The 57246-nt window shown below is 60.6% G+C and carries 52 protein-coding genes, 2 tRNA genes and 1 pseudogene (1 of these 55 only partly in view); 39 read left to right on the forward strand and 16 right to left on the reverse strand.

Annotated features, from left to right (window positions below):
* Nucleotides 1–148: 148 nt before the first annotated feature.
* Nucleotides 149–562 (forward strand): annotated as a pseudogene (locus tag Q7V46_RS14690) (transposase); the annotation flags it as partial.
* Nucleotides 563–857: 295 nt separating this feature from the next.
* Here Q7V46_RS14690 and Q7V46_RS14695 read toward each other — a convergent pair.
* Both Q7V46_RS14695 and Q7V46_RS14700 read right to left on the reverse strand, forming a co-directional pair.
* Nucleotides 858–1106, reverse strand: a complete 249-nt coding sequence (locus Q7V46_RS14695; protein ID WP_370690353.1) for a helix-turn-helix transcriptional regulator — start codon at nt 1104–1106, stop codon at nt 858–860.
* Nucleotides 1107–1336: 230 nt separating this feature from the next.
* Nucleotides 1337–2515, reverse strand: a complete 1179-nt coding sequence (locus tag Q7V46_RS14700) for a tyrosine-type recombinase/integrase (protein ID WP_304914306.1) — start codon at nt 2513–2515, stop codon at nt 1337–1339.
* A 335-nt stretch (nt 2516–2850) separates the two neighbouring features.
* Here Q7V46_RS14700 and Q7V46_RS14705 point away from each other — a divergent pair, with 335 nt between their 5' ends.
* Entirely contained in the window at nt 2851–4062 is a 1212-nt protein-coding gene (locus Q7V46_RS14705; RefSeq protein WP_304914307.1) for an HD-GYP domain-containing protein, read from the forward strand.
* 36 nt (nt 4063–4098) lie between these two features.
* On the opposite strand, the gene Q7V46_RS14710 is transcribed toward Q7V46_RS14705, so the two are convergent.
* The gene (locus Q7V46_RS14710; protein WP_304914308.1) at nt 4099–4662 is read right to left on the reverse strand and encodes a DUF2889 domain-containing protein; all 564 of its coding nucleotides are present in this window, start codon (nt 4660–4662) and stop codon (nt 4099–4101) included.
* An 88-nt stretch (nt 4663–4750) separates the two neighbouring features.
* Nucleotides 4751–6013, reverse strand: coding sequence for a DEAD/DEAH box helicase (locus Q7V46_RS14715; RefSeq protein WP_304914309.1), 1263 nt, complete (start codon nt 6011–6013; stop codon nt 4751–4753).
* 144 nt (nt 6014–6157) lie between these two features.
* Between Q7V46_RS14715 and Q7V46_RS14720 the strand changes: the two genes are divergently transcribed.
* The gene (locus Q7V46_RS14720) at nt 6158–6520 is read left to right on the forward strand and encodes a translation initiation factor Sui1 (RefSeq protein ID WP_304914310.1); all 363 of its coding nucleotides are present in this window, start codon (nt 6158–6160) and stop codon (nt 6518–6520) included.
* Between the two features lie 13 nt (nt 6521–6533).
* Here Q7V46_RS14720 and serB read toward each other — a convergent pair whose 3' ends face one another.
* Nucleotides 6534–7262, reverse strand: a complete 729-nt coding sequence (gene serB / locus Q7V46_RS14725; protein ID WP_304914311.1) for a phosphoserine phosphatase SerB — start codon at nt 7260–7262, stop codon at nt 6534–6536.
* Nucleotides 7259–10753 (reverse strand): transcription-repair coupling factor, encoded by a 3495-nt coding sequence (gene mfd / locus Q7V46_RS14730; protein ID WP_304914312.1) that lies wholly within the window; start codon nt 10751–10753, stop codon nt 7259–7261. Before mfd ends, serB begins: the two co-directional genes overlap by 4 nt.
* Before the next feature lie 109 nt (nt 10754–10862).
* On the opposite strand from mfd, the gene ispD reads away from it, so the two are divergent.
* Entirely contained in the window at nt 10863–11600 is a 738-nt protein-coding gene (gene ispD, locus Q7V46_RS14735; protein WP_304914313.1) for a 2-C-methyl-D-erythritol 4-phosphate cytidylyltransferase, read from the forward strand.
* Nucleotides 11597–12088 (forward strand): 2-C-methyl-D-erythritol 2,4-cyclodiphosphate synthase, encoded by a 492-nt coding sequence (ispF, locus tag Q7V46_RS14740; protein WP_304914314.1) that lies wholly within the window; start codon nt 11597–11599, stop codon nt 12086–12088. The genes ispD and ispF overlap by 4 nt, the downstream gene beginning before the upstream one ends.
* Before the next feature lie 33 nt (nt 12089–12121).
* Here the strand turns inward: ispF and Q7V46_RS14745 are convergent, their stop codons facing one another.
* On the reverse strand, nt 12122–13525 hold the full coding sequence (locus Q7V46_RS14745) for a sensor histidine kinase (protein WP_304914315.1): 1404 nt from the start codon (nt 13523–13525) through the stop codon (nt 12122–12124).
* Complete coding sequence (gene ompR / locus Q7V46_RS14750) at nt 13525–14256, reverse strand: two-component system response regulator OmpR (protein ID WP_304914316.1); 732 nt, start codon at nt 14254–14256, stop codon at nt 13525–13527. Before ompR ends, Q7V46_RS14745 begins: the two co-directional genes overlap by 1 nt.
* Nucleotides 14257–14426: 170 nt before the next feature.
* On the opposite strand from ompR, the gene Q7V46_RS14755 reads away from it, so the two are divergent.
* Together Q7V46_RS14755 and Q7V46_RS14760 are read left to right on the forward strand one after the other, a co-directional pair.
* Complete coding sequence (locus Q7V46_RS14755; protein ID WP_304914317.1) at nt 14427–14717, forward strand: hypothetical protein; 291 nt, start codon at nt 14427–14429, stop codon at nt 14715–14717.
* Between the two features lie 3 nt (nt 14718–14720).
* The gene (locus Q7V46_RS14760) at nt 14721–15470 is read left to right on the forward strand and encodes an SIMPL domain-containing protein (RefSeq protein WP_304914318.1); all 750 of its coding nucleotides are present in this window, start codon (nt 14721–14723) and stop codon (nt 15468–15470) included.
* Nucleotides 15471–15543: 73 nt separating this feature from the next.
* Here the strand turns inward: Q7V46_RS14760 and Q7V46_RS14765 are convergent, their stop codons facing one another.
* Entirely contained in the window at nt 15544–16314 is a 771-nt protein-coding gene (locus Q7V46_RS14765; RefSeq protein WP_304914319.1) for a 3-hydroxybutyrate dehydrogenase, read from the reverse strand.
* Between the two features lie 79 nt (nt 16315–16393).
* Between Q7V46_RS14765 and Q7V46_RS14770 the strand changes: the two genes are divergently transcribed.
* From Q7V46_RS14770 to rimO, 5 genes are all read left to right on the forward strand, one after another.
* Nucleotides 16394–17332 (forward strand): alpha/beta fold hydrolase, encoded by a 939-nt coding sequence (locus Q7V46_RS14770; RefSeq protein ID WP_304914320.1) that lies wholly within the window; start codon nt 16394–16396, stop codon nt 17330–17332.
* Nucleotide 17333: 1 nt separating this feature from the next.
* Entirely contained in the window at nt 17334–19658 is a 2325-nt protein-coding gene (locus Q7V46_RS14775; protein ID WP_304914321.1) for a bifunctional (p)ppGpp synthetase/guanosine-3',5'-bis(diphosphate) 3'-pyrophosphohydrolase, read from the forward strand.
* A 56-nt stretch (nt 19659–19714) separates the two neighbouring features.
* Nucleotides 19715–19791: transfer RNA gene (locus tag Q7V46_RS14780), tRNA-Val, on the forward strand.
* Nucleotides 19792–20097: 306 nt separating this feature from the next.
* A complete protein-coding gene (gene phaR / locus Q7V46_RS14785; RefSeq protein ID WP_304914322.1) occupies nt 20098–20640 on the forward strand; it encodes a polyhydroxyalkanoate synthesis repressor PhaR in 543 nt (180 codons plus the stop codon).
* A 56-nt stretch (nt 20641–20696) separates the two neighbouring features.
* Nucleotides 20697–22082, forward strand: a complete 1386-nt coding sequence (gene rimO / locus Q7V46_RS14790; protein WP_304914323.1) for a 30S ribosomal protein S12 methylthiotransferase RimO — start codon at nt 20697–20699, stop codon at nt 22080–22082.
* A gap of 163 nt (nt 22083–22245) precedes the next feature.
* Here rimO and Q7V46_RS14795 read toward each other — a convergent pair.
* Nucleotides 22246–22330, reverse strand: a tRNA-Leu gene (locus tag Q7V46_RS14795).
* 34 nt (nt 22331–22364) lie between these two features.
* Here Q7V46_RS14795 and rnr point away from each other — a divergent pair.
* Together rnr and Q7V46_RS14805 are read left to right on the forward strand one after the other, a co-directional pair.
* Nucleotides 22365–24656: a ribonuclease R gene (gene rnr, locus Q7V46_RS14800; protein ID WP_370690354.1), complete on the forward strand. Its 2292-nt coding sequence runs from the start codon at nt 22365–22367 to the stop codon at nt 24654–24656.
* 449 nt (nt 24657–25105) lie between these two features.
* Nucleotides 25106–25657 (forward strand): YggT family protein, encoded by a 552-nt coding sequence (locus Q7V46_RS14805; protein ID WP_304914324.1) that lies wholly within the window; start codon nt 25106–25108, stop codon nt 25655–25657.
* 24 nt (nt 25658–25681) lie between these two features.
* On the opposite strand, the gene Q7V46_RS14810 is transcribed toward Q7V46_RS14805, so the two are convergent.
* Complete coding sequence (locus Q7V46_RS14810; protein ID WP_370690355.1) at nt 25682–27280, reverse strand: NAD(P)H-hydrate dehydratase; 1599 nt, start codon at nt 27278–27280, stop codon at nt 25682–25684.
* A 373-nt stretch (nt 27281–27653) separates the two neighbouring features.
* Here Q7V46_RS14810 and rpsB point away from each other — a divergent pair, with 373 nt between their 5' ends.
* The 21 genes from rpsB to Q7V46_RS14915 all read left to right on the forward strand — a co-directional run bounded on the left by rpsB (nt 27654) and on the right by Q7V46_RS14915 (nt 49219).
* Nucleotides 27654–28409, forward strand: a complete 756-nt coding sequence (gene rpsB, locus Q7V46_RS14815; RefSeq protein WP_304914325.1) for a 30S ribosomal protein S2 — start codon at nt 27654–27656, stop codon at nt 28407–28409.
* Nucleotides 28410–28526: 117 nt separating this feature from the next.
* On the forward strand, nt 28527–29444 hold the full coding sequence (gene tsf / locus Q7V46_RS14820) for a translation elongation factor Ts (protein ID WP_304914326.1): 918 nt from the start codon (nt 28527–28529) through the stop codon (nt 29442–29444).
* Nucleotides 29445–29648: 204 nt separating this feature from the next.
* Nucleotides 29649–30359: a UMP kinase gene (gene pyrH / locus Q7V46_RS14825; RefSeq protein ID WP_304914327.1), complete on the forward strand. Its 711-nt coding sequence runs from the start codon at nt 29649–29651 to the stop codon at nt 30357–30359.
* A 39-nt stretch (nt 30360–30398) separates the two neighbouring features.
* The gene (frr, locus tag Q7V46_RS14830; protein ID WP_304914328.1) at nt 30399–30959 is read left to right on the forward strand and encodes a ribosome recycling factor; all 561 of its coding nucleotides are present in this window, start codon (nt 30399–30401) and stop codon (nt 30957–30959) included.
* A gap of 31 nt (nt 30960–30990) precedes the next feature.
* The gene (gene uppS, locus Q7V46_RS14835) at nt 30991–31761 is read left to right on the forward strand and encodes a polyprenyl diphosphate synthase (protein WP_304914329.1); all 771 of its coding nucleotides are present in this window, start codon (nt 30991–30993) and stop codon (nt 31759–31761) included.
* Nucleotides 31754–32587 (forward strand): phosphatidate cytidylyltransferase, encoded by an 834-nt coding sequence (locus Q7V46_RS14840; protein WP_304914568.1) that lies wholly within the window; start codon nt 31754–31756, stop codon nt 32585–32587. The genes uppS and Q7V46_RS14840 overlap by 8 nt, the downstream gene beginning before the upstream one ends.
* A 7-nt stretch (nt 32588–32594) precedes the next feature.
* Entirely contained in the window at nt 32595–33779 is a 1185-nt protein-coding gene (ispC, locus tag Q7V46_RS14845; protein ID WP_304914330.1) for a 1-deoxy-D-xylulose-5-phosphate reductoisomerase, read from the forward strand.
* 61 nt (nt 33780–33840) lie between these two features.
* Nucleotides 33841–35205: an RIP metalloprotease RseP gene (rseP, locus tag Q7V46_RS14850; RefSeq protein WP_304914331.1), complete on the forward strand. Its 1365-nt coding sequence runs from the start codon at nt 33841–33843 to the stop codon at nt 35203–35205.
* 13 nt (nt 35206–35218) lie between these two features.
* Nucleotides 35219–37516: an outer membrane protein assembly factor BamA gene (bamA, locus tag Q7V46_RS14855; protein ID WP_304914332.1), complete on the forward strand. Its 2298-nt coding sequence runs from the start codon at nt 35219–35221 to the stop codon at nt 37514–37516.
* A gap of 41 nt (nt 37517–37557) precedes the next feature.
* Complete coding sequence (locus Q7V46_RS14860; RefSeq protein WP_370690364.1) at nt 37558–38034, forward strand: OmpH family outer membrane protein; 477 nt, start codon at nt 37558–37560, stop codon at nt 38032–38034.
* A 16-nt stretch (nt 38035–38050) separates the two neighbouring features.
* Nucleotides 38051–39103 (forward strand): UDP-3-O-(3-hydroxymyristoyl)glucosamine N-acyltransferase, encoded by a 1053-nt coding sequence (gene lpxD / locus Q7V46_RS14865; RefSeq protein WP_304914334.1) that lies wholly within the window; start codon nt 38051–38053, stop codon nt 39101–39103.
* Complete coding sequence (fabZ, locus tag Q7V46_RS14870) at nt 39100–39540, forward strand: 3-hydroxyacyl-ACP dehydratase FabZ (RefSeq protein WP_304914335.1); 441 nt, start codon at nt 39100–39102, stop codon at nt 39538–39540. Before lpxD ends, fabZ begins: the two co-directional genes overlap by 4 nt.
* A gap of 22 nt (nt 39541–39562) precedes the next feature.
* Nucleotides 39563–40351, forward strand: coding sequence for an acyl-ACP--UDP-N-acetylglucosamine O-acyltransferase (gene lpxA / locus Q7V46_RS14875; RefSeq protein ID WP_304914336.1), 789 nt, complete (start codon nt 39563–39565; stop codon nt 40349–40351).
* A 19-nt stretch (nt 40352–40370) separates the two neighbouring features.
* Nucleotides 40371–41513: a lipid-A-disaccharide synthase gene (gene lpxB / locus Q7V46_RS14880; RefSeq protein ID WP_304914337.1), complete on the forward strand. Its 1143-nt coding sequence runs from the start codon at nt 40371–40373 to the stop codon at nt 41511–41513.
* A complete protein-coding gene (gene rnhB / locus Q7V46_RS14885) occupies nt 41485–42120 on the forward strand; it encodes a ribonuclease HII (protein ID WP_304914338.1) in 636 nt (211 codons plus the stop codon). Before lpxB ends, rnhB begins: the two co-directional genes overlap by 29 nt.
* A complete protein-coding gene (locus tag Q7V46_RS14890; protein WP_304914339.1) occupies nt 42117–42899 on the forward strand; it encodes an RNA methyltransferase in 783 nt (260 codons plus the stop codon). Before rnhB ends, Q7V46_RS14890 begins: the two co-directional genes overlap by 4 nt.
* A 267-nt stretch (nt 42900–43166) precedes the next feature.
* Nucleotides 43167–44327: a glutamine-hydrolyzing carbamoyl-phosphate synthase small subunit gene (gene carA, locus Q7V46_RS14895; RefSeq protein ID WP_304914340.1), complete on the forward strand. Its 1161-nt coding sequence runs from the start codon at nt 43167–43169 to the stop codon at nt 44325–44327.
* Between the two features lie 19 nt (nt 44328–44346).
* On the forward strand, nt 44347–44709 hold the full coding sequence (locus Q7V46_RS14900) for a hypothetical protein (protein ID WP_304914341.1): 363 nt from the start codon (nt 44347–44349) through the stop codon (nt 44707–44709).
* Nucleotides 44710–44782: 73 nt separating this feature from the next.
* Nucleotides 44783–48040 (forward strand): carbamoyl-phosphate synthase large subunit, encoded by a 3258-nt coding sequence (carB, locus tag Q7V46_RS14905; protein WP_304914342.1) that lies wholly within the window; start codon nt 44783–44785, stop codon nt 48038–48040.
* Between the two features lie 218 nt (nt 48041–48258).
* Nucleotides 48259–48735, forward strand: coding sequence for a transcription elongation factor GreA (gene greA, locus Q7V46_RS14910; RefSeq protein ID WP_304914343.1), 477 nt, complete (start codon nt 48259–48261; stop codon nt 48733–48735).
* A 16-nt stretch (nt 48736–48751) separates the two neighbouring features.
* Nucleotides 48752–49219 (forward strand): DUF4149 domain-containing protein, encoded by a 468-nt coding sequence (locus Q7V46_RS14915; protein ID WP_304914344.1) that lies wholly within the window; start codon nt 48752–48754, stop codon nt 49217–49219.
* A 12-nt stretch (nt 49220–49231) separates the two neighbouring features.
* Here the strand turns inward: Q7V46_RS14915 and Q7V46_RS14920 are convergent, their stop codons facing one another.
* The 4 genes from Q7V46_RS14920 to Q7V46_RS14935 all read right to left on the reverse strand — a co-directional run bounded on the left by Q7V46_RS14920 (nt 49232) and on the right by Q7V46_RS14935 (nt 52984).
* The gene (locus Q7V46_RS14920; protein ID WP_304914345.1) at nt 49232–49837 is read right to left on the reverse strand and encodes an ATP-binding cassette domain-containing protein; all 606 of its coding nucleotides are present in this window, start codon (nt 49835–49837) and stop codon (nt 49232–49234) included.
* A gap of 31 nt (nt 49838–49868) precedes the next feature.
* Nucleotides 49869–50615, reverse strand: coding sequence for a general secretion pathway protein GspB (locus Q7V46_RS14925; protein WP_304914346.1), 747 nt, complete (start codon nt 50613–50615; stop codon nt 49869–49871).
* A gap of 9 nt (nt 50616–50624) precedes the next feature.
* Nucleotides 50625–52358, reverse strand: coding sequence for an AAA family ATPase (locus tag Q7V46_RS14930; RefSeq protein ID WP_304914347.1), 1734 nt, complete (start codon nt 52356–52358; stop codon nt 50625–50627).
* A gap of 77 nt (nt 52359–52435) precedes the next feature.
* Complete coding sequence (locus Q7V46_RS14935) at nt 52436–52984, reverse strand: polymer-forming cytoskeletal protein (RefSeq protein WP_304914348.1); 549 nt, start codon at nt 52982–52984, stop codon at nt 52436–52438.
* Between the two features lie 164 nt (nt 52985–53148).
* Between Q7V46_RS14935 and Q7V46_RS14940 the strand changes: the two genes are divergently transcribed.
* The 3 genes from Q7V46_RS14940 to Q7V46_RS14950 all read left to right on the forward strand — a co-directional run bounded on the left by Q7V46_RS14940 (nt 53149) and on the right by Q7V46_RS14950 (nt 55988).
* The gene (locus tag Q7V46_RS14940; protein ID WP_304914349.1) at nt 53149–53988 is read left to right on the forward strand and encodes a helix-turn-helix transcriptional regulator; all 840 of its coding nucleotides are present in this window, start codon (nt 53149–53151) and stop codon (nt 53986–53988) included.
* Between the two features lie 105 nt (nt 53989–54093).
* Nucleotides 54094–55794 (forward strand): FAD-dependent monooxygenase, encoded by a 1701-nt coding sequence (locus Q7V46_RS14945; RefSeq protein ID WP_304914350.1) that lies wholly within the window; start codon nt 54094–54096, stop codon nt 55792–55794.
* Nucleotides 55795–55796: 2 nt separating this feature from the next.
* Nucleotides 55797–55988, forward strand: a complete 192-nt coding sequence (locus tag Q7V46_RS14950; protein ID WP_304914351.1) for a DUF2783 domain-containing protein — start codon at nt 55797–55799, stop codon at nt 55986–55988.
* Between the two features lie 3 nt (nt 55989–55991).
* Here Q7V46_RS14950 and Q7V46_RS14955 read toward each other — a convergent pair whose 3' ends face one another.
* Nucleotides 55992–56600 (reverse strand): GyrI-like domain-containing protein, encoded by a 609-nt coding sequence (locus Q7V46_RS14955; protein ID WP_304914352.1) that lies wholly within the window; start codon nt 56598–56600, stop codon nt 55992–55994.
* A 214-nt stretch (nt 56601–56814) separates the two neighbouring features.
* Here Q7V46_RS14955 and Q7V46_RS14960 point away from each other — a divergent pair, with 214 nt between their 5' ends.
* Nucleotides 56815–57246, forward strand: partial view of a YgiQ family radical SAM protein gene (locus Q7V46_RS14960; RefSeq protein ID WP_304914353.1) — the 5' portion only. It continues 2067 nt past the right edge of the window; only the first 432 of its 2499 coding nucleotides appear in the window; its start codon is at nt 56815–56817; the stop codon falls past the right edge of the window.

Raw genomic sequence — 57246 nt, forward strand, 5'->3', positions numbered from 1 at the left:
ATCACAGGCTGCTCGGCTCCATCGGATACATACCGCCCGCAGAAGCAGAGGCAAACTACTACCGGCAACTCGCCAGTCAGGTCACCACGGTGGAGGCCTGACTTAAACCAACCGGCCTCCACGATTCCCGGGGCGGTTCACTGGTGCCGACGAATACCAATGCCCTGCGGGCCAGCGGGCGATCCGCCGCTTCAGCCGCGAAGAGGGTGGGCTACAGATCAGCATCTATTGGCCCAGTGCCTGCCCTGGCTGTCCGATGAAGGCGCAATGCACAACAGGCGAGTACCGACGCATCAGGCGATGGGAGCATGAGGAAGTCATGGACAAGGTCCAGCAACGGCTGGACCAGATGCCCAACGCCATGACGGTGCGCAAGAGCACCGTCGAACATGTCTTCGGCACCATCAAGCACTGGATGGGCTGGACGCACTTCTTGACCCGAGGCATCCAGAACGTGGCAACCGAGATGAGCCTGAACGTGCTGGCGTACAACTTCAAACGCGTCCTCAGCATCCTGGGCTTCGAGAGGACCAAGAAAGCGATGCAGTTGTTGGGCGCATAGGCGCCCTTTGCGGCCACCGCAGGACCAAATTGCGGCCCAGAGCGGGCTCCAGGATCAAACTGACGGGTCGCAGATGCGGCCAATCCGAAAAAACCGCAAGGCTGCGTGTTGCGCCCATGTCGAGCAAGCTCCTTGCGAGTTATCACACAGCCTCGCTGCACTCCAGTCCATGAGGTTCGGAAGGCAGCATGCAGCCCTGCGGGAGCATCGGCCGCCGTCGGAGAACTGCCATCGCCATGAATACTTGCCCAGGCCTTGGCTGGCTACGACAGCAGGCCAAGCCGGGTGTATCTGCTCAGTGCGAAGCCGCCGAGCGAGTCTGGCTCCATTCATTCAGCTCACTACGGCGCCAGGCCACGGCACGCACCCCGAGCCGTACTGGGCTGGGGAATTGTTGTTGGGCAATGAGCCTGTAGATCGTGGATCGGCCTAGGCCCGTCATCTGAACTACGGATGGCATGCGCAGGAACACCATCGATGCTTGGTCCTGTGCATCAAAAGATGGAGTGGATGGCTGTTTCACGGCAATCTCCCGGTATGGCATGTGAGTGACTGTAGAGTGCTGGTGGTACCTTGGTCGCGCTGGATTCGCTAAAAAATCTTGGGTGCAGGGATGTTTCGCTGAGATGTCGGTCCGACACAAAGGCGCGATGGCTGGGCTTGTTTTCCCTTCGCCTGCCTTTGGACTTTTGTGTGAGCCTCACCTAAAGACTGCCAGGTGTGTGGCGACTTCGCGTGTCGACCCTCCTCGAAACGGGTTCGCAAGCGCGGGAGTCAGATGGTGAGTTTGGCCAGGGCTGCAGCTGCGTGGTCGGCCCTCAGGTGCCCATAGTGACGCTCGATCATTGCGACGCTGGTTCCACTGAGCTGCGCCACCGTAAGAAGATCAAGACCTCCGGTCACCAGGTCGGTAATGACGCTGTGGCGCAGCGTGTATGCCGTGACACTTTGGAGTTCGGCCGCGGCAACAGCAGCCTTGATGGGCTTCTTCCAAGCATCCTTGTTCCACGCTTGGCCGTCTTCGCGACGAAAAATGGGGGCATCTGAAGGTTTGCTCTCACATTGCTTCGCAAACATGGTCGCAGTCGCGGGAGGTAACTTGATCTTGCGATCTTTCCCTGCTTTGTCTTTGCCAATGGTCAGCACCGAGAGCCGGGGTTCGAAGTGGAACACCCTCAATGCGGCCAGTGCCCCTGGACGAAGAGGCAACGACGACATTCCACAGAGGTAGATAGCAAGATCATCTGGCGCCTTTTCAATCAGCTTGCGGCGTTGCTCGATATCGATGTAGACATCGCGGCGCCTATCGGCGTTCTTGGCCGGGCGCAGCGCGACCCGCCAAGCCATGTCGGAAGTTACATTTCCGGCATCGTGGGCATAGTTCAGTGCTGCGCGCAAAGCAGCTATGTCCCGGTTCACACTGGATGCGGCCCTTGGCCGAGTTACGGGTTCTTCGCGGTTGTCTCGATTCACCTTGACAGGGGTGAGGGCCATCGAATTGCGCCAGTTCTCCACGCGTGTTTTTGACAGCTTGCCCAGGTCCATGTTTGCCAGCACGGGATCTTCGTATACCCATCGTTTGAATCGCATCTCAAGATCGTCAGCGGGAGTGTCCCCTCGGTTTGCTCGAACATGCTTGACGTACCGCTTGCAGGCTCCGCTCACAGTCATGGTCTCGGATGAGCCACCTTTGCCCAAATGTGAAAACCACGCCTCGGCCGTCCTTTTTGCCTCGTCGTACCGTTGGGATGGGACTTTGTCTTCGAACTCACCCAAGCTGCGTTTGTCGCGTTTACCAGTGTCCGCACATCGGTAGCGAGCAATCCAATTGCCGGTGGAGCTTGAGGTCATTTTGCGGAAACCAAGCATGCAACCTGACGAGAGCTTGACCCAGTAGGGTTCTGTCCGAGGCTTCAGCTTGTTGCGTGCGTCGACCGTGTCAATCTTTGCCATGATCCGCCCTTCAAAGTGGTGGGCCAAAAGTGGGCCAAACACTATTGAACACTGTGGGATTTCAAGAGACAAGCTTCATAGACAAACGACGTCCCAGACGGTCCCACAAGATCCCGATTTCCGTCATTCACACGGCAGGGGTCGCAGGTTCGAACCCTGCACCGCCCACCAGACCATCAAGCCCGCAAGTTGAGAAACTTGCGGGCTTTTTGTTTTTTTGTTTAGCTTGACCAGCGCCAATGCGCGGTCCGCTCGGAGTTCAAAAGTAGAAGAAAGTGACCGTTTTCGGGGTTATTTACATTTTTTGCAGCCCAGAACAGCGGTTTAATCTCGGCATGTACAAGCCGCTGCCCTTGGATGCCATTGCTCTGAACCAGCCGGTGCCCGTGAACGTCTGGGACCCAAAGGGCATATTGTTGCTTCGCAAAGGCGAGTCCATCACATCGGAACAGCATCGGGGTCATCTCATGCTGCACACGCCGATGGTGGAGGATGCCGACTGGCAAGCATGGACCTACAGTTACAAGGCCGAGCTGGACCGCATGGTGCGCAGCAACGAATCGTTGAGTCGCATTGCGGGACTCAGCCACCATGTGGAGGTGCGAGAGACACGTGATCGCCAGCCAACTGAAGATGTTGGCCCCGCGACTGCCTGGCCTGATTTGCATGCGTCGCTGTCCACCCTGCTCCATCAGGGCGCCGAGGCCAGTCAGTTTCCAGAGCGTCTGGAGCGTTTGCTGTGGCGTGCGCGCGAACTCTGGCGGACTGGTCCGGATGACAGCCTTCTGGTACTGGTGCAGCTCCTGTTTGACCAGCGCATGGCCTACAGCGCCACCCATGCACTGCTTTCGGCGGGCCTGTGCGATATGGTGGCGCCTTCTGCCGGCCTGTCCGTGAGCGAACAGTCCACCCTTTTTCGCGCTGCATTGACCATGAACATAGGTATGACGCGGGTGCATGACGGGCTGGCCCGTCAGGCTGGCGAATTGACCGATGCACAGCGGAACACGGTCCGGCAGCATCCGATTCAAGGGGCCAGAATCTTGCGCCAACTGGGGATCGATGATCCGTTCTGGCTGTCTCTGGTGGAAGAACACCACGAGCAGCCGGATGGCAGCGGGTACCCGAACGGCGTGCCCGTCAACAGACTGGCTCAGCGTTTGTTGCAGATGGCCGATGTGTATGTGGCCTGCATCAGTCCTCGGCAGAGCCGGGGCGGGTTGCTGTCGCAAAATGTGGCGCGCGAGCTCTACCTGGGTGCTGACCAGAAGCCGGATCCATTGGGGGCCCTGTTCGTCAAAAGCATTGGCTTCTATCCGCCTGGCAGCTATGTTCGTCTGGCCAACGACGAAGTGGCCGTGGTTGTCAAGCGCAGTGAACGGGCCAATGCCCCGCTGGTCTGCTCCATCGTCGGTCGGCAGGGCTTGCCACTGGGAGAACCTGCGTTGCGAGACACTGCCAACCCGGCATTCGAGGTCAAGGCCAGCCTGGCGCCCGGCGAAGTGCGGGTGGTGGTGAATGTGACCAAGTTGCTGAGTCGAACCTGACCAAGACGCAGACGTCGCCTGTACGAAGGCAGTCTCTCAACTTCGGGACACTGTTTTTTCAGGTGGTTGCCAGCGGAAGAACATGGGGTAGACCTTTTCGACCACCGGTCCGTTGAAGTCCCAGGCCAGACACTTTCCCAGGTGCATGGGGGGGCTGCCGTTTGCCGGCGGTGCAAAAGACGCGGAGCGGCTCTGGAAGGCCGCAGTGGCCATGTTGAACAGCAGTTCCCGAAGGTGGGTGCAACCTTGTATGCCCCCGAGATGGCGTTCGATGGTTTGCCGCCAACCCTTTCCCATGACACTGCCAATCATGCGGCGCATGGGTTCCTGTGCCTGTGGGCATGGGCTGTGGGGCACGCTGTCCATGGCCACGGCGATGTCCCTGATCACCATGGTTGCATCCAGCGTCACGCGAATGTGCATGTGATGCACCGGTTCTTCAGGTGCCCAGGTCCTTTCACCTTCGATCTCGAAGGCATGGGGCTTGGTATCCAGGAGTTCGCCTTCGATATCCCAAAGGCCGTCGTCACGTTCGAAGCCGCGAAACGACATGCGGCGGGTGTGCATCAGCTTGCGCGGAGCGGGATCGGGGAGCGGCAAAGCAGGTCCTTCTGGCGATTGGTAACCCCGTATTTTCGCCGGAACAGGGCTGCGTTGCCCGGGGTGGGGCACAGCAAGCTTTCCCAGATCAGTCTGACTTTGATTCGGTTGCAGCAGCAGCGGCTCTCAGCTTGTCCTTTTTGCTGAGTCGCTTGCCCTTGATCCCGCCGCCGCCCGGCGTGGGAGGCGGCGCAAGCTGTTTGGGCTCGAACCCGGGAACCTGCTCGCGCGGCAGGCTCATGCCCTGCCGCTTCTCGATCAACCGCCAATGAGCCTCCGTTTCGGCGGTGACGAAGCTGACCGCCAGGCCACCCGCACCGGCGCGCCCGGTGCGGCCGATCCGGTGCACGTGGTTCACCGCAGAGCGCGGCAGGTCGAAGTTCACGACCACGGGTAACTCGGCAATGTCGATACCGCGCGCTGCCAGGTCGGTGGTGACCACCACATCCCAGCGTTTCTCCTTGAATTCCTTGAGTGCCTGCTTGCGCGCGCCCTGGCTCAGCCCGCCATGAAAGGACGTGGCGTAAATGTCGCCCTGGTGGAGTTTGGCGGCGACACGCTCGGCCGCGTACTGGGTGGCCACAAACACCAGTACCCGCTCCCAGCGATGTTCCTGGATGAGATGGCGCAGCAATTGCACGCGGCGGTCGGCATCCACCGAGATCAGGCGCTGAACCACCAGGGGCGGTGAGTCGGCACCCGATGTGTCTGCAGGGACGCTCACTTCGATGCGCACTGCGTCGTGCAGCAAGTCGTTGGCCAAGGCCTGCACGTCAGGGGGGAAGGTGGCAGAAAAGAACAGGTTTTGCCGTTGGGTGGGCAGCAGAGCGAGCAAGCGCTGAAGTTCGTCGGCAAAGCCCAGGTCGAGCAGGCGATCGGCTTCGTCGAGCACCAGCAGTTGCACCGCATCCAGCTTGAGCGCGTTTTGTGAGATCAGGTCGAGCAGCCGCCCCGGTGTTCCCACCATGATGTCGGCCCCGCCGCGCAGCGCCATCATCTGCGGGTTGATCGAGACGCCTCCGAAAGCCACAGCCACCTTGGGCCGCGGTTCCAGATGCTGGGCCAACTGGCGCACCATTTCTCCGACCTGGGCCGCCAGTTCCCGCGTGGGCACCAGCACCAGCGCGCCGACACGGCGTTTTGAATGCGCGTTTTGCTGCTGCAGGCGCTGCAGCATGGGCAGTGCGTAGGCGGCGGTCTTGCCGGACCCTGTCTGGGCTGTGCCCAGCACATCGTTGCCTTCAAGGATGACGGGAATGGCATCGATCTGGATCGGCGTGGGCGCGGTGAAACCGAGATCGGTGGCGGCCCGTGTGAGTGCGGGAACGAGTCCCAGAGCTTGGAATGGCATTTGGCAAAGTTTGGTTGCAGTGTAACGTTGGCTCTTTCACGCGCCAGGGCCTGTTAACACTATTTTCCATCTTGAAAAAATAGTGTTACCAGGCCCTGGCAGCCGGCGATTTCCAAGTCCGACAGGCTGCTAGGATCGCGACCCATGAAAAGCAAGCCTTCCAGCGGTGGACTGGTGTATTCGACAGAAGCGGGACGCATGTGCCCGGCCTGTCGGCAACCCATTGCGAATTGTGAGTGTGCCAAGCAAGGGTCGTCGCCTGCGGGCGATGGCGTGGTGCGCGTGTCCCGGGAGACCAAGGGCCGCGGTGGCAAGGCGGTCACGGTGGTCAAAGGCGCCGCCATGGCGGCAGATGCCTTGCAGACACTGGGTAAACAGCTCAGGACCGCTTGCGGCTCGGGGGGTACGGTGAAAGACGGCGTGATCGAAATTCAGGGAGATCACGTCGATCGGGTGATGACCGCCTTGCAGGCCCATGGCCTCAAGGTCAAACGGGCTGGTGGTTGAATCGCATCGACCTTCAGGGCTGAACGACTTCGAGCAAACGGTCGAGGCCGCCGCTGTTGATGGCCACCTTGGCCTGCGCACGCACGGCAGGTTTGGCGTGGTACGCCACCGACAGGCCGACCGCACCCATCATGGGCAGGTCATTGGCACCGTCGCCCATGGCGATGCACTCTGAGGGCTCGATACCCAGCAGCGACGCCACTTCCAGCACGGTGCGGCGCTTCTCCGCACCGTCGCAAATGTCGCCCCAGGGCTGGTCGACCATGCGGCCGGTGAGCTGACCACAGTTCGGGCCACTTTCCACTTCCAGCACATTGGCGCGGGTGAAGTCGATGCCCAGCGTCTGGCGCACCCGCTCACTGAAGTAGGTGAAGCCACCCGACACCAACAACACCTTCAGGCCGGCGACCTTGCAGGCCTGGATGAGTTCGGCCGCACCCGGGTTGATGCGCAGGCGCTCGACGTAGACACGCTCCATGTCGGCGATGGTGACGCCGCGCAGCAGCGCCACGCGCTGGCGCAGGCTCTCCTTGTAGTCGGCGATTTCGCCTCGCATCGCTGCCTCGGTGATTGCTGCGACCTCAGGCTTTTTGCCCACGACGTCGGCGATTTCATCCACGCACTCGATGCTGATGAGCGTGGAGTCCATGTCGAAGGCGATCAGCTTGAAGTCGCTGAGTTTCAATGGCGGTGTGATGCCCCGGACGGTGAGGCCGGGTGCGATTTCAGTGGCGGTGTTCATGCGGGTTCAGGTTGCTTCATGGGTTGACCAAGGGCGCGCAGCACATCGCGCACCATCTGCACCCGGTCTTTGACCTCGGGCAGGGCGCGCTCGATGCGCAACTTCTCGTTGCCAGCCAGTTTGATGTGGCGGTTCTTCTGAATGAGTTCGATGATGCGCATCGGCTCGATCGGTGGGTTGGCCTTGAACGTGATGTTCGTCACCCCCGGCGCGGCATCGACCTTGACCACACCGTAGGGTGCGCTGAGGCAGCGCAGTCGGTGAACGTCGATCAAGGTCTGGGCCTGGGGTGGCAGTTTGCCGAAGCGATCGACGATCTCCTCCAGCAGGGCGTCGATCTGGTCGGTGGTCCTGGCGGTGGCGAGCTTCTTGTAGAAACTCAAGCGCAGGTGCACATCGCCACAATAATCGTTGGGCAGAAGGGCGGGGGCGTGAAGGTTGATGTCGGTGGTCACCGACAGCGGCGAGAGCAGATCAGGTTCGCGGCCTGCCTTGAGCGAGCGCACCGCCTCGCTGAGCATCTCGTTGTAAAGCTGAAAGCCCACTTCGAGCATGTTGCCGCTCTGGTTCTCGCCCAGTACCTCGCCCGCGCCGCGGATCTCCAGATCGTGCATCGCCAGGTAGAAGCCGCTGCCCAGCTCCTCCATCTGCTGGATCGCATCCAGGCGTTGTGCGGCCTGCTTGGTGAGGCCCTCGATGTCGGGCACCATGAGGTAGGCATAGGCTTGGTGATGGCTGCGTCCCACGCGGCCGCGCAACTGGTGCAGTTGCGCCAGGCCGAACTTGTCGGCGCGGCTCATGACGATGGTATTGGCTGTGGGCACGTCGATGCCGGTTTCAATGATGGTTGAACACAGCAGCAGGTTGTAGCGCTGCGCCACGAAGTCGCGCATCACGCGCTCCAGCTCGCGCTCGGGCATCTGGCCGTGGGCGATGGCGATGCGCGCTTCGGGCAATATCTCTTCCAGCTTCTGCTTGCGGTTCTCGATGGTCTCAACCTCGTTGTGCAGGAAGTAGACCTGCCCGCCGCGCTTCAATTCGCGCAGCACGGCTTCCCGGATCACGCCATTGCCTTCGTTGCGTACGAATGTTTTGATGGCAAGGCGCCGTTGGGGTGCGGTGGCGATCACGCTCAGATCACGCAGGCCTTCGAGTGCCATGCCCAGCGTGCGCGGAATGGGCGTGGCGGTGAGGGTGAGCACATCGACCTCGGCGCGCATGGCCTTCATGGCTTCCTTGTGGCGTACACCAAATCGGTGCTCCTCGTCGATGATGAGCAGGCCCAGGTCCTTGAACTTCACCGATTCGCTGAGCAGTTTGTGCGTGCCCACCACAATGTCGACACTGCCATCGGCGAGCCCTCTGGCCGCCGCGGTGATTTCCTTCTGCGTGCGAAAGCGGCTCATCTCGGCGATCTTGACAGGCCACTTGCCGAAGCGATCCACCAGCGTCTGGTAGTGCTGTTCGGCCAGAAGGGTGGTGGGTGCCAGGAACGCCACCTGCCGTCCACCGGTGACGGCCACGAACGCAGCGCGCAGAGCCACCTCGGTCTTGCCAAAGCCCACATCGCCGCACACCAGCCGGTCCATGGGGCGCGGGCTGATCATGTCTTGAATGACCGCATGAATGGCCGCACGCTGGTCGGCGGTTTCTTCAAAACCGAAATCGGTGGCGAACACCTCGTAGTCTTGGGCCGAATAGCGGAACGCATGCCCCACGCGCGCCGCACGGCGGGCATAGATGTTGAGCAGCTCGGCAGCGGCGTCACGGACCTGCTCGGCTGCCTTGCGCTTGGCCTTTTCCCATTGCCCACTGCCCAGGCGGTGCAGCGGCGCTTCGTCGGCGCTCACGCCCGTGTACCGGCCGATCAGTTGCAGTTGACTGACAGGCACATACAGCACGGCTTTGTCGGCGTATTCCAGGTGCAGGAACTCCATCAGGGCCGGTGAGCCGTCGGGGTTTTTCTCCCCCATGTCCATGTTCACCAGGCCGCGGTAGCGGCCGATGCCGTGGGCGTTGTGCACCACCGGATCGCCCACGTTGAGTTCGCTCAGATCCTTGATCAGTGCGTCGACATCGCTGACCTGCTCCTGCTTCTTGCGACGCCGGGTGGTGGGGCCGGCGGCGAACAGCTCGGTCTCCGTGACAAAGTCGATGCCATCTTCCAGCCACGAAAACCCCGCCGTGAGAGCCGCAGTGGCAATGCCGATTGTTTCCTCACTGCCCTGAAATTCGGCCAGCGAGTCAAAGGCAGGCGGGCTGACCCCGCTGGCGCGCAGGAAGTCGAGCAGGCTCTCGCGGCGGCCGTCGCTCTCTGCCAGCAGCAAAACGCGGTGCGTGGTACTGCGGATATGGGCTTGCAGGCGCGCAAGCGGATCGTCTGCGCCACGCACCACGGAGAGGTCACCCAGCTTCTGGAAATGGGCGTTGTCCACCACGTCTGCCACTTCGGCTCTGATGGCGAGTTGCGCGTGCGCGTTGGCGTGGGTATAGAACTGTTCGGCAGTGAGAAACAGCGACTCCGGGGGAAGCGCGGGGCGCTCCGGGTCGGTGCGCACGATGCGGTACCTGTCTTGCGTGTCTTTCCAGAAGCGCTGGAATGCAGGCTCCAGGTCGCCATGCAACACCACCGCAGCCGCCTCCCCGAGGTAGTCAAAGACAGTGGCCGTGTCCTCGAAAAAAAGTGGCAGGTAGTACTCGATGCCGGCGGTGGCCACACCGTTTCCCATGTCCTTGTAGATGCGGCTCTTGGTCGGATCGCCTTCGAGCAATTCGCGCCACCGGCTGCGAAAGCGCGCGCGGGCGGCATCGTCCATGGGGAATTCCCGACCTGGCAGCAGCCGCACCTCCGGTACCGGGTACAGGCTGCGCTGACTGTCGGGGTCGAAGGTTCGGATACTGTCGATTTCGTCATCGAACAAATCGACCCGGTAGGGCACCAGGCTGCCCATGGGGAACAGGTCGATCAGGCCCCCGCGAACCGCGTATTCACCGGGGCTTACCACCTGGGTCACGTGCTGGTAGCCTGCCAGCGTCAGCTGGCCCTTGAGTTTGGCCTCGTCGAGTTTCTGCTTGACCTTGAACTCGAACGTGTAGCCCGCAAGAAACGCGGGTGGTGCCAGTCTGTACAGTGCAGTCGTCGCGGGCACCACCACCACGTCGGCGCCCGCGTCCTTGGCATTGCCGTTGGAGCGGTTGTGGATGCGCCAGAGCGTGGCCAGCCGTTCTGAAATCAGGTCCTGATGGGGTGAGAACGTGTCGTAGGGCAGGGTCTCCCAGTCTGGGAACAGGGCAATGCGGAGCTCAGGTGCAAAAAACGCCATTTCCTCGATGAGGCGCTGCGCATCGGTTGCATCGGCCGTGACGATGGCGGTGGGTCGCCCGGCGGCCAGCTCGCGTCGCGCCAGTTGAGCCAGCAGCATGGCATCGGCCGATCCACTGGGGCGGGGCAGGGTAAAGCGTTTGCCGGGAGAGAGTTTGGGCAGTTGCATGAGAGCGGTTTCGGATCGGATTCGGGGCCACACTTGACCAGCCATGACAAACACCCCCGGCCCGACAGGGAAGGGGGTGCACAGACTGATTCTAGAATGCGGCAGCCTTATGTCAGAACGCCCTGAACAAATCACCCCATTCGACGCCATCCGGTCTGACCTGCGATGCCACCTGCTTTTGCCTTGCGCGGGCTTGGGGTCGCGGGCCGGCATTGCGCAGCCCAAGCAATACCAGCCGCTGGCTGGCCAGCCCATGGTATTGCACACGCTCGCTGCTTTCGAAAAGATCGATCGTCTGCATATCCGTTTGCTGGTCGTGGCACCGGGAGACACCACATTTGGGGCAATGCCCCCTGCAGGTGTGACGGTGGCCAGTTGTGGCGGCTCCAGCCGAGCACACAGCGTGTTCAACGGGCTGGAGGTGTTGCATCAGATGGGTGCCGCGCCCATGGATTGGGTGCTTGTGCACGATGCGGCACGCTGCCTGGTGGAGCCGGCTCAGGTGAATGCACTGATGGATGCGTGCTGGGAGGATGCTGTTGGCGGCCTGTTGGCCTTGCCGCTGGCCGACACCCTGAAAGCTGGCACCGATGGTCGCGTGGCTGCCACGGTCGACCGCTCTGGGAAATGGCTGGCTCAAACGCCGCAGATGTTCCGCCTGGGCGCATTGCGTTTGGCCATGGAACTTCATCTGGACCGGAATTTTTCAGGCGTCACGGATGAATCCAGCGCCATGGAAATGGCCGGGCACAGGCCGCTGCTGGTTCGGGGAAGCGCGCAGAATTTCAAGGTGACCTACCCGGAAGACTTTTCGCTTGCTGAGGCCGTACTGAGGAGCCGCACATGACATCGTCCATTCCTGCAATGCGTGTCGGCGAGGGCTGGGATGTCCATGCCCTGGTGCCCGGTCGCCCGCTCATCATCGGTGGCGTGCACATCCCGCACCCCATGGGTTTGCTGGGGCATTCCGATGCCGACGTGTTGTTGCATGCAATCGCCGATGCGCTCCTCGGTGCCGCCGCGCTGGGCGACATCGGCCGGCATTTTCCCGACACCGATGAGCGTTTCAGGGGCGCCGACTCCAGCACCTTGCTGCTCGAGGTCGCCCGGCGAGTGCGTGCTGAAGGCTTCGAAATTGGAAACATCGACAGCACGGTGATTGCGCAGGCGCCGAAGCTGGCGACCCATATTCCCGCAATGCAGCATGGCATCGCGGCCACGCTGGGGCTGCTCCCATCGCAGGTCAATGTCAAGGCCAAGACGGCTGAAAAGCTGGGACCTGTGGGACAGGGGCTGTCCATGGAAGCCCGCGCCGTGGCCTTGTTGTTTCGCTAGCTTCGGCCCTCGCAGTGTGAGGCGAGGCTGGCTTCAGTTCACGGCTCTGGGCAGTTTGATGTGCGCCGCCAGACCGCCGGTGCTGCTGTTGGCCAGTGCGAAACGTCCACCCATCCGGGCAATGGCCCGCTCCACAATTGCAAGACCCAGTCCAGTTCCGGTGGCCGACGATCGAGACACGTCTCCCCGGAAGAAGGGTTGGGTGAGTTGCTCCAGCATTTCAGGGCTCACTCCGCTGCCATGGTCGCGCAGCTTGATGAGAATCGCGTCGTCCTTTGCCTTGGCTGCAATTTCCACCGTGGCGATATCCGTCTTGACGTTCTTTCCGTAGCGCTGGGCGTTTTCCAACAGATTGGCAAACACCCTCTGCAACTCGACGGCATCACCCATCACCAGCGTGTCGGGCGGAATGTTCGTGAGGACCCGAATCGATGGGTCGTTGCCGAGCGCGTAAACGGCCGAGTCGACAACCTGATTCAGATTGATGCGCTCCGGCGTGAGGTGGTCTGGTCGTGCGTAGTCCAGGAATTTGTCAATGATGGCGTTGACTTGTTCGATGTCGGCGGCCATGTGCTCTCTGGCTTGCAGATCGGCCACACTCATCTCGGTTTCCAGTCGCAGCCTGGACAGCGGCGTACGCAGATCGTGGGAGATGCCAGCCAGCATCAGAGCACGGTCCTGTTCGATTTTGCTGAGCCTCTGGGCCATGCGGTTGAAACCGATGTTGACCTCCCGTATTTCACTGGTCGCCACCGCCTCGCTGAGGTGGCTGGCTTGAAAGTCCCCTTCTTTCAACCGGCTGGCGGCGAAAGAAAGCTTCTTGAGCGGTCGGTTGATCAGACCTGCGATGAGCGCTGCTCCCGCAAGCGACAAAATGGCTGCGGTCGCCAACCAGATCAGCCAGGTTGTTCCTGCCACCAGGCCAATCCGCGACGGATCGGTCAACAGCCAATAGGGATCCTCTTCGATCGTGAAGCCGATCCAGAGACCGGGTGTCGAATTGACTTCGCGCGCCACCAGTGTGTCGGGCCCGAGCCGGGCGCTCAGCCGTTCGCTCACGCGGCGGCTGAGCGAATCTGTGTTGTAGAGCCGGTAGGTATCGGTGGGTTCGCGCGGGGCAATCCGCACACCCTCTTCATCGGCCAGTGTCTTGACGAGGGAAACCCGGGCGATGGAGTCAGAGTGCACCAGTGCCGCTCGGGTGAGGTTGACCAGCGAAGCCAGCTGTTGTGCGCTTTGCAGTGCCCGGGGTTCAAACTCCAGCGCACGGAAAGTTTGCAGCCACGCGATGATGCAGCCCAGCAGCAAGGCGGCCAGCAGGATGAAGGTACGCCAGAACAGGCTGAACTCCCTGGGTGGGCGACCCTCCAGTGGCGCTGGTGCTGTCTCCAGGGAGGCTGGCTGCGTCTCGAACAGGACGCGCGACTCCTCGGACATCAGGAGGTGCCATCCGGTACGAACACGTAGCCCACCCCCCAGACAGTCTGCAGATAGCGTGGTGAAGCGGCATCCTCTTCAATCAGCTTGCGCAGGCGCGACACCTGAACGTCGAGGCTGCGATCGAATGGTTCAAACTCGCGGCCACGAGCCAGTTGTGCAAGCTTTTCCCTGGACAGGGGCTGGCGAGGGTGGCGTACCAGTGCCTTGAGCATGGCGAACTCGCCCGTGGTCAAGGGCAGGTCGGCGCCGTCCTTGCGCAGCGTGCGCAGGCTCAGATCGAATTCAAAAGGACCAAAATTGACGACCTCCATATCCTGCGATGGGGCACCAGGCACTTCAGCGGGCGGACGGCGGCGCAACACGGCATGGACCCTGGCGAGCAGCTCGCGCGGGTTGAAAGGCTTGCCCAGGTAGTCGTCGGCACCCACTTCGAGCCCGACGATGCGATCCACGTCTTCGCTCTTGGCGGTCAGCATGATGATGGGCGTGCGGTCACCATTGGCGCGCAGGCGCCGGCAGATGGAAAGACCGTCTTCGCCGGGCATCATGAGGTCAAGAACGATGATGTCGACCGAGTCACGCTGGAGAACGCGATTCAGGGCCTTTCCGTCTTCTGCCAACATGACCTCAAAACCCTCCTGCATCAGATAGCGGCGCAGCAGGTCGCGAATGCGAACGTCATCGTCAACGATCAGAACCTTGTTGGGGCGGGTGCTGGTTTGTGGCATATGAACAACTTCCTTTAAATGTAACAAACGCGATTGTGGCAGCGCCAAGTGCTTGTCAGCACACGTTTTTTGTTTTCCTGACACGCTGTTACAGATGTTGCCTGAGCGGGTATGGAGCACCTGTGGGTGCGCGTCAGACAATGGCGCCCATGACCACTCTTGGAATCACCATGAAGCCGTTTGACAGGCGAGGCATTTGTTTGTTGCTGCTTGGTCCTGCCTGTGCCCTTGCATCTGATCTTCGTCCCGTTGCCGTACCCGCGGAGAGTGCCATGCGGGTGGTACCCATTTCGATGATGGAACCCGAAACGCGGACAACCGTGCGTCTGCGTGAAAGTTTGCGCCAGCCAAACGAAGACGAGATGGAGGCCAACAAGCCCTACCGCCTTTCGGCAGAAGAACGACTTCGTTTGAGAGAACAATTGCGCGGCGATCACAGTCCCGCCAAAACTTCAAAGTGACAGATGACTGAAAAGTACCGGGTTTCCCGCCTCTCGCACGCATTCGGACGGGTTCTGCCCGTCGTGGCTCTTTCTGTTGGCATGCTGTCGGGCCAAGCCTTTGCTCAAACCTCCCAGACCACGCCTCAGCCGTCGAATGTGGTCAGCCTTTCAGCAATGGGAGAAGCCGATGTGCCGCAGGACCTGCTCACGCTGAGCCTTCGCACCACGAAAGAAGGGTCCACCGCGGCATCGGTTCAAGGCGAGCTCAAGGCGGACATGGACAGAGCCTTGTCTCTGGCCAGGGCTCACGAGAAAAAAGGCCTCATGGATGTGCGAACGGGCCAGTTCAGCCTGTATCCCCGTTATGGCAAAGAAGGCAAGATTGCCGGGTGGCAGGGTACGGCCGAATTGGTGTTGGAAGGCACAGATTTCGCTCTTGTCAGTGGCACCGCAGGAAAGCTCGATTCCTTGACAATGTCAAGCGCCGCCTTCAGCTTGTCGAGGCCGGCACGGCAGCGCCTGGAGAAGGAGGTGGAAGCCATTGCCATCGATCGATTCCGGTCTCGCGCCAGCGATGTCGCCAAGGGCTTCGGTTTTGCAAGCTACGAGCTCAGAGAGGTGTCGGTCAGTCCCGTCGACGAAGGTGGCATGCCGGTGAATCCCCGCATGATGGCCATGGAAGCAAAAAGCATGTCGGACGCCTCAATCCCGGTTGCTGCGGGAAGCAGTACCGTCAGGGTGACCGTGGTGGGCTCGATCCAGCTGCGCTGAGGCAGCCCCCTGGCGGGGCCGCCCTGAATCGGCTCTGTCGCCACATCCTGGATAGTTCAGTTGGCGCAGGGGCTTATTGCGCCACCCATCCCCCGTCCATGTTCCATGCCACGCCTCGGATGTTGTTGCCTGCAGGCGAGCAGAAAAACACCGCCAGAGCGCCCAGTTCTTCCGGGGTGGTGAATTGCTTGGACGGCTCTTTTTCGCCGAGCAGTAGCCTGGTCGCATCTTCGTTGCTGATGCCAAGTGACGTCGCTTTGGCATCCACCTGCTTTTGGACCAGGGGTGTGAGCACCCATCCAGGGCATATTGCATTGCAGGTCACACCCGTCGGTGCCGTTTCGAGTGCCGTGACCTTGGTCAGTCCCACAACCCCGTGCTTGGCTGCCACGTAGGCCGATTTTTCAGCCGACCCCACCAGGCCGTGCACGGAGGCCACGTTGATCACGCGGCCCCAGTTGGCTGCGCGCATGGCGGGGAGCGCCAGACGTGTGGCATGGAAGGCACTGGAGAGGTTGATCGCAAGAATGGCGTCCCACTTCTCAACTGGAAAGTCCTCCACCTTGGCCACATGCTGGATGCCGGCGTTGTTCACGAGGATGTCCACCTGGCCGAACCGCTCGGCAGCAAAAGCCATCATGGCCTCAATCTCTCCGGGCTTGCTCATGTCTGCGCCGTGGTACTCGACCTTGACGCCCAGGGCAGCAATCTCGGCTTTTGGGCCTTCAACGTCCCCGAATCCGTTCAGGACGATGTTGGCACCTTGTTGTGCCAACGCTTTGGCGATGCCCAGGCCGATGCCGCTGGTAGACCCGGTAATGAGAGCGGTTCTGTTCGAAAGCATGTGCGAACTCCAGTTCAATTACGATAGGTTGAAAGACACTCGATTCATTATCGTGGACGCTCGATACGACGACTTCACCATGCAGAAACCTTCTCTCAAATTTCTGACCGTTGGCGGGCCCGAAGCCGTTGGTGGCTTTCCACGCCGCATGGCCTATTGGGATTGGCCAAGCCTGGACGCTCAGTCGTCTCACACGGTGATCTGTGTGCATGGTCTTTCGCGGCAGGGACGCGACTTCGATGCCCTTGCCGAGACCCTTCAGCCAACCTCTCGCGTCATTGCTGTCGATGTGGCCGGGCGGGGTCACAGCGACTGGCTGGTTGACCCCATGGCCTACCAGGTGGGAACCTATGTGGCCGATCTTGCGGCACTCATTCTTGCGTTGCGTACGGAAGCTCCCGAGTCCACCATGGACTGGGTCGGCACCAGCATGGGTGGACTGATCGGTCTGGCCATTGCTGCGCAGCCCTCATTGGCGCCGCGAAGGCTGGTGCTCAACGATGTGGGGCCAGTTATTCAGTGGAGCGCATTGCAGCGCATCGGAACCTATCTGGGGAAGAACCCGCAGTTTGATACCGAGCAGGCAGCATGGGACTATCTGGCCGCGATTTCGACCGGTTTTGGTCCTCACACCGCTGAGCAGTGGCGTGCGCTTTGTGGGCCTATGCTGCGCGGGCAGGATGGAAAGTGGCACCTGCACTACGACCCGGCCATCGCGCAACCCTTGATGTCGCTCCTGAGCATTGGCGACGAGGAAGTGGCACTTCGCACGGTGAAGGAAGGAGAGGGCGCACTTTGGCGGTTGTACGACGCCATCACTTCCGAAACTTTGCTCCTTCGGGGTGCCGAGTCCGATCTGCTTTCGCCTGAGACCGCACGGCTCATGTCCAGTCGTGGACCCAAGGCCAGATGCATCGAGTTCGCAGGCGTCGGGCATGCACCCACATTGATCGCGGACGACCAGATCCTGGCAGTGCGGCAGTTCCTGTTGCGGCCCTCAACGGTGCAAGCGTCCTGACATGAAGCCGTCCGACCTTTCATCATTGATAGAGCCGGAAAGGGTCGCCGGTGCCGCAGCCGAGGCTGCGCAGGGCGGTCAGGTGGTTCCCTCTGCCATCGTTGCGGCCACATCGGACAGCCTGCCGCAGCAGGCCCACGCACTGGCGCGTGCCAGGGCATTCGCAGAACCCCTCCTGGCCTGCGAGCAACTCGACACTGGCGAGAACACCTTTGCGCACGCCGATGCGGTGGCTGCAATTCTCCGCGACATAGGTGGTTCTGAAGCGATGCAGGCGGCCGCCTATCTGGTCTACGCCTGTCAGCACCTGAACCGTCCGCATGAAGTGATCGCCAAGGCATTTGGCGAACAGTTCGCGGCATTGGCGGTTGAGACCACCAAACTGGTTCAATTGCAGCGGCAAGCCCGCGTCAAGGCCGCAGAGGTTCAGGCCAAAAAGCACGAGGAACGTGCCTTCGCGCAGGAAACCGCGCTGCCTCTGGTGTCACCCAACAAGGCGCCGGTCACGGAGCTGGCAGCGAACCAGACGGAGAACGTGCGCAAGATGCTGCTGGCGTTCTCGCGTGATCTGCGTGTGGTCATGTTGCGACTGACCTCGCGCCTGCAGACCCTGCGCTTCTATGCATTGAGCCGTGGCGATCCGGGCGAAGCGCTGGCCAGCGAATCCTTGCATGTGTTCGCTCCACTGGCCAATCGGCTGGGCATCTGGCAGGTCAAGTGGGAAATGGAAGACCTTGCGTTCCGCTTTCTGGAGCCTCAGACCTACAAGCAGGTCGCACAACTGCTGGATCAGAAACGCGCCGAGCGGGAAGATCACGTGGAGCAGGTTCGACTGCAGCTGGAGAACGAGTTGCAGCGCATGGGGGTGAAAGCCTCGGTGCAGGGGCGCCCCAAGCACATTTACAGCATCGTCAAAAAGATGCGCGGGAAGTCGCTGGACTTTGATCAGGTCTTCGATATTCGAGCGCTGCGTGTGGTGGTCCCAGAGGCGGATCAATGCTATGCCGTGCTGGCACACGTACACGCCCATTTCTCGCCGGTGACGGAAGAGTTTGATGACTACATCGCCAAGCCCAAGCCCAATGGCTATCAGTCGCTGCACACGGTGGTACGCGACGCACAGGGGCGGGCATTCGAGATCCAGATACGCACCGAGGCGATGCATGACCATGCGGAGCATGGGGTGGCGGCCCATTGGGCTTACAAGGAGGCGGGCGCCAAAGGGTATGCGGGCGTATCGGCGAGTTCCGATTACGACGCCAAGATCGCCGTACTCAGACAGCTGCTCGCGTGGGAGCGCGATCTCAGCGGTTCGGCCCAAGGGCTTTTCGAGGACAGAATCTATGTGCTCACGCCCGATGCAGCGATCGTTGAATTGCCGCAGGGAGCGACCGCCCTCGATTTTGCCTACAGTGTTCACACCAGCCTGGGCCACCGCTGCCGTGGCGCTCGGGTCGATGGTGCCATGGTCACGCTCAATACACCGTTGCAAAACGGGCAGACCGTGGAGATCACAGCAGCCAAGGAAGGCGGGCCATCACGAGACTGGCTGAATGGTGAGCTGGGCTATCTGGTCAGTCATCGAGCCAAAAGCAAGGTGCGCGCCTGGTTCAATGCGCAGGCGCAGCAGGAAACCATTGCCCGCGGGCGCGAGGCGGTTGAGAAGCTGCTGCAGCGCGAAGGCAGGACCGCACTCAAGCTGGACGACCTGGCGGTGTCCATGGGATTGTCCACTGCGGCAGAGCTGTTCGAGCAGGTCGGGAAAGACGAACTCTCCCTTCGCTCGATCGAAACCCACCTGAGGCCATCCGAGCCGGAGCCTGTTGCCGAGGTTCCCATCTGGCTGAAGAAGCCGAGAAAGCCGGCTTCGGGTTCGTCAGGTGGGGTTCTGGTGGTGGGGGTGGAATCGCTGATGACCCAACTGTCCAAGTGTTGCAAACCCGCGCCGCCAGATGAGATTGGCGGCTTTGTGACGCGTGGAAAAGGTGTGAGCATCCATCGTGCTGACTGCAGCGACTTTGCACACCTCAAGGTCAAGAGTCCCGATCGGGTGATCGAAGTGCAATGGGGCGGATCGAAGAGCGGGGACGCTGGCGTCTATCCCGTGGATGTTGCCGTTGAAGCGGCAGACCGGCAGGGCTTGCTGCGCGATATCTCCGATGTGTTTGCCCGTGAAAAAATGAATGTCATTGGTGTTCAAACGCAGTCGGTCAAGGGGGTTGCCTGGATGACCTTCACCATCGAAGTGAGTGATGCAAGGCAAGTCGCCCGCGCAATGGCCGTGGTGGGTGATGTGAACGGTGTGAGGGTGGTGAGGCGCAAGTAGCGCTCGCATAAATGCCTCCCGATCATGAGATATACTCTCGGCTTCGAATCGATCTCAGGCGCGTAGCTCAGCTGGTTAGAGCACCACCTTGACATGGTGGGGGTCGTTGGTTCGAGTCCAATCGCGCCTACCAAAATGGAACCCCCTGATCTCACATGAGAACAGGGGTTTTTTTCATTTGAGGTCCCTGCTGACCTGGCGTCTGTCTGGAGTTCACCCGTGTCCGGTGGCTTGCTTCAGGGTGGTGGACTGAGGTGGCATGCGCTCAGGCACACGCCTCTGGCTGCAGGGTCAGACAATCCTTTGTGGTCAGATGCAGGGGCACACTGGCTACGCACAGGGAAAACCCATGGCGCAAGGCAGTCCCAGGGTTCCTAAAATGTGCCGTATCCTCCCATCAGATCAGGGGCGTTTGCCTCTTCCTTCCTGAAAGTCCGTAGTGCAAAAATCCAAGGCAGCGTCCGGTAGCGAGCGGGTGGGTGGCGTCCGCATCATCAAGAAGTACCCGAACAGGCGTCTCTACGATACAGATACCTCGTCCTACATCACCCTGGCTGAAGTGAAGGCGCTTGTGATGGACAACGAACCCTTTGTGGTTCGAGACGCCAAGTCCAATGATGACCTGACCAGAAGCATCCTGTTGCAGATCATTCTGGAAGAGGAGACGGCAGGTGTCCCCATCTTCACCGAGCAGGTGCTGGCCAACATCATCCGTTTCTACGGGCATGCCATGCAGGACTTCATGGGTGCGTACCTGGAAAAGAACGTGCAGATCTTCATGGATCTTCAGCACAAGATGACCGAGCAGTCCAGCGGATTGAATCCGGAGGCCTGGAAGCAGTTCATGAATGTGCAATCCCCGATGATGCAAGGCATGATGGGGACTTATCTTGAGCAGTCGCGCACCGCATTTACCCAGATGCAGGAGCAGATGCAGAAGAACAGCGAGCAGATGCTGGCTGCACTCGGGCTGAAGCGCTGAAAAGTCTGTTTGTGTGCATTCGGGCAGGCAATCCGGCTGTCTGAGACAATCGGAACATGTCCGAACCCGTTGTCCAGTCAGTGGCCTCAGCGCCCAAAGTCGGTTTTGTCAGCCTGGGTTGCCCCAAGGCGCTCACAGACTCCGAACTCATCCTCACGCAACTCAGCGCTGAGGGCTATCAGACCTCCAAGACCTTTGCCGGTGCCGATCTGGTGATCGTCAATACCTGCGGCTTCATCGACGATGCGGTCCGGGAAAGCCTGGACACCATCGGCGAGGCGCTGGCCGCCAATGGCAAAGTGATTGTCACGGGTTGCCTGGGCGCGCGTGAAGGTGAGGGCGGCGGCAATCTGGTGCAACAGATGCACCCCAGTGTGCTGGCGGTGACCGGACCACACGCCACCCACGAGGTGATGACGGCGGTGCACCAGCACCTGCCCAAACCGCACGATCCATTTGTTGATCTGGTGCCGGCACAAGGCATCAAGCTCACGCCGCGGCACTACGCCTACCTGAAGATCAGCGAGGGGTGCAACCACCGCTGCACCTTTTGCATTATCCCGTCCATGCGGGGTGATCTCGTCAGCAGGCCCATCGGTGATGTGCTGAGCGAAGCACGCAAACTTTTCGACGCAGGCGTCAAGGAGTTGCTGGTGGTCAGTCAGGACACATCGGCCTATGGCGTGGACGTACAGTACCGCACCGGTTTCTGGGATGGCAGGCCAGTGAAAACGCGCATGTTTGACCTGGTGCGCGCTTTGGGTGAACTGGCAAGGGGCTATGGCGCCTGGGTGCGGCTTCACTATGTGTACCCTTACCCGCATGTCGACGACATCGTTCCACTCATGGCAGAAGGCCTTTGCCTGCCGTACCTCGACGTGCCTCTGCAACACAGCCACCCTGCCGTGCTCAAGCGAATGAAGCGTCCTGCCAGTGGTGAAAAGAACCTGGAGCGAATCGCGCGCTGGCGTGAGCTTTGTCCGGAGATTGTGGTGCGGAGCACCTTCATTGCTGGCTTTCCTGGGGAGACCGAAGAAGAGTTCCAGGACTTGTTGACGTTTGTGGGAGAGGCCCGCATTGACCGGGCCGGCTGCTTTGCCTATTCGCCTGTGCAGGGTGCGGCGGCCAATGAGCTGGCTGATCCCGTTCCTGCAGAACTTCGTGAAGAACGCCGTGCGCGCTTCATGGCTGTTGCCGAGGCTGTTTCTACGACCAAGCTGCGTCAGCGGGTCGGGGCAACCATGCAGGTGCTGGTGGACTCCGCGCCTGGACTGGGGAAAAAGGGTGGTGTCGGGCGCAGCTACGCCGATGCGCCCGAGATCGATGGTGTCGTGCGACTGCTGCCACCGGAGAAGATCAGCAAGACGCTGAAGGTGGGTGAGTTCACCAGGGCGCGCATCGTGTCCGCCGAGGGGCACGACTTGCTGGCAGTACCGATTTGAAGTGCTTGGCTCTGTACAGCAGAAGCAGCTTGGCGCAGCAAGCATTCGATCGGTTGAGCGCGGCATTGCGCAGCAGAGTACCGCGCCTGTCTTCCACTGCTCGATCTGCCTTCGCCACAAAAACAAAAGGCTTGCAAACGACGTGTTTGCAAGCCTTTATGATTGGTGCCCAAGAGAGGACTCGAACCTCCACGCCTCTCGGCGCTAGTACCTGAAACTAGTGCGTCTACCAATTCCGCCACCTGGGCATCTCAGGAAAACCGAAATTATAGCAGAGAAAAAGTGAACGAAAAAAACAGCCTGTTGGCAGAGTTTGAAGGTGTCGTGTCCGGTCATCGTGACGGGCACGGTTTTGTGATTCGTGACGATGGACAAGCAGATATCTATCTGCCTTCCAATGAAATGCGCGCTGTCCTGCACAGGGATCGGGTCAAGGCCCGTATCGTTCGTCTGGACAGGAAAGGTCGACCAGAAGGGCGGGTGACCGAGATCGTGGAGCGCTCAGAGGCCCCCATCATCGGACGGCTGCTGCAGGAAAGTGGTGTCTGGCTGGTGGCCCCGGAAGACAAGCGCTACGGGCAGGATGTGCTCATCCCGAAGGGTGCCACCGGAACTGCAAAAACAGGGCAGGTCGTGGTGGTGGAGCTCACCGAACCGCCGGCACTGTATGGCCAACCTGTGGGTCGGGTCAAAGAGGTGCTGGGAGAGATCGACGATCCCGGCATGGAGATCGAAATCGCCGTGCGCAAGTACGGTGTGCCTCACATTTTTTCAGATTTGGCAATGGCTCAGGCCAGGGCGCTGCCGGACCATGTGCGCGCTGCGGATCACAAGAACCGGGTGGACCTGCGTGACGTGCCGCTGGTGACGATCGATGGCGAAGACGCGCGCGACTTTGACGACGCGGTGTACTGTGAACCGGCGAAGGTGGGCAGGGGCAAGGGGTGGCGGCTGCTGGTGGCCATCGCCGATGTGAGCCACTATGTGCAAACCGGCTCAGCGATTGATGTGGATGCTTACGACCGCGCGACCTCGGTGTATTTCCCTCGCCGCGTCATTCCGATGCTGCCGGAAAAACTGTCCAATGGTTTGTGCTCGCTCAACCCGGGCGTTGAACGCCTGTGCATGGTGTGCGACATGCTGGTCAATGCCAAGGGTGAAGTTCACGCGTATCAGTTCTATCCAGCGGTGATGTTCAGCCATGCGCGTTTCACCTACACCGAGGTTGCCGCCATTCTTCAGAACACGCGGGGGCCAGAAGCCGCTCAGCGAAAGGCATTGGTGCCCTATCTGCTCAACCTGCACGATGTGTACCGCGCTTTGCTGGTTGCGCGCAGTGCGCGGGGAGCCGTGGATTTCGAGACCACCGAGACCCAGATCGTGTGCGACGAGGCGGGACGCATCGAAAAGATCATTCCACGCACACGCAACGATGCTCACAAATTGATTGAAGAAGCCATGCTGGCGGCGAACGTGTGCTCGGCCGATTTCATCAGCCAGGGCAGGCAGGCTGGCCTCTTTCGTGTGCACGAAGGCCCGACGCCGGAGAAGCAGGAAATCCTGCGCAACTACCTAAAGGCCATGGGTGTGCCGCAAACCATCAGCGACAACCCGAAACCCTCCGAGTTCCAGCATATTGCGAGCGCCACCAAGGACCGTCCGGAGGCGCAGCAGATTCACACCATGCTGCTGCGATCGATGCAGCAGGCGATCTACACGCCGATCAACAGTGGCCACTTCGGACTGGCGTTTGAGGCGTATACGCACTTTACCAGTCCGATTCGGCGCTACCCCGATCTCCTGGTGCATCGCGTCATCAAGGCCATCTTGAGCCAGCAGCGGTACCAATTACCGGAGCTGCCCACACCGGGTGAAGCGCACGCCAAGCTCAGCAAACGGCTGGCCAGCCGGGCCAAACCAGCGGGTGACGAACCAGCTAAGAAGCCATCGGTGGACACCCTGGCGTGGCAGGCCGCAGGCCTGCATTGCAGTGCCAACGAGCGCCGGGCCGACGAGGCCAGTCGCGATGTGGAAGCCTGGTTGAAATGCAAATACATGCGCGAACACCTGGGCGAAGAGTTCAGCGGTGTGGTCAGCTCCGTCACCAGTTTCGGTCTGTTTGTGACGCTTGACGCCATGTATGTGGAAGGATTGGTGCACATCACTGAACTGGGTGGCGAGTTTTTCCGTTTTGAAGAGGCGAGGCAAGAGCTTCGCGGAGAGCGCACCGGCATTCGCTACGCCCTTGGTTCCCGTGTCAACGTTCAGGTCAGCAGGGTGGATCTGGACGGGCGCCGAATCGACTTCCGGCTGGTCTCAAGCGGTGACGATCTGGTGTTGCGTGCCATGCGGGACAAGGGTGGGTCAGCAGAAGTCGGAGAAGCCAAGGGCCGCCCGGGCAAACCCCGCCGCGGCAAGGGAGGCGGTTCCCAGGCACCGGTTCGCCAGGTGGATCTTTCGCCGGCTTCCGAGAAGGAGTCCTTGCCGGCAGGCCGCAAATCAACCGGTGCAAAAAAAATGGATCGTGGTGCAGGAAGGAGTTCCGCTGGAAAGGCTCGAAAGAGTCGCAGGTGATGGGGAAGCGCGAGGGCGACACACGGCATAGGGTGAGGTGGCAGTGCGCACCTGGGATGCTCGGATGGCTTCCGAAGGCCCCTTGCCTGCGAGCGCGTCACGGGGGTTGCTCAAGGCTTCGAAAGCACTGGGACGGAGGCAAGGGTCAGTCTCCAGACCGGCGGGGGATTCCAGTGGATGACCTTTGTGTATCGGCACACTGGCACCACCCGGGGCCGCACGAGCCGGGCTTTCGGGACAACTACCTGCAGTGCATCGAGCACGCATTGGCGCAACGTATCTTGGAGCATGGTGCTGTGGCTTTCGTGGGGTCAGCCGTTAACCACGACAGTCAACACGCTTCATTCAGATTCGCCCAAGCGGGAGCGTTCGGTAAACTTCACCAATCACCAAGGTCATGATTCGGTCAGCCTTGCCAGTCGCCTGACCCAAATAACCAAGTCCATTGCATGCGCATCGCTCTGTTCCTTTTGGACACGCTGTTTTTCTTTCTTGTCGCGGCAGGGTTGTTGCGAGCATGGATGAACCATTTGCGCGTTCCCATGTGGGCGCAGCCAGGGCGATTCGTGATGGCCGTGACAGACTGGCTGGTGGCACCTGTGCGCCGTATTCTGCCTCGAGGCATGGCTCAAGGAAGTGTCGATTGGGGCAGTTTGATGGCGGTGGTGCTGCTGGCCCTGGCCTATGGCGGTTTGTGGATCATGCTGGCCACGGGGCTCAACTCGGTGGCCGTATCTCCTGCCGCATTGGTGATGGCCATTCCGGTGCTGGCGTTCAAATTGGTGCTTCGCAGCCTCCTCCAGGGGCTGATGGTGCTTCTTCTGGTGTATGCGGTGCTGTCATGGGTTCAGCCTCAGTCTCCGATTCTGGTCACCCTTGACCGGCTTTGCTCGCCGATTCTGCGTCCAGTGCGTCGTGTCATTCCCACCATCGGTGGTGTTGATCTGTCGGTGCTCGTACTGATCATCTTGCTGCAAGTGGGCTTGATGTTGATCGCCTGAGGCATTGCCTGCCATTGGCAGGGTTCATGAGATCGGGCGAATTCGTCGAGCCAAGCCGCCCGCCGTGAGAGTGGGCTGCCCGGCAGGCACCTCGTGCTGACGGCCGGTATTTCCCCAGCTGTCCGCCAGATTCCCGTGCTGAAACACGGCAGATGCCACACGCCGTCCTGAAGCTCCAATTTTGTTGTTCACGGGTGCTGCGAGCGCGGCACCGATCATGCCGGCCAACACATCGCCTGTGCCTGCGGTCGCAAGACGCCCATTGCCGGAGGCATTGATCCAGGGCGTTTCTTCTGCCTCTGCCACGATGGTGCCTGAGCCCTTCAGCACGCAAATGGCGCCGAACCGGGTGGCCAGGCGTTGTGCGGCAGTCAGTCGGTCGTGCATCACGGTTTCGGTGCTGGTTGCCAACAATCGTGCTGCTTCGAGAGGGTGAGGTGTCAAAACGGTTGTCCATGCGTGCTGTGATCGCTGTGTCAGCAACGCCTGCAAGACGGGATCTCTTGCAATCGCATTGAGTGCATCCGCATCGAGCACGAGACGAGGTGATCTGGTCAGTACGGCGGGCAGAATCCCCGCAACCGCTGCGCCACCGCCACAGCCGCAGACGACCGTGGCCCGTTCGGGCAAGTCTGACTCGAGTATGCGCTGTGTTGTGCGAAACATCAGTTCCGGAGCAAGCGGCTCATAGCGGATTTCCGCAGCAGGGCGTTCACCCATCAGACTCACAAACACCCGGCCCGCTCCTGCGTGCAATGCGGCCGTTGCTGCAAGGATCGCAGCACCCGTCATGCCCTCGCCGTTGATTGCGATGTCCTGACCTCCCAACACCAGAACATCGCCGAAGCTTCCTTTGTGACTCGCATGGGGTCTTCCGGTTGGTGCAACGGTGCCCGGTGCCTCCGCATACAGCCGGGCCATTGGCGACGTATCTGGCTCGTGGACTGCCATCAAGTCGTCGTACCAGACCTCTCCGGCGGCATCCCGCCCCTCATTGGTGAACAAGCCGGGTTTGAGTGTGAGCAGCGAGAGCGTGTATCTGGGCCCGGCCAGATGGCGTCCTTCGCCTGGCTGGTGGTCGGGCAAAGGCTGCAGGACGCCACTTTCCACGTCGAGGCCGCTGGGCAGATCCACACAAACTACGGGAGACGATGTGCTGCGCAAGAGCGACAGCATCTGTGCCATGTCCTTCAAAATCGGACCACTTGCGCCAATGCCGAGCAGCGCGTCAATGGCGAGGTCGAATTGGGCAGGAGCCTCAAGTTGAATCGCCAAACCTGCTTCGCGCGCCGCGGACAACGCCTGCTGGGCATCGGGTGGGAGGGTCTTCGAGAAGGCTGGATTTGCACTGTCGTGGGTGGCGATCACGCGAACGCCGGTTCCCGTTGACACTGTCAGCTGATGCAAGTGCGTCGCCGCAACCAGCCCGTCTCCACCGTTGTTGCCGGGACCACATGCCACCCAGATGCATCTGACATGGGGCTGCACGGCACGCGAAAGCTGAGCCACAGCGAGCCCCGCTCTTGCCATGAGCGTGTGTGGCGGAAGGGCGACTGCCGTCAGGCGCTCGATTTGCCGGGTGGAGTCACGGCCGTGTAGAGCCTCGCGCCGATCGTAGGCCACCCGGCGAATCAATCTGACCTCCCGTGACGTTGAAAAGGAAGGGTCGGAGTTGCGACCACTGGTTGGTGTTGCATGACATGACTTTCCGCAGTCGGCAAGGGGGCAGGGACCAGCGCGGCTTCGCTTCCACCAGGTTCAACGGCGACCTGTCCAATTGCAAGAGGCTTTCAGGCGAAGGGTGACGACCGATATGCCGGATGCTATACTCGATTGGCTTTGCCTGCGGCTGTTTGCGCATTTTTGCGCACCTCGAGGGCCAAGCAAATCGCAAACCGACCCAACCGGGTGTCACTTGGAGTGTTCGCGCCAAAAGGGTGTGTCTTCAAGCTGATCAGGGTCGGATTTAAGACTCAACCTCTGGAAAGTAAACCTTATGTCTATATCCATGCGCGAAATGCTGGAAGCTGGTGTGCATTTTGGCCACCAAACCCGCTTCTGGAATCCCAAGATGGCGCCGTACATTTTCGGCCATCGCAACAAGATCCACATCGTCAACCTCGAAAAGACGCTCCCTCTGTTTGAAGAGGCAGCCAAATTCGTGCGCCAGCTGTCCGCCAATCGCGGCACCATTCTGATGGTGGGTACGAAGCGCCAGTCCCGCGACATCGTGGCTCAGGAAGCGCGTCGCGCCGGTGTGCCCTTTGTTGACCAGCGCTGGCTGGGCGGCATGTTGACGAACTTCAAGACGGTGAAGACCTCGATCAAGCGCTTGAAAGACATGCAGGCACAGAAAGAGGGCGGCCTGGACAGCATGACCAAGAAAGAGCAATTGATGTTTGCTCGCGAAATGGAGAAGCTGGAAAAAGACATCGGCGGCATTCAGGACATGCCCGCATTGCCCGATGCCATTTTCGTCATCGATGTGGGCTTCCACAAGATTGCCGTGCTGGAAGCTCAAAAACTGGGTATTCCTCTGGTGGGCGTGGTGGATACCAACCATTCCCCAGTTGGTATCGACTATGTCATTCCGGGCAACGACGACTCATCCCGTGCGGTGGCGCTGTATGCCCGCGGCATCGCCGATGCCATCCTTGAAGGTCGTGCCAACGCGGTCAACGACGTGGTCAAGGCCGTCTCGAAAGAGGGTGGCGATGAGTTCGTCGAAGTCAAGGAAGATGCGGCCGCTTAATTGCAGCCTGCGTGAGTCAGAGGGGCTCCTGTAGCCCCTTTTTCACAAGTTTTTACCGATTCACATGACATGTCTGCCCGCGCTTCATGGCGCGAGGAAGATCAAGGAGAAAAGACAATGGCGATTACTGCAAGCATGGTGGCAGAGCTGCGTGCCAAAACCGATGCGCCCATGATGGAGTGCAAAAAGGCTTTGACTGAAGCCGAAGGCGACATGGCCAAGGCGGAAGAGTTGCTGAGGGTGAAGCTGGGTACCAAGGCAGGCAAGGCTGCAAGCCGCGTGACTGCCGAGGGTGTAGTGGCCTGCCACATCGATGGCAACACCGGTGCCCTGATCGAAGTCAATTGCGAAACCGATTTCGTCACCAAGAACGACAGCTTTCTGAGTCTGGCCAATGCAGCAGCGCGTCTGGTGGCCGAGCACAATCCTGCCGATCTGGAGGCGCTTGCCGCCCTGCCGTATGCCCAGGAGTCCTTTGGTCCCACGCTGGAAGATGTTCGCAAGGGGCTGATCGGCAAAATCGGCGAGAACATGAGTTTCCGCCGTTTCAAGCGCTACAGCGGATCGGGCAAGCTGGCCAGCTACCTGCATGGCACCCGTATCGGCGTCGTGGTGGAGTTTGACGGAGAAGAAGTTCCCGCCAAGGACACTGCCATGCACATTGCTGCCATGAAGCCAGTGGCGCTCACAAGCGCAGAAGTACCAGCCGATTTCATTGAGCGGGAACGGTCTGTGGCAAGCGCCAAGGCCGAAGAGGCCAACAAGGAGCTGGTGGCCGCCGGCAAGCCGGAGCAAAGTGCCGAAATCACCTCCAAGCGCATCGACGGTGCTGTTCAAAAGTACCTGAAAGAGGTTTCTTTGTTCAACCAGCCGTTCGTGAAGAACGACAAGCAGACCGTGGAGCAGATGCTCAAGGCCGCTGGCACGACGGTCAAGGGCTTTACCCTTTATGTTGTGGGTGAGGGCATTGAGAAGAAAGTAGACGATTTTGCAGCCGAAGTGGCCGCACAGGTGGCAGCAGCCAAGGGCGCCTGAGTCTGATTGATGGTCCGAACCTGCGCAAAATGAGACAACGGGCCGGAAGGCCCGTTGTCACGTGGGACCAGGGACCAAGGACCAGGGAGCGTTCATCGAGCGGACAGCGGTCGTGCAGACCCGTCGTCTGTGGCCCGTGCCGGAGCCGGCACCGCTACACTCGTTGAATAAAAAAACCAGAACACCGTATTGAAGAAAGTCACCATGCCAGCGTACAAACGAATTTTGCTGAAGCTTTCGGGCGAAGCCCTCATGGGGGACGACGCCTTCGGTATCAATCGGGCCACCATCGTTCGCATGGTGGAGGAAATTGCCGAGGTGACGCGCCTGGGCGTCGAAGTGGCCATCGTCATCGGCGGTGGCAACATCTTCCGAGGTGTGGCCGGAGGATCGGTGGGAATGGATAGGGCCACGGCTGACTACATGGGCATGTTGGCCACCGTGATGAACTCGCTGGCGCTGGCCGATGCGCTCGACAAGGCAGGTGTCGTGGCCCGAGTCATGTCGGCGATTGCCATTGAGCAGGTTGTGGAGCCTTACGTGCGCCCCAAGGCGCTTCAGTACCTGGAAGAAGGCAAGGTTGTGGTGTTTGCCGCTGGAACCGGCAACCCCTTCTTCACCACGGACACGGCCGCTGCGCTTCGAGGTGCAGAGATTGGCGCAGAAATTGTCCTCAAGGCCACGAAGGTGGACGGGGTGTATTCGGCCGATCCCAACAAGGACCCGAACGCCACGCGCTACGCGTCGATTTCATTCGATGAGGCCATGGCCCGCAACCTTCAGGTGATGGATGCGACCGCATTTGCCCTCTGCAGGGATCAGAAGCTGCCCGTCAAGGTGTTTTCCATCTTCAAACCAGGAGCCTTGCGCAAAGTGGTTCTGGGCGGCGATGAGGGTACCCTGGTTCACGTTTGATGCACACAACGGAAGCACAGAGAAGGATCGAGGAACAATATGAGTACAGCTGAAATTCGCCAGACCGCCGAGCACAAGATGCAGCAGTCCATCGAATCCTTCAAGAGTGGCTTGACGAAGATCCGCACGGGTCGAGCCAATCCGCTTTTGCTCGACACGGTTCATGTCGACTACTACGGTTCCATGCTCCCTCTTTCGCAGGTGGCCAATCTATCCCTCCTGGACGCACGCACCATCGGCGTGGCGCCGTGGGAAAAAGGCATGGGCGCAAAGATTGAAAAGGCCATTCGGGAGTCCGACCTGGGGCTGAACCCGTCCAGCCAGGGTGATCTGATTCGTGTGCCGATGCCACCCATGACTGAAGAGCGCCGCAAGGAGTTGACCAAGGTGGTGCGCGGCGATGGCGAAGCGGCCAAAATCGCCATTCGCAACCTGCGCAGGGATGCCAACGAAGCCGTGAAAAAGCTGGTGAAGGATAAGCTCGCATCAGAGGACGACGATCGTCGTTCACAAGATGAGATCCAGAAGCTCACCGACCGAATGATCTCGGAGGTCGACAGGCTGGTGGCATCCAAAGAGCAGGACATCCTCGCGGTTTGACTTCAGTACGTCCAATGCGGCTTGATTTCAGATGACAGTCCCTGTTTCATCCCACCAGGTACCCTCGCTGCAGGCTCCGAAGCATGTGGCGATTGTCATGGACGGCAACGGCCGATGGGCCCAGAAGCGCTGGCTTCCCAGGGTGGCTGGGCACAAGCAGGGTGTTGATGCTCTGAGAAAGGCGGTGGCTGCCTGTCTGGAACGCAAGGTACGCATACTCACTGTCTTTGCCTTTTCGTCTGAGAACTGGAGTCGTCCCCCCGATGAAGTTTCAGGTCTCATGGAGTTGTTGGTGATGGCGCTTTCCCGCGAAGTGCCCAAACTGGAGGCCAACGGTGTGCAACTGCACTTTCCCGGAGGCAGGCAAGGGCTTTCCGAAAAGGTGCTGCAGGGGCTGGAGCTCGCAGAGCGAGCGACGCAGCACAACAGCCAGCTGGTCCTCAACGTGTGTTTCAACTACGGCGGGCGGTGGGATGTGGTGCAAGCAGCCCAGAAACTGGCATCCCAGGGTGTCGAGATCACTGAGGCCAGCCTGTCCCAAGCCATGTCCATGGCACATGTGAGCGACCCGGATCTGATGATTCGCACGGGTGGGGAGCAACGCATCAGCAATTTCCTGCTCTGGCAGGCGGCCTACACCGAACTCTATTTCACCGAGTGTCTTTGGCCGGATTTTGATGCAGCCGAACTGGATCGGGCTTTGGCTGACTACGCCGGTCGACAGAGGCGTTTCGGGCAGACGGCGGAGCAATGCGCCCCGGTGGAGGCAGCGCCTGTCCTGGCAGGCAGTTGCCATGCTTAGACAGCGCATCATCACAGCACTCCTTTTGCTGGCCGTTTTGCTGCCAGCATTGTTTTATTCCGATACCCGCCCATTCACGGCACTGAGCCTGCTTCTCGTCATGACCGGCGGGTGGGAGTGGGCGCGTCTCAATGGATGCCGGGCTGGTTTGTCCTTGTTTCTGGGCTTCTTCCTTGGATTGGCAATGGCGCTTTTCTGGTTTTGGGGTGGACTGGATCGTTCCTGGCGATCGGGCTGGATTGTGGTCGGGCTGATTTGGGTGGTGCTTGCAATCGGTATGCTTTCCCGTGGCGTGGCAGGGTGGGCGGTCTGGCCGTCTCCCCTGCGGTTGTGGATCGGGTTGTTCTTGATCTGCTGTGCGTGGCTGGCACTGGTACAGGCGAGGCAAATGGGGCTTGCATTCTTGCTGTCGGTGCTTCTGCTGGTGTGGATGGCCGATATCGCCGCGTATTTCGGGGGCAAGGCATTTGGGCGTCGGAAACTGGCGCCCAAGATCAGTCCTGCAAAGAGCTGGGAGGGGGCTATCAGCGGCTTGTTTGGCGTGTGTCTGCTTGCTGCCTGCTGGCTCTGGGCAGATGCCAGTGGCCTTGGCAATCAGGGGAGCCTTTATGCGCGACTCTGGCAATTGGGCCCGCTATTGGGCGTTGCATCGCTCTTCTTCCTTGTGGCCATGAGCGTGGTCGGCGATTTGCTGGAGTCCTTGGTCAAACGCAGCGCTGGGGTGAAAGACTCAAGTCAAATGCTTCCGGGTCATGGGGGTGTTCTGGATCGGGTCGATGCGTTGCTTCCGGTGTTGCCCTTGTCCATGATGCTGGTCCTGCTGTGAAATTTGCATGAACACGCACCAAACTGTCACGATACTGGGTTCGACTGGGTCCATTGGCGTCAATACGCTGGATGTCATTGCCCGCCATCCCGAACGCTTCATCATTCATGCGCTGACCGCATCGACTCAGGTCGACCTGCTGCTCAAGCAATGCAAACAGTTTCGGCCACGCTATGCGGTCATGGTCAGCGATGAGCATGCTGTGGCGTTGAGGAACAAGGTGCGGCTGTTGGGGCTGGACGTCGAAGTGCTGTCCGGGGAACGCGCGCTGTGCGAAGTCAGTGAAGATCCTGACGTCGATATCGTGATGGCATCCATCGTTGGAGCTGCGGGCCTGGCGCCCAGTCTGGCCGCGGCCGCTGCGGGAAAGAAACTCCTTCTGGCCAACAAGGAAGCGTTGGTCGTCGGTGGTGGGCTTTTCATGGAAACAGTCAGGCTGGGCGGCGCCACATTGCTGCCCATCGACAGCGAGCATTCGGCCATCTTCCAATGCCTGCCTGAACATCCCTCCCACTGGCCAAAGCGGATTGACCACATTTTGCTGACGTCTTCAGGTGGGCCGTTCAGACAGACGCCTCTGGAGACACTGGCGGCCATGACGCCCGAGCAGGCATGTGCGCATCCGAACTTCGTCATGGGTCGCAAGATATCGGTGGATTCAGCGACCATGATGAACAAGGCGCTGGAAGTGATCGAGGCCCGATGGCTTTTTGATCTGGCGCCAGAGAAAATCAAGGTCTTGATTCATCCTCAGCAGATCATCCATTCGATGGTGCAGTTCAAGGACACTTCCGTGCTGGCGCAATTGGGTACGCCAGACATGCGTGTGCCCATTGCCTACGGTCTTTCATGGCCGGAGCGAATGGACAGCGGTGCACAGCCGCTGGACTTTTCGACGCTGGCGTCGCTCACTTTTGTCGAGCCTGACCAGGTACGCTACCCAGGGTTGTTCCTCGCCTGGGAAGCACTTCGGTCCCCAGAAGGGACAACGGCTGTCCTGAATGCTGCGAACGAAGTCGCCGTGGCCGCTTTTCTGGATGGTCGCCTGCGATTCGATCAGATTCATGCGGTCAACCATGCAACTTTGTCTGGGTTGCTGCCCTCCAAACCAGCAAATCTCGCTGGCTTGATGGCGATAGACTCTGAAGCCCGTGCGATGGCCGAGGCGCAAATCTTGCGTTTGCAGAAGTGAGCGGCGCAGAATTCAATCAAGCGCACTCGCTCACGCTTTTCCGCATTTAGGAATCCCTGCCATGCTTACCCTGATTGCGTTTGTCGTTGCACTCGGCGTCCTGATCGCCATCCATGAGTACGGTCATTACCGAGTGGCTGTGGCTTGTGGTGTGAAGGTACTGCGTTTTTCCGTGGGTTTCGGCAAGCCCCTGCTGCGCTGGCAACGCAAGGGAAGTCCCACCGAGTTCGTTCTTTGTGCATTGCCTTTGGGTGGGTACGTTCGCATGCTCGATGAGCGGGAGGGCCCGGTCGATGCGGCAGAGAGACACCTGGCGTTCAACACCCAGCCGTTGCGGTCTCGCGCTGCGATCGTCGCGGCAGGCCCCGCCGCGAACCTGCTCCTGGCAGCCGTGCTGTATGCGGTGGTGAACTGGAGTGGGGTAGAAGAACCCAAGCCCATTCTCGGGAGCCCTGTTGCTGGCTCGCTGGCGGAACAGGCAGGCATTGTCAGCGGTGACTGGGTGGCAAGCGCTTCCGTGGGCAACTCAGAGGCTGTGGATGTGGGCTCTTTCGGCGACTTGCGTTGGCGGTTGACCCAGGCGGCGCTGTCTGGCGACGACATGACACTGTGGGTCGGCAAGGGGGAGGGCGCCGCTACGCGTCCTGTTCTCTTGCCCCTGGGTCGGTTGGACGTGCGAGAGGTGGATGCAAAGTTGTTTGAGCGGATGGGGATTACCGCGCCCTGGAGTGCGCCGGTGGTTGGCGGCGTGATGGAAGGAGGTGCCGCAGCCGAGGCGGGACTTCTGCCTGGGGACAAGGTGAGGGCGGTGAATGGTGCTCCCGTCGCTGACGGTCAGCAATTGCGATCGTTGATCAGGACTGGCGTGAACCCGGACGGGCAGCCGGTGGTCCAGGCCTGGCAACTGGAACGGGCGGGACAGATATTCACGCTTCAGGTGTCACCCGCCGCTGAGATGGTGGATGGCATTCTTGTGGGACGCATTGGCGCCTACATCGGCGCAGCGCCAGAATTCATGATTGTGAAGTACGGACCTGTGGACGGTCTCGTGCAGGGTGTGGTGCGCACCTGGGAGGTGTCCTGGCTTACCCTCAAGATGATGGGGCGCATGCTCATCGGGGAAGCATCTGTCAAGAATCTGAGCGGGCCGCTCACCATCGCCGACTACGCAGGCAAGTCTGCGAGCCTGGGACTCACGTCCTATCTTCTGTTCCTGGCCCTGATCAGCGTGAGTCTGGGCGTGCTCAACTTGTTGCCTTTGCCTGTCTTGGACGGAGGGCACCTGATGTATTATCTTTGGGAGGGTGTGACTGGGCGTAGCGTATCCGACGCCTGGATGGAGCGCCTGCAGCGCGGTGGTGTTGTTGTGTTGATGGCACTCATGTCCGTAGCCTTGTTCAATGATGTGGTCCGCCTGGCGGGCTGAACATTTCCTTCCCATGAAAAAAATCAAAAATGGTTGGCGCGGCCTGACGCTCTCTGCGCTCGCCGTCTCTTTGCTGTCGGCGCTCCCGGCTTGGGCCGTGGATCCATTCACGCTGCGCGATATCCGCGTCGAAGGTCTGCAACGCGTTGAGCCAGGAACCGTGTTTGCATCGCTCCCCTTTCGCATTGGTGATCTCTACAACGACGACAAGGGCTCAACTGCCATACGGTCGCTGTTCGGACTTGGTTTGTTCAGCGATGTCCGTCTCCAGATCAACGGCGACGTGCTGGTGGTGATTGTTGAAGAAAGGCCTTCCGTTGCCGACGTGAGCTTCTCAGGCATCAGGGAGTTCGATGCCGAGGTACTGAAGAAGGCTTTGCGCGACATTGGCCTGACAGAAGGGCGACCCTTCGACAAGGCATTGGCAGACCGGGCAGAGCAGGAGCTCAAGCGCCAATACATCAACCGGAGCATGTACGCTGCAGAAGTGACCACCACAGTCACTCCCGGAGAGCGCAACCAGGTCAATCTCAACTTCAGCGTGGTCGAGGGTGATGTTGCCAAGATCCGGGATATTCGCGTCGTCGGCAGCCAGGCCTTTCCAGAATCCACCCTGCGGGGTTTGTTCGACCTTGACACGGGCGGCTGGTTGAGCTGGTACACCAAATCCGATCGCTATTCCAGAGAAAAGCTGAACGCTGACTTGGAGAAACTGCGCTCGTACTACCTCACGCGTGGCTATCTGGAGTTCCGCATCGATTCGACCCAGGTGGCCATTGACCCGGAAAAAGATGGCATGTCCATCACCATCAACATCACGGAAGGCAATCGCTACGTCGTGTCGGCCGTGGCACTGGAAGGTGAGTACCTTGGCAAGGACGAGGAATTCAAGCGCCTGGTGACTCTGCAGGCTGGCGAGGCCTACAACGCAGAAGAGGTGGCCAATACGGTGAAGGCCTTCACCGACTACTTTGGCGCTTTTGGATATGCATTCGCGCAAGTGGATGCGGTGCCAGAAATCGACCGGGTGAACAATCAGGTGTCATTCGTGCTGAGGGCACAGCCACAACGGCGCGTGTACGTGCGCCGCATCAATGTCGAAGGCAACAACCGCAGCCGCGATGAAGTGATCCGCCGTGAGTTTCGCCAGTTGGAGTCTGCCTGGTACGACAGCGACCGTATCCGGCTGTCGCGAGATCGGGTGGATCGTCTGGGGTTCTTCACCGAAGTCGGTATCGATACACAGCCGGTACCTGGAACACCGGATCAAGTGGACCTGGTGGTGACCGTGGCAGAGAAGCCCACGGGCAACCTCTCCATCGGTGCAGGGTATTCCCAGGCAGACAAGCTTTCGTTCCTTGCCGGCATCCAGCAGGAGAACGTGTTTGGCTCGGGCAACTACCTTGGACTCAACCTCAACACGAGCAAGTTCAACCGACAGTTCGTGCTGACCACCACCAACCCCTATTTCACGCCCGAGGGAATTTCACGTACTTTTGATGTCTATTACAAGACGACCCGTCCCTACACGGAGCAAGGGGGCGATTACCGTATCGTGACCCCAGGGGTGGCAGTGCGATTTGGTGTTCCGTTTACCGAGCGCGATACCGTGTTTTTTGGCCTGGGGGCAGAGCGCATCCGAATTGACGAAGGCAATCAACTGCCTGTGGCCTACCGCGATCAGGACGGGACTTATTTTCCAGCCACGATCGGATGGACCCGCGATGGGCGCGACAGTGCTCTGGTGCCCAACGAAGGCCGGTTGCAGCGTTTCAACACCGAGTTCGGTCTCAGCAGTGACAAGCGGTACGTGAAGCTCAACTACCAGGTTCAGCAATACATTCCATTGACCCGGCAGTACACGCTGGCCTTCAACGGCGAACTCGGGGTGGGACGAGGAATCAACGGGGACTTCCCTGTGCTGAAGAATTTCTATGGTGGCGGTCTCGGTTCTGTGCGAGGTTTCGACCAGGGAACCTTGGGTCCACGCTCAGAGGTGATTGGTTCCACGACCGGCGAGACTGTCAACGTGGGTGGAGCCAAGAACTTTGTACTCAACACCGAATTCATTGCGCCATTCCCTGGTGCAGGCAATGACCGCACTTTGCGCATGTTTGCATTCGTGGACGTGGGTAACGTCTATGGAGAAAGGGAGAAGGTGACCTTCTCTGACATGCGTGCTTCGGCGGGCGTGGGTCTGAGCTGGGTCTCTCCCATCGGCCCCTTGCGCTTTGCCTACGCGACCCCGATTCGCAAGTTTGCAGGGGATAGAATCCAGAAATTCCAGTTTCAGATCGGAACCTCCTTTTGATGAATGCTTCCCTATTTTCGGTACTTCGAGCCGGTGCACTGATGATCATTGCCAGCGTGATGGCGGTGTCTGCGCTGGCCCAGGACTTTCGAATTGGTTTTGTGAACACGGACCGTATTTTTCGAGAAGCTTCCCTGGCCAAGACGGCGCAGGCCAAGCTTGAGCAGGAATTCCTGAAGCGCGAGAAAGAGGTGCAGAACCTGGCGGCACAACTCAAGAGTGCCTCGGAAAAATTCGAGCGCGAGGCGCCCACGCTGGCCGAGAGCCAGCGGGTGGTTCGCCAGCGCCAGCTGATCACGCAGGATCAGGAATTCCAGCGCAAGCAGCGCGAGTTCCAGGAAGACCTCAATTTGCGCAAGAACGAAGAACTCCAGGCCGTGCTTGAGCGCGCCAACCGAGTGATCAAGCAGATCGCAGAAGCTGAAAAGTACGACCTCGTGATTCAGGAAGCTGTGTACATCAACCCCAAGCACGACATCACCGACAAGGTGTTGAGCAGCTTGAACAACGCCAAGTAGCGCGCGGAGGGTGGGCGTGTCTACAACCCTGGGTGACATCGTCGATGCCCTGGGGGGCACACTGGTGGGTCCCGGTGATGCCGAAATTCTGCGGCTTGCACCTGTGGGCTCAGCCTCAGCGGGCGATTTGACTTTCGTTTCCCACGCCCGGTACGCCAGCCAGCTTGCGACCACTGGTGCGGTGGCGGTGATCGTGCCTCCGGCGTTGCAGGCGCAGGCCGCTGCCAGGGGGCCCTGCGTGGTCACTGACGATCCCTACCTCTATTTCGCGCGCCTGACGCAATGGTGGCGACGCGCGCATGAACAGCGTCCCGCCGCTCAACTCGATCCGCTTGCGAGTGTCCACCCCAGTGCGACCATTGGAGACGACGTCGATGTGGGACCCTTCGCCGTGATCGGTGCTGGGGCGCATGTGGGCAGAGGCGCTCGGGTCGGGCCCCATACCGTGGTGGGTGCAGGCGCACGGGTGGGTGAAGCTACGTGGCTTCATCCGCGCGTTGTGGTGGGGGAGCGCTGTGTCGTTGGCGCTCGCTGCGTGATTCACTCCGGTGCAGTCATCGGAGCCGATGGATTTGGCTTCGCCCCTCACCAGGGCGCCTGGGTCAAGATCGAACAACTCGGGTCGGTTCGCATCGGTGACGATGTCGAAATCGGCGCAAACACCTGCATCGATCGCGGCGCACTTGACGACACGGTGATTGAAGACGGCGTGAAGCTGGACAACCTGATCCAGATCGGGCACAACGTGCGCGTGGGTGCCCATTCCGCCATGGCGGGCTGTGTGGGCGTGGCTGGCAGTGCCGTTATCGGGGCGCATTGCACCGTGGGCGGGGGCGCCGTGGTGCTCGGCCATCTCACGCTGGCTGACGGCGTGAACATTTCAGCTGCCTCAGTGGTGACGCGATCGATTGGCCGGCCAGGTCACTACACCGGCATGTTTCCCATCGACGACAATGCCACCTGGGAGAAGAACGCCGCTTCCCTGAAACAGCTCAACCGTTTGCGCGAGCGGCTCAAGGCCGTCGAGCAGGCGATCGAAAAAGCATCAGAAAAGAATACGAAACCATGATGGACATTCACGAGATTCGCAAGCAACTGCCGCACCGCTATCCCTTCTTGCTGGTGGACCGGGTGCTCGAGCTCGAAAAGGGCAAGCGCATCAAGGCGATCAAGAACGTCACCATCAACGAACCCTTCTTTGGCGGGCATTTTCCGAATCGGCCAGTGATGCCGGGGGTGCTGATGCTGGAGGCGATGGCACAGGCGGCGGCATTGCTGGCATTTGACACCGCCGGTGTGACCATGGACGACAAGACCGTCTACTACTTTGCCGGTATTGATGGGGCACGGTTCAAGCGGCCGGTGGAGCCAGGCGATCAACTCGTCATGGACGTTGAACTCGATCGCATGAAGTCAGGCATCTACAAATTCAAAGGCGTGATTCGTGTCGCAGGAGACGTGGTTTGTGAGGCAGAGTTGATGTGCACCATGCGCACCATTGCCTGATCGTACCGGTGGAGTGTGTCTCGTGACTCAGATTCATCCCACTGCGCTCGTGGATCGCTCTGCAGAGATCGACCCGACTGTCACCGTCGGCCCGTATACGGTGATTGGCCCTCATGTGAGGATTGGCGCGGGTACGACGATCGGTGCGCACTGTGTGATTGATGGGCGCACCACCATCGGGCAGGACAACCGGATATTCCAGTTCAATTCGCTTGGCGCCATACCGCAAGACAAAAAGTATGCGGGAGAGCCCACCGCGTTGCTCATTGGAGACCGCAACACCATTCGCGAATTCTGCACCTTCAATCTGGGCGTGCCCGGTGCAGGGGGCGTGACACGAGTCGGCAATGACAACTGGATCATGGCTTATACCCACATCGCCCACGATTGCCTGGTTGACAACCACACCACACTGGCGAACAACACCACTTTGGCAGGTCACGTCCATCTGGCCGACTGGGTCACGGTGGGTGGTTTGACGGGCATTCATCAGTTCGTTTCAGTGGGCGCTCACGCCATGATCGGTTTTGCCAGTGCCGTCACACAAGACGTGCCGCCCTTCATGCTTGTGGATGGCAATCCGTTGGCGGTTCGCGGGTTCAACCTCGTGGGGCTGCGTCGCCGCGGGTTCACGCCTGACCGTGTGGCCGCCGTCAAGCAGATGCACAAGCTGCTCTATCGCCAGGGCCTCACGCTTGAGCAGTCGCGCAGCGGCATCGAAGCGCTGGCTGGCGAAATGCCCGCAGCGGCTGCCGATGTGGACATGATGAATCGCTTCCTGGCGTCTGCGACCCGCGGCATCGCCCGCTAACGGGTTGCTGGGCTCATTCATGGACACGCAACGCCGGTTTGCGATGGTGGCTGGCGAGACCTCTGGAGATCTGCTCGCTGGCCTTCTGTTGCAGGCCATGCGCCAGCGCTGGCCTGATCTGGTGGCCTCGGGTATCGGCGGCCCGCGCATGGTCGAACAAGGATTTGACGCCTGGTGGCCCAGCGATCGTCTGGCTGTTCGGGGCTACCTGGAGGTATTGCCCAAGCTGCTGGCTATTCTGCGTATTCGAAATCGCCTGCGAGAGCGATTGCTGGCGCAGCCGCCAGCACTGTTTATTGGTGTGGACGCGCCCGATTTCAATTTCGGACTGGAAGCCGACCTCAAGGCAGCGGGTATGCGCACCGTGCATTTTGTCTGCCCCTCTTTCTGGGCCTGGCGGCCTGAGAAAGTGGAAAAGGTGAGACGTGGGGCCGACCATGTGCTTTGCATTTTTCCGTTTGAGCCCGCCTTGCTGGCTGAGCATGGCATTGCTTCCACCTACGTGGGTCATCCGATCGCACACTTGATACCCATGAATCCCGATCGTGCCGCGGCCCGGCGCCAGCTGGGCTTGCGCGATGAGGACCATGTGGTGGCCATACTCCCGGGCAGCCGCGCTTCGGAAGTGCAGTACCTCGCAAGGCGATTTTTTGCGGCTGCAGCATTGATGCTGGAAGCGCGCCCGGGGCTGCGTTTTGTGGTGCCTGCGGTTCCCGCGCTGCGCGAGCGCATCGGACAACTGGCTGCGGCAAGCGGCCTGGGCGATTCGCTGATCCTCGTTGAGGGACAATCGCACGTTGTTCTGGCTGCCTGCGATGTCACGCTGATCGCCAGTGGCACAGCCACGCTGGAAGCCGCTCTGTTCAAGCGGCCGATGGTGATCGCCTACAACATGAACCGGCTGTCCTGGCACATCATGCGCCGCAAACAACTGCAGCCCTGGGTGGGCTTGCCGAACATCCTGTGTGGCGAATTCGTCGTGCCCGAGTTGCTGCAGGACGCTGCAACACCCGATGCACTGGCACGCGCCACGCTGGCTTGGCTCGATGACCCCGACAAAGCCAACGCATTGCAGGCACGATTTTCGGCATTGCATGAAACCTTGCGACGTGACACCGCGCAACTCGCCACCGATGCGATCGAAAAAGTTCTTCAAGGCTGAACAGGCTTCCCTTGTCTGGGACGGGCCTGGTCTGTTGGCCGGCGTAGACGAGGCCGGGCGAGGCCCGCTCGCTGGTCCGGTGGTGGCCGCAGCCGTGATCCTGGATGAGCTCAAGCCCATCAAGGGTCTGGCCGACTCCAAGCAGCTCACCGCCAGGCGCAGGGCAACCCTCTACGACGAAATACGCGCCAAGGCATTGTGCTGCAGCATCGCGATGGCCTCGGTGGAGGAGATTGATCGACTCAATATCCTGCAGGCGACCATGCTCGCGATGCAACGTGCGGTGCGGGGCCTGCGCCTGAAGCCGCACAAGGTGCTGGTCGACGGCAACCGCCTGCCAGCGCTGGACATATTGGCAGAAGCCGTCGTGTCGGGTGATGCACTGGTGCCAGCCATTTCAGCAGCATCGATCATCGCCAAAGTCACGCGCGATCGCATGCTGGAGGACCTGCATCTGAGACACCCTGCTTACGGATTCAACCGCCACAAAGGCTATGGAACGGTCCTCCATCTGCAGGCGCTTGAAATACATGGTGCTTTGCCCGACCACCGCCGATCCTTCGCTCCGGTTGCGCGCGTGCTGGCCATTGAAAAGGCCAAGCCATGAACGCTCCCAGCACCATCACATCGCGGGAGAATCCACTGCTCAAGCGTCTTCGTGTGCTGGCAAGAGACAACGCCGCGTACCGCAAACAGGGTCAGATCTGGCTTGAGGGTGACCACCTTTGCCGTGCTTTGCTTGCCCGCAACCAGAAGCCCGAACTGGCACTGTTCACGGAGAAGGGCTGGGCTGAGGCGCCGCCTGTCCTCCGTCAGGCAGCGGCAAAGAATCATGTGCTTCCAGAGGCTTTGATGAAAAGCATCAGTGGACTGGAGTCGCCGGCCGAGGTTGGTTTTGTCTGGAATATGCCTGCCGCACCCGTGCTCTGGCCTGGGCAGGCCACGGTGGTGCTGGACCGTTTGCAGGACGCTGGCAATGTGGGTTCCATTCTGCGCAGCGCGGCGGCATTCGGGTTCGCGCAGGTGCTCGCCGTCAAGGGAACGGCTGCTTTATGGTCTCCCAAGGTGGTTCGTGCTGCGATGGGCGCCCATTTCGGCTTGCACCTTGTTGAAGGTTTGTCGGTAGAGGAGCTGCCCGCCTTGCAGGTGCCGATGGTGGTGACCAGCTCTCATCAAGGCACCTTGTTGCAGCAGGCGAGGCTGCCTAGCCCGTGCGCATGGGTGATGGGGCATGAGGGTCAGGGCATTGGTGAAGCGCTGCAAGAGATGGCGAGCTTGTCGGTACGCATCCCGCAGCCCGGCGGAGAAGAGTCGCTCAACGCTGCCGCCGCTGCTGCCATCTGCCTTTATGCCAGCGCCGTGAGTTCCGTAGGTGTGCCTGGATAGCAGGCGAACCATTGGCAGGCGGCGGACTGCCAGATACCGATACTTGGGGTTGGGCATTCTTGTCCAATGGGCCAGTTCTGCGGCGGGCTATAATTCCGGGGTTTACCCGCAATCGGCGCCACCCGCTGCGCCCGCCCGGCTTCCTGTCCAGGTTCAGTGTCTTTTTTCGTCGTTCCGGCTGGCCCGTCTCGGCGATTTCGGACGCGATTCCTCCCCGGTAGTGCCCCATGGCGGGCGTGGGTGCGCCCATCACTTCTGGAGAACCCCGTGCTTCCCGTCCACCCGAAAGCCCTTCTCGCGCTAGCCGACGGCACGGTCTTTACAGGCATCTCCATTGGCGCAACCGGCCAGACTTGTGGCGAGGTGGTGTTCAACACCTCGATGACCGGTTACCAGGAGATCCTCACCGATCCGAGCTATTGTCAACAGATCGTCACGCTCACCTATCCGCACATCGGTAACACCGGCGTGAACAAGGAAGACGTGGAGGCCAGCCGCATCCATGCTGCTGGACTGATCATCAAGGACCTGCCTTTGCTGGCATCGAACTTTCGCAGCGAAGAGTCCTTGTCCCAATACCTGCTCCGAGAGGGCACGGTCGCCATCGCCGACCTTGACACCCGAGCCCTGACCCGGCATCTGCGCACCCATGGCGCCACCAATGGCTGCATTCTGGCCCTGCCGATGGGCGAAGCGCTGACCGATGCGCACCGTTCGCAGGCCATCGCAGCAGCCAAAGCCGCGCCCGACATGAGCGGGCAGGATCTGGCCAAAGTGGTTTCGGTCGATGCGCCTTACAACTGGTCGCAGACCGAATGGCAACTGGGCTTTGGCTACGGTGAGCAGATTGCGCCTCGCTTTCACGTGGTCGCCTACGATTTCGGCGTCAAACACAACATCTTGCGCATGCTGAGCGCACGTGGCTGCAAGATCACCGTGGTGCCGGCTCAGACGCCCGCTGCAGACGTGTTCAAGCTCAAGCCCAATGGCGTGTTCCTGTCCAACGGCCCCGGCGACCCGGAACCTTGCGACTACGCCATTGAGGCCACCCGTGAAATCATTGAGAGCGGCGTGCCGACCTTCGGCATTTGCCTGGGGCACCAGATCATGGCGATTGCCAGCGGTGCCAAGAGCTACAAGATGAAGTTCGGCCACCATGGCGCCAACCATCCGGTGAAAGACCTGGACAGCGGTCGCGTGTCCATCACCAGCCAGAACCACGGTTTTGCTGTGGACGAAAAGTCGTTGCCGGCGAGTTTGCGTGCCACACATGTCAGCTTGTTCGATGGCACGCTGCAGGGTCTGGCTCGCACAGACCAGCCTGCATTCTGCTTCCAGGGCCACCCGGAAGCATCGCCAGGACCACACGACATCGGCTACCTTTTCGATCGGTTCATCACGCTCATGCAAGACCGCGTGGCGGCTTGATGTCAACCAGGAGCCATCCATGAAGCTCTTCAGTTTTCCGGTATTTGCGGTGGAAAAGGCAATCTCCAAGCGCATGTTGTCGCTGGAGCCCCAGCATCGCGACTGGTTCGCCCAGCGATGGGCGCAGAAACCCTATCGCAAGGCTTTTCTTGAAAACAAGGCCATGCCGTTGGTGACCCTGGTGGCCAAAGGCAAGACCTGGGACGAAGAGACCTTCAACGCCGAAATGGCGGCATGGGACGCCTTGTTCTATCCCGCCGAAGTCGAAGTGTTGCGCCCCATGATCGAAGGCGACGGCCTGCTGCAACTGATGCAGAAAAACGTGCCGGCCGAGCGTGTGAAGGCCCTGCTGAACAAACTGGAAACCCAGCGGCAGGCTTGAGAGAGTGGGGGGATTTCGCTGAACTCCCTCCACCTCAGACCAGCCCGCGCGACCCACCAATACAAGCGAACCCATGCCAAAAAGAACAGACATCCAGACCGTCCTCATCATCGGCGCTGGCCCGATCATCATTGGTCAGGCCTGCGAGTTCGACTACTCGGGCGTGCAGGCCTGCAAGGCCTTGCGAGAAGAGGGCTACAAGGTCATTCTGATCAACAGCAACCCTGCCACGATCATGACGGACCCGGCCACGGCCGACGTCACCTACATTGAGCCGATCACCTGGCAGACGGTGGAAAAAATCATTGTCAAGGAGCGTCCGCTTGCCCAGGGTGGTTTTGCCATCCTGCCCACCATGGGCGGACAGACCGCACTCAACTGCGCACTCGACCTCTGGCGCAACGGTGTGCTGGCAAAGCACGATGTCGAACTCATCGGCGCCACCCCAGAAGCGATCGACAAGGCAGAAGACCGCCTGAAGTTCAAGGACGCCATGACCAAGATCGGTCTGGGATCGGCGCGCTCGGGCATTGCCCACAGCCTGGACGAAGCCTGGGGTGTGCAGAAGACTGTGGGCTTCCCCGTGGTCATCCGCCCCAGCTTCACGCTGGGGGGTACCGGTGGCGGCATTGCCTACAACCCGGAAGAATTCGAGACCATCTGCAAGCGAGGCCTTGAAGCCTCGCCCACCAACGAGCTGCTGATTGAAGAATCGCTGCTCGGCTGGAAAGAGTACGAGATGGAAGTGGTGCGCGACAAGGCGGACAACTGCATCATCGTCTGCTCCATTGAAAACCTCGACCCGATGGGAGTGCACACCGGCGACTCCATCACCGTGGCACCGGCCCAGACGCTGACCGACAAGGAATACCAGATTCTGCGCAATGCCTCGCTGGCCGTGCTGCGCGAAATTGGCGTGGACACCGGTGGCTCCAACGTGCAGTTCTCCATCAACCCGAAAGACGGGCGCATGGTGGTGATCGAGATGAACCCGCGGGTCTCGCGTTCGTCTGCACTGGCTTCCAAGGCCACGGGCTTCCCCATTGCCAAGGTCGCGGCCAAGCTGGCCGTGGGCTACACACTCGACGAATTGCGCAACGAAATCACGGGCGGTGCCACGCCAGCGTCGTTTGAGCCGTCCATCGATTACGTGGTGACCAAGATCCCGCGTTTCGCCTTCGAAAAATTCCCCACCGCCGATAGCCGCCTGACTACTCAAATGAAGAGCGTGGGCGAGGTCATGGCCATGGGCCGCACCTTCCAGGAGTCGTTCCAGAAGGCCTTGCGCGGCCTTGAGGTCGGCGTGGATGGCATGAACGAAAAGACGCAGGACCGTGAAACGCTGGAGCGCGAACTGGGTGAGCCTGGCCCCGACCGCATCTGGTACGTGGGCGATGCGTTTGCCGCTGGCTGGACGCTGGAAGAGGTACACCAATTCACCAAGATCGACCCCTGGTTCCTGGTTCAGATCGAAGAGATCGTGAAGATCGAACTCACGCTGGAGAAAACCAGCCTGGAAGCGATCGACGCCGAAGCGCTGCGCGGCCTGAAAAAGAAGGGCTTCTCTGACCGGCGCCTGGCCAAGCTGCTCAAGACCAACGACCAGGCCGTGCGCGAGCGCCGCATTGCCGAAAACATCCGCCCGGTCTACAAGCGTGTGGACACCTGCGCGGCCGAGTTCGCCACCGATACTGCCTATCTGTATTCGACCTACGAAGGCCATGGCGACGGCGAGTGCGAAGCCGAGCCGACGAACAACAAGAAGATCATGGTGCTGGGCGGTGGCCCCAACCGCATTGGTCAGGGCATCGAGTTCGACTACTGCTGCGTGCACGCCGCACTCGCCATGCGCGAAGATGGTTACGAGACCATCATGGTCAACTGCAACCCGGAAACCGTTTCCACCGACTACGACACCAGCGACCGTCTGTATTTCGAGCCACTTACACTGGAAGATGTGCTGGAGATCGTCGACAAGGAAAAGCCACTGGGCGTGATCGTTCAGTACGGCGGTCAGACGCCTCTGAAGCTCGCTCTGGGTCTGGAAGCTGCGGGCGTGCCCATCATCGGCACCAGCCCGGACATGATCGATGCTGCAGAAGACCGAGAGCGGTTCCAGCAGCTGCTGCACACCTTGGGGCTGCGCCAGCCCCCCAATGCCACCGCGCGCGCCGAGCCGGAGGCGCTCGAGAAAGCTGCCGCACTGGGTTATCCGCTGGTGGTGCGCCCGAGCTACGTGCTGGGTGGTCGTGCGATGGAAATCGTGCACGAGCAGCGTGACCTCGAACGCTACATGCGCGAAGCCGTGAAGGTCAGCAACGACTCGCCGGTGCTGCTCGACCGCTTTTTGAATGACGCCATCGAGTGCGACGTGGATGCGATCCGCGACCACACTGGCCGCGTCTTCATTGGCGGGGTGATGGAGCACATTGAGCAGGCCGGCGTGCACAGCGGTGACTCCGCCTGTTCGCTGCCACCGTATTACCTGAGCAAGGCCACCGTGGACGAGCTCAAGCGCCAGACTGCCGCCATGGCCGAAGGTCTGAATGTGATCGGCCTGATGAACGTGCAGTTCGCCATCCAGGAAGTGGAAGAGAGCGGCGTGAAGAAGGATGTGATCTTCGTGCTCGAAGTGAACCCGCGCGCTTCGCGCACCGTACCCTTCGTGTCCAAGGCCACCGGTATACAGCTGGCCAAGGTGGCTGCGCGCTGCATGGCCGGGCAGTCGCTGGACGACCAGGGCATTGGCGCCGAGGTCACGCCGCCGTACTTCAGCGTCAAGGAAGCCGTCTTTCCGTTCGTCAAGTTCCCGGGTGTAGACACCATTCTTGGCCCGGAGATGAAGTCCACGGGCGAAGTGATGGGTGTGGGCAAGACCTTTGGCGAGGCCTTCGTCAAGAGTCAGATGGGTGCCGGCACCAGGCTGCCGACGTCCGGCAAGGTGTTTCTCACGGTCAAGAACGGCGACAAGCCCCGTGCGGTGGAAGTGGCCCGCCAGCTCATCGACATGGGTTTCGAGCTGGTGGCTACGCGGGGAACCGCAGCGGCCATCACCGAAGCTGGCGTGCCAGTGCAGACGGTGAACAAGGTGACCGAAGGTCGCCCGCATATCGTGGACATGATCAAGAACGGCGAAATCGTGCTGGTCATCAACACGGTGGAAGAGCGGCGCAATGCCATCACCGATTCGCGCGCCATCCGCACATCGGCTCTGCTGGCACGTGTGACCACCTTCACCACCATCGCAGGGGCGGAAGCGGCCGTCGAAGGCATGCAGTATCTGGACAAGCTGGATGTGATTTCGGTCCAGGAGATGCACGCGCAGCTCTGAAGGAAAGTTTCTGAATCTGGGTGCCGCACCGTCCGTGTGGCTCCAGTCAGGTTCGCTTCTGGCCGACGCCCCGCTGTCGTCATGAGGCCATGAAAATGCCCACGGGTTCAAGGCGTGTTTGCCCGGATTGGGCGACCGAATCTTTCGCGGCATAATGTGGTTTCTATATCACCGCCGAGCGGCAACGCCCGGCGGTTTGCTTTTGGAGGCCCGAACACATGTCCACCCTTCCCATCACCAAGCGTGGCGCTGAAAAGCTCAAGGAAGAGCTTCATCGCCTCAAAACCGTCGATCGTCCCTGGGTGATCAACGCGATCGCGGAAGCGCGCGCGCAAGGCGACCTGAGCGAAAACGCCGAATACGACGCTGCCAAGGATCGCCAGGGATTCATTGAAGGCCGTATCGCCGAGATCGAAAGCAAGCTCGCTGCTGCGCAGATCATCGACCCGGTGTCCGTGGAAGCCGGTGGCCGCGTTGTTTTTGGCGCGACCGTTGAACTGGAAGAAGAAAGCAGTGGCGAGGCCGTGACGTACCAGATCGTCGGCGAAGACGAAGCCGATCTGAAGCAGGGCCTGGTGAACATCAGCAGCCCGATCGCTCGCGCGCTGATCGGCAAGGAAGAGGGCGACGTGGCCGAGGTTCAGGCACCAGGCGGCACCCGCCGTTACGAAATCGTGGCCGTGCGCTACGCGTAGAGCAGCTGCACAGTTCATGCAGCGTCTGTCGTTGTTCCTCGCAGCCCTTTGGTGGGGTGGCATCACGGCATTGAGCTTTATGGCTGTGCCGTTGCTTTTTGCCCGTCTCGGGGCACCGGTGGCTGGGCCAGTGGCGGCCCAGCTGTTTTCTCTTCAGAGCTGGGCCGGTATTTTCATCGGGCTGGCCATGCTGTTGGTGTTGCGGCTTCAGCGCCCAGGCGGCGGTGCCGATCCTGACGTAAGTCGGGTCTTGCTTAATTCACCGGTGCTCGGCACCATGGGCTTTGTGCTGTTGGCCATGTTGCTGGCCATGTTGCAGGAATTCGGCGTTGCCCAGAAGATCGTGAACGCGCGAGCCACAGGCGGTGACCTTCGCTTCTGGCACGCGATGGGCAGTGCCATGGTGCTGGGGCAGTGGTTGTGTGCAGGTGCCTTGTTGTGGCGGGTGGGTCAAGTCAGTCGGGATCCTGCCTCACCTGCTTGAACATCGGGGCCGTCAAAGCCCGATCACGACTTTCGGGTTCACGCCTTTTGGCACGCTGTGATCGGCCAGCAGCCAGGCCCTGTCGGTGTGCCCAGATGCCTCATCGAGCAAGTCACACAAAAACCGTGAGGACGGTCCATCCAGTGCAGCGAACGGTTGGTCCAGCAGAACCACAGGCGTATTGGCCGCAAAAGCCGCCACCCACCACACCTTGCGCCGGCTGCCAGTTGAGAGCATGTACAAGGGTTTGGCCAAATGCGGTTCCAGCGAAAAACCCTGGACAAGTGGTGCGAAGCGGCGGGTGTCGAAATGAGGAAAGTGCTCGCTCTGGCTCTTCAGAAATTCGTTGGCCGTGATCGCGTTGTGGATGTCCGTTTGGGGGTCGATCCAGAAGACTTTATGACGATAGGTGCCAGGGTGCTCATCGCATTTGATGCCATCGATGACCAGGCGGCCTGATTGCGGCTGGATGGCACCCGCGAGCAAGGCCAGCAGCGTGCTTTTTCCGACGCCATCGTCGCCAACCACCACGCTCACACCAGCAGGCACTTGAAAGCTGAGTTGTTCGAACAGCGGCTGCTGCGGCCAACTGAAACACAGGTCTTCTACCGATAGCATCGTCTTTCGCGATGGGTCCATCTTCTGCTTTTTAGAAGCCAATGCTGTAGCGAGTGCCTTGGAAGTTGAGCACAGCACTTCGCTGACCGATGGTTTCCACCTGAAGGCCCGGCGCGATCTCATCGCCTTCCTGAATGACCTTGCCGTTGGCGATCAGCGTGCGTAGTTTCGGGTTGCTGGAGTAGGTGGATCCGCTCACGTTCACCTGAGGTAACTGCGCACGGAGTTCTGGAGACAACTCCGCGAAGCGACGAACCGGCGCTGCAGGTGGCGCTGTGCCTGCGGTGGCCGCTGGCGTCGTGGCAGGTGCTGCTGGCGCTGCGGGCGTTGATGCGCCTTCTGCGGCTGCAGTGGTGCCAGCAACGCTGCCGCTCGCTTGGGTACGTACTGCCCGGGGAGGAGGCGGTGGTGGTGAAGGGGGCGGCGCCAGAATGGGAAGGTCGGGTGCCTGGGTTGTCAATGGCTCGGATGGTGCAGGCTCCAGCACCGGCGCTTCCGTTGTTGGCGTTGGTGAAGGTGCCGGGCCAGGTACCAAAACGGGCGCGGATGCGGTCACCTGTCGATTTTCAGTGGTGGGCCAGAAATACCACCCCACCACCAAAGCCAGTACCAGCAGACCCACCCAGGTGGCGTACGGTGGCAGCCTGGTGCTTTGACGCTGCCGGTCGCGCTGGAAACTGCCGCTGGGCAGGTTCTGGCTGTGCAGGCTCGGCACGGTCCCGCGTTCGCGCTCTCTTTCGGTGTCTGCGCGTTTGAGCGCATCAAGAATGTAGGACATCGGCTTGCCTCAGGTGGACGGTGACCTGAGACGGGGCTCGTTCACGCCACTGACCCGGTTGAGTTGCATGAAGGTCATCGGACCGGCCAGGCCATCGGTTTCCAGACCCTGGCTGCGCTGAAACGCCTCTATTTGGCTTGTCAGGTTGTTTGCAGAAGCGATCGTCGGTTGGCGGGTTGCCAACCGGTCGAGTTGCTGCCTTAACCAGGCACCTGCCGCACCGGTGTTTCCCTGGCGGAGTTCGCCCTCGTGGCCTGGCGGGAGTTGCCACAGTGTGGTGTAGTCACCTCGCCAGATATCGGCGAGCACGCTCAGGGGAAGCAGCCATGTTTCAGAGCCTGCACGAAGAGTGGCTGTGTCTGGCGTGATGGCCGTCAGCAAGGCCCATCGGTTGTCCTGGCCAGGTAGGTGCAGGGTGAGCACCGCCGGGCGATCCATCTGCCCCAGGCCATGCAGGGTCATGCGGTTGGTCCGGAAACACTGCAAGTCGAGTCGCAATGCGCTGGCACAAGGGTTGGCGCCGACCAGAGGTCTGTTCCAGAGGGCACCCAGTTCACGCAATCCGGCTGATTCGCTGGTGAGCAAAGCGCTGGCTGAGGGCAGGCTGCTGGAGGGGGCAGGCGCTTCCGCAGGTGCTGCTGCGGCAAGGCCTGTGCTGCTTGCGTCTGATTGGGTGGGAGCAGCGCCTGCAGAGGGAGAGTGCGGCGTGGGTGTGGTGGCTGATGGGGCTGCTGTGGGGGAAGGTGCGACTTCAGATGCTGATGTCGGGGCAGTGGTGGTGGCCGGAGGCACGGGCGACCCTGGCCAGAGCCAGAAAAGGGCGGCGGCGGCCAGGCCTCCACCCAAGGCGCCCAGCAGCAGGTTCTTGGCACCTGCGGTCCATTGGAGTGCCCGCGTGGGGGCTACCGCAGGGGCGCTCTCGGCGGTTTCAAACACTTCGGCTGCTGCCTTGTTCACCACAGCCTCGTCCACACGGGGCAAGCCATTCGCGTAGGCGCCCAGGAGGGAGCGATCGCAGAGCAAGTTGATACGGCGGGGAACGCCGCGCGTGATGGCATGAATGCGCTGCAGGGCGCCCGCAGAAAACGGCATCGGGCCACGCAGGCCGCCGATGCCCATGCGGTGCTGGATGTACTGGCTGGTTTCACCTTCGGTGAGTGCGCCCAGGTGAAACCGGGCGATGACACGCTGCGCCAGTTGCTCCAGTTCCGGCCTGGCCACCATTTGGCGGAGTTCGGGCTGTCCGATCAGGATCACCTGTAGCAACTTGCGTTCGGAAGTCTCCAGGTTGGTCAGCAGCCGAAGTTGCTCCAGCACGTGTGGCGTGAGGTTTTGTGCCTCGTCGATGATCAGAATGTTCTGCTGACCCTTGGCATGGCTTGCCAGCAGGTACTCGTTGAGCGGATCCAGGTGGTCCTTGATCGTGGGGGGGCCGATGCCCGTGTGCTGGACCGGAATCTGGAATTCATGGCAGATCGTCTTGAGAAGGTCTGACACCGTCAATTTGGGGTTGAAGATGTAGGCCACCCGGCAGTGCTCGGGCATCTGCTCGAGGAAGCAGCGGCAGATGGTGGTTTTGCCGGCACCGATTTCACCGCTGAGCAACACAAACCCGCCACCGCCCCGTATGCCGTACAGCAGATGCGCCAAAGCCTCCCGATGGCGCTCACTCATGAAGAGGTAGTGCGGATCGGGAGCGATCGAAAAAGGCTCTTGTTTTAGACCAAAGTATTCGGCGTACATGCCCGGAGCATACCGGGGCCGAAGTGGGGCGGCAACGGCATCCGGTTGCTCAGAGCCGGATGCGTTGCGTGGTCTGGTCAGGCTGCCAGAGCCATGGAAGGTTTGCTGGCCGATCTCGAGGCTGTTGACACCGTGCATTCGATATCCCCAGACAGCTGACCGCCTTCTTCAATCACGACCTTGCCGTAGCGAATCTTGCCTGTGACTTTGCCCGAAGCATAGATCACCAGTTTCTGGCGAACCGTCAGGTTGCCGTCGAACACGCCGCGAATTTCTGCAATGTCGATTTCAGCCGAGCCTTTGAACTCGCCTTGTTGTGCAATCTGGATCACACGCGAATCCATGGTGGCTTCGACCATGCCTTCCACGACCAGGGTGTCGCAGTCGGTGATTTCCACGCCCTTGAGCTTGATGTTGGGGCCCACGGTGAGTTTGCTGCCACCTTCCGGTGCTGTGCTGGTGCTGGCTGTTGCAGAGGCTGGTGTGGTCACCGCAGGTGCCGCCTCAGGTGTCGAGGGAGTCTGCTGCGGCGCGCTGGGAGTTGCAGCTCCGTAGCGTGGGGTGGCCATTCCACTGCTCAGGGGTTTGGGTTGTTCGGTCTCGCGTTTGCCAAAATGCAGTGCCATGTAGCCTCCTTCAAAAAGTGAAGCGTCCATGCTAATGATCACGGCGCTTACATTCGCGGCGGTACCGTAAGACCGGTAACGAGATGCACCGCGTAATGCGTTGCCCGAGCAGCGCCGGTATGCGAAACCCGCTGGTTTGATGCTTTCAGATAGATACTTTCGACATGCAAAGTCACTGGATCCTGGAGCCAAAGCCATCAACCGGCCTGACGGTGTCCCTGACGCATGCCGCATCGTTGATGCAAATCCTGGGCATGGGGCATCAGCACGCGGTGGCAGAAGGTTTGCTGGGTCTCCTGCAGGAGCACGTGCCGCTGGCGCAGTGCACCATCTTTGCCCATGAGGGCACGCGGGCGCCGCGCATCGTTGCGGTGGGTGACAGGTCGCGCACGCAGACGCTGGCCGACATCGCCGAAGCCTATGTGACGCGCTTCTATCGCCTGGACGGGTGCATGACCGCCATGCGCGAAGAACTGTCTGCGGCACGCAAGGCGGGCATGCAGCATCCCCGCATCGTGATGCACCGCCAGACCGGCTCAGACATTGCTCATGACGAGTACCGGCACGTGTGCTATGAGCGGCCGCAGGTGGCTGAGCGGCTCGCACTACTGGCCTTGTTCGAGGGGCGACGGTGGTTGTCCGTGAACCTTTACCGCGGCATCGAGCATGGGCCGTTTGACCCGAGGTCGCTCGATGTGGTGAGTGCGTTTGCACCGCTGATCGTTCACGCCGTGCGCTTGCACCACACCGGGCAAAGCGTGAATCAGGAACTGGGGGACCTTTTGCTGGCGCGCCTGAGGCTACGTCATCCCTACCTCACCCCGCGCGACTGCGATGTCGTTCGGTGCCTGCTGGATGGTCTGAGCACCACAGCCATGGCCGAGCGGCTGGGTCTCACGCTGGCCAGCGCGCGCACTTACGTCAAGCGGGTGTACCGAAAGCTGGGGGTGTCTGGCCAGCGGGACCTGATAGGCATGTTGCTGGAGCCAGGCCGGAAGGTCTGACTACCATGTCTCCATATGGGGACATTGTGGGTGGACGCGGCACATAGACTGACGAGTCTGTGGCGGCGGTTTTCGTCCGCATCCAAACAAATTCCCGAGGTCTCCATGCACCTTCCTCATGCCGAACCCCGTTCATCGATTTACTACCGCTACCAGGTTTTTGAGCCCTGGCTGCCTTCGCAGCACGCCGGGCAGCAGTCCCACCGTGTGGTGGTGGCAGGCGCGGGGCCGATTGGTCTGGTGACGGCGCTTGCACTGGCGCACCAGGGGGTGCCATGTGTGGTGATCGAGTCGGAACGGCAGGTGTGCGAAGGCAGCCGGGCAATCGTGTTCACGCGGCGGTCGATGGAAATACTGCAGCAGGTGGGGGTGGCCGCAGAGGTGTCTGCACACGGCTTGCCCTGGCGGTTCGGCAACTCGTTCTACCGGGGAGAGCGCGTGTTCCGCATGGAGGCACCCCATGACCCGGACGACCGCTTCTTCCCCATGATCAACCTTCAGCAGCAGTTTCTGGAGCAATATCTGGTGGACGCAGCGCGCCAGCATCCGCTGATCGATTTGCGTTGGGGCAATCGGGTGATGGCGGTGGCCCAGGATGCGCAAAGTGCCAGTCTGGAGGTCGACACGCCCGAGGGGCCGTACACGCTGCGCGCGGACTGGCTGGTCGCGGCCGACGGGGCCCGCTCCGCCATTCGCAGTTTGATGGAACTGAAGCTGGAAGGGGCTTCCTACGAAGGCCGCTTCGTGATCGCCGACATCCGCATCGATCTGCCGCTGCCTACCGAGCGGCTCGCCTACTTCGACCCCGACTGGAATCCGGGCAACACCATCCTCATGCACCGGGAGCCACATGGCATCTGGCGGGTGGACTACCAGTTGCCGCCCGGCGAAGACCCTGAAGACGCCTTGAAACCGGCGTCATTGAAGGCGCGCATCGATGCGCAACTGGCCATGATCGGCCATGCGGGTGTGCCCTGGGAAATGGACTGGTGCTCGGTGTATTCGGCCCGCGCGCTCACGCTGCCGGACTATGTACACGGCCGTGTGCTGTTCGTGGGCGATGCGGCGCACCTGCTGCCCATTTTTGGCGTTCGCGGCGCCAACACGGGTTTTCAGGATGCGCAAGGCCTGGCTTGGCGCCTGGCACTGGTGGTCAAGGGCGTCTCACCAGAAAAGCTGCTGAACACCTACAGCAGCGAACGCGTGGCGGCCGCGCGTGAAATCATTGACGAAGCGGGCAAAAGCACCCGCTTCATGACACCACCCACCCGGGGTTTTCGCCTGCTGCGAGATGCCGTGCTGTCCCTTTCCTTGAGTGAAGCCTTCGTGAGGCCGCTGTACCACTGGCGCACCTCGCGTCCGCACGAATACACACATTCCCCCGCCAACAGCGCAGACGACGACAACGCTTCTTTCAATGCAGGGCCAGGCCACGGCGCGCCGCCCCGGAACGTGCAGATGGCGGCCGACGATTACCTGCTCGACCACCTGGCTCACCACTTTGCCTTGCTCTATTTCACGGACGCAGATGCCATGCCGGAGGACGTTCTGGCGACCGTGCGCGAAGCACGGGACCTTGGCCTTCCGCTGCGCGTGGTCGCAGTGGGCGGTGCTGCGCCTGTGTCTGATGCCGATGAGACGCTGAACGATGCCAGTGGACATTTGCGTGAGCGATACGGTGTGTCCACCAGCGGCGCTGCGTATCTGCTGCGACCCGACCACCATGTCTGTGCACGCTGGACGCATCTGGAAGCCACACGCCTGCGCGCTGCGCTTGTCAATGCAGCCAGCCTGCAAGGAGCCTGACCATGAATCCATCTCAAGCCCTCACCATATCTGGCCTGGAACAGGTCTACGACGCACTCGCCATCGCCATTGATGCGGCTGGCCCGGAGAAAACCGAGCTGTTTCTGGTCAAGCTGGCCTTGCTGAACGCCAATGCACTGTCCGAACCGGCGCTGTTTCAGGCGCACATTGAGGCAGCGCTCAAGGACCTCTGAGAGTCAACTCATGGGTTGGCGAAGAATCGTTTTCCACTTCTTCGGGTCCCCGCGCCGCACGTCACTCAAATAGATTTCGTGGTGCTTTCCACGGAGGCTGGATTTGGCGCCGATGAAAGCATGCAGGCGTTCTATGGCCGGTCCCTCTTCAGAAAACGGGCCCACGTGCAGGATCTGGGCGCAGCGGCCTTCAGAGAAGTGTTCCAGGCGCAGCTGGTCTACACCGGGCAGTTTCTTCTTTCTCAGCACGTCGCCAATGGCTTCGTGAATCATTTCATCGGGCACGAAGGCGGGTTGCACAATCATCATGGTCCACTCCCATTTCGCCTTGTCGCCCGCTGTGAAAGCGGCCATGTCGTCGGCCCACCAGAGCCCCTCGAGTGGCATGACGGCATAGTCCAGCGCCATTGGCCCCTTCTTGACCATGAACTTGGCGGCATAGGAGACGGCGAACAGCGCTTGCACCGCCTCAGCGTACGCTGGCGCTGTGTTGGGATCGCCTTGACCATCAATCATCAGGAATTTCAGCTCGGGCACATCCACCTGCACGACCGCATTCGAGCTCGCCTGATACAGGTCTTTCAGGTCTTTCTTGAGGTCAATCTGGGCCATGGGCACTCCTGGGGACGCCAATGTGGATGTCAAAGCTGCCGTCTGGCTGGTAGCTAGAAGTCTGCAAGAACGGCCTTTTTCAGTGCGGTGCGGGTCCCAAAGGCTTGCCGTCCGGCGGTTTACGCTCCCATCGCCACGGCCGAGCCAGCACCACACCCGCCACCAAGGTTGATGGCCAGCACCTACACTTGCGGGTTCTCCCTTGATTGTCTCCATGAACGCCCCCGTCGACGTCTCCTTTTTTGCGCGCGCAGCCAAGCCGCTCACCAGCTACCGCCCCTACTGGGCCAAGCGGTTCGGTGTGGCGCCGTTTCTGCCCATGAGCCGCGCCGAGATGGAGCAGCTGGGCTGGGACTCGTGCGACATCATTCTGGTCACGGGCGATGCCTATGTGGACCACCCCAGCTTTGGCATGGCGGTGATCGGCCGCGTGCTGGAGGCGCAGGGCTTTCGGGTGGGCATCGTCGCCCAGCCCGACTGGCAGAGCGCCGAACCCTTCAAGGCACTGGGCAAGCCCAACCTGTTCTGGGGCGTGACCGCGGGGAACATGGATTCCATGATCAACCGCTACACGGCCGACCGCAAGATCCGCAGCGACGACGCCTACACCCCCGGCGACGTGGGCGGCAAGCGCCCAGACCGCGCC

Origin of the sequence: Hydrogenophaga sp., from assembly GCF_030651625.1 — a bacterium.
GTDB lineage: Bacteria > Pseudomonadota > Gammaproteobacteria > Burkholderiales > Burkholderiaceae_C > Hydrogenophaga.

Coding starts and splice junctions, on each gene's coding strand:
- Q7V46_RS14915 (WP_304914344.1), top strand. CDS start 48,752: ATGCAGCGTCTGTCGTTGTTCCTCGCAGCCCTTTGGTGGGGTGGCATC.
- Q7V46_RS14860 (WP_370690364.1), top strand. CDS start 37,558: ATGATCATTGCCAGCGTGATGGCGGTGTCTGCGCTGGCCCAGGACTTT.
- greA (WP_304914343.1), top strand. CDS start 48,259: ATGTCCACCCTTCCCATCACCAAGCGTGGCGCTGAAAAGCTCAAGGAA.
- rimO (WP_304914323.1), top strand. CDS start 20,697: ATGTCCGAACCCGTTGTCCAGTCAGTGGCCTCAGCGCCCAAAGTCGGT.
- lpxB (WP_304914337.1), top strand. CDS start 40,371: ATGGACACGCAACGCCGGTTTGCGATGGTGGCTGGCGAGACCTCTGGA.
- Q7V46_RS14945 (WP_304914350.1), top strand. CDS start 54,094: ATGCACCTTCCTCATGCCGAACCCCGTTCATCGATTTACTACCGCTAC.
- Q7V46_RS14900 (WP_304914341.1), top strand. CDS start 44,347: ATGAAGCTCTTCAGTTTTCCGGTATTTGCGGTGGAAAAGGCAATCTCC.
- Q7V46_RS14890 (WP_304914339.1), top strand. CDS start 42,117: ATGAACGCTCCCAGCACCATCACATCGCGGGAGAATCCACTGCTCAAG.
- Q7V46_RS14770 (WP_304914320.1), top strand. CDS start 16,394: ATGCAGAAACCTTCTCTCAAATTTCTGACCGTTGGCGGGCCCGAAGCC.
- ispF (WP_304914314.1), top strand. CDS start 11,597: ATGACATCGTCCATTCCTGCAATGCGTGTCGGCGAGGGCTGGGATGTC.
- Q7V46_RS14840 (WP_304914568.1), top strand. CDS start 31,754: ATGCTTAGACAGCGCATCATCACAGCACTCCTTTTGCTGGCCGTTTTG.
- Q7V46_RS14715 (WP_304914309.1), bottom strand. CDS start 6,013: ATGCCATTCCAAGCTCTGGGACTCGTTCCCGCACTCACACGGGCCGCC.
- Q7V46_RS14920 (WP_304914345.1), bottom strand. CDS start 49,837: ATGCTATCGGTAGAAGACCTGTGTTTCAGTTGGCCGCAGCAGCCGCTG.
- Q7V46_RS14700 (WP_304914306.1), bottom strand. CDS start 2,515: ATGGCAAAGATTGACACGGTCGACGCACGCAACAAGCTGAAGCCTCGG.
- frr (WP_304914328.1), top strand. CDS start 30,399: ATGAGTACAGCTGAAATTCGCCAGACCGCCGAGCACAAGATGCAGCAG.
- Q7V46_RS14935 (WP_304914348.1), bottom strand. CDS start 52,984: ATGGCACTGCATTTTGGCAAACGCGAGACCGAACAACCCAAACCCCTG.
- carB (WP_304914342.1), top strand. CDS start 44,783: ATGCCAAAAAGAACAGACATCCAGACCGTCCTCATCATCGGCGCTGGC.
- bamA (WP_304914332.1), top strand. CDS start 35,219: ATGAAAAAAATCAAAAATGGTTGGCGCGGCCTGACGCTCTCTGCGCTC.
- Q7V46_RS14930 (WP_304914347.1), bottom strand. CDS start 52,358: ATGTACGCCGAATACTTTGGTCTAAAACAAGAGCCTTTTTCGATCGCT.
- serB (WP_304914311.1), bottom strand. CDS start 7,262: ATGAACACCGCCACTGAAATCGCACCCGGCCTCACCGTCCGGGGCATC.
- Q7V46_RS14695 (WP_370690353.1), bottom strand. CDS start 1,106: ATGCCATACCGGGAGATTGCCGTGAAACAGCCATCCACTCCATCTTTT.
- Q7V46_RS14955 (WP_304914352.1), bottom strand. CDS start 56,600: ATGGCCCAGATTGACCTCAAGAAAGACCTGAAAGACCTGTATCAGGCG.
- tsf (WP_304914326.1), top strand. CDS start 28,527: ATGGCGATTACTGCAAGCATGGTGGCAGAGCTGCGTGCCAAAACCGAT.
- fabZ (WP_304914335.1), top strand. CDS start 39,100: ATGATGGACATTCACGAGATTCGCAAGCAACTGCCGCACCGCTATCCC.
- uppS (WP_304914329.1), top strand. CDS start 30,991: ATGACAGTCCCTGTTTCATCCCACCAGGTACCCTCGCTGCAGGCTCCG.
- Q7V46_RS14940 (WP_304914349.1), top strand. CDS start 53,149: ATGCAAAGTCACTGGATCCTGGAGCCAAAGCCATCAACCGGCCTGACG.
- rseP (WP_304914331.1), top strand. CDS start 33,841: ATGCTTACCCTGATTGCGTTTGTCGTTGCACTCGGCGTCCTGATCGCC.
- Q7V46_RS14720 (WP_304914310.1), top strand. CDS start 6,158: ATGAAAAGCAAGCCTTCCAGCGGTGGACTGGTGTATTCGACAGAAGCG.
- Q7V46_RS14705 (WP_304914307.1), top strand. CDS start 2,851: ATGTACAAGCCGCTGCCCTTGGATGCCATTGCTCTGAACCAGCCGGTG.
- rnhB (WP_304914338.1), top strand. CDS start 41,485: ATGCGATCGAAAAAGTTCTTCAAGGCTGAACAGGCTTCCCTTGTCTGG.
- Q7V46_RS14925 (WP_304914346.1), bottom strand. CDS start 50,615: ATGTCCTACATTCTTGATGCGCTCAAACGCGCAGACACCGAAAGAGAG.
- Q7V46_RS14760 (WP_304914318.1), top strand. CDS start 14,721: ATGACTGAAAAGTACCGGGTTTCCCGCCTCTCGCACGCATTCGGACGG.
- pyrH (WP_304914327.1), top strand. CDS start 29,649: ATGCCAGCGTACAAACGAATTTTGCTGAAGCTTTCGGGCGAAGCCCTC.
- mfd (WP_304914312.1), bottom strand. CDS start 10,753: ATGCAACTGCCCAAACTCTCTCCCGGCAAACGCTTTACCCTGCCCCGC.
- ispC (WP_304914330.1), top strand. CDS start 32,595: ATGAACACGCACCAAACTGTCACGATACTGGGTTCGACTGGGTCCATT.
- Q7V46_RS14745 (WP_304914315.1), bottom strand. CDS start 13,525: ATGTCCGAGGAGTCGCGCGTCCTGTTCGAGACGCAGCCAGCCTCCCTG.
- Q7V46_RS14805 (WP_304914324.1), top strand. CDS start 25,106: ATGCGCATCGCTCTGTTCCTTTTGGACACGCTGTTTTTCTTTCTTGTC.
- Q7V46_RS14950 (WP_304914351.1), top strand. CDS start 55,797: ATGAATCCATCTCAAGCCCTCACCATATCTGGCCTGGAACAGGTCTAC.
- ompR (WP_304914316.1), bottom strand. CDS start 14,256: ATGCCACAAACCAGCACCCGCCCCAACAAGGTTCTGATCGTTGACGAT.
- Q7V46_RS14765 (WP_304914319.1), bottom strand. CDS start 16,314: ATGCTTTCGAACAGAACCGCTCTCATTACCGGGTCTACCAGCGGCATC.
- Q7V46_RS14755 (WP_304914317.1), top strand. CDS start 14,427: ATGAAGCCGTTTGACAGGCGAGGCATTTGTTTGTTGCTGCTTGGTCCT.
- ispD (WP_304914313.1), top strand. CDS start 10,863: ATGTCAGAACGCCCTGAACAAATCACCCCATTCGACGCCATCCGGTCT.
- rpsB (WP_304914325.1), top strand. CDS start 27,654: ATGTCTATATCCATGCGCGAAATGCTGGAAGCTGGTGTGCATTTTGGC.
- Q7V46_RS14775 (WP_304914321.1), top strand. CDS start 17,334: ATGAAGCCGTCCGACCTTTCATCATTGATAGAGCCGGAAAGGGTCGCC.